Below are 56,785 nucleotides of genomic sequence, written 5' to 3' on the forward strand. Positions count from 1 at the left end.
AGAATTACCGGTCATGGTTCAGATACTCCCGGCCGGTCTCATGCTCATACGAATGCAATGATGTCATTGAACGGACAAACCTCGATTTCGGGCCCGTCTATCGACCGACCTTATGGGCCGCAAGTGCTCTTGGCCTCATTCGACATTCCTCTAACCGGAAGTGTGGCCATCCGAAGACAGTACCGCACTGCGGTCAAAACCGGCTTTCAGCGGTCCTTCACCGCCTCCATGACGACGAAAGTGGACGTCGATGCAACGTGTGGAAGGCGGGAAATCCTTTCCCCCAAAACTTCGCGATAGCGCGCGATGTCGGCCGTGCGCACTTTGAGCAAGTAGTCGAAACTGCTCGCGATCATGTGGCATTCCTCCACTTCGTCGATGCGGCGAACCGCCTGATTGAACTCCTGCAAGGCCTGCTCGCGGGTGTCGGAGAGCTTCACTTCGGTAAAGGCGATCTGTTCGAGCCCGAGCGGGCGCGGGTCGAAAACCGCCCTGAATCCCAGAATGACGCCGTCATCGATCAATCTCCGCAGTCGCTGCTGACAGGGCGTGCGCGACAGGCCGACTCGCTCGGCCAGATCGGTGATCGCGATTCGACCGTCTTCGCGCAGGATCGCGATGATCTTGAGATCAAACTGGTCAAGTTGCCTGAAATCTTGCTCTGTTTTAGCCATATCGCCCGATATATCCCGATATTCAGGATGAATGGCAGATTAAATCCGCCAAACAAAGTCAGATTGCCAAATCGGGTGGTGATAGGCTGGGCTTTCACACCAGCATCGGGCCCGCCGCACCATGTCGCAGACGCCGTTTTCCGCCTTCGCTCCCGCCATCGCCCCTGCCTCGCCGCTGCGCACGGCCATCACCGGCGCATACCGCCGTCCCGAGGCCGATTGCCTGGCCGCGCTCCTGCCCGAAGCGACACTGCCCCAGGCCCAGCGCGCTTCTGCGACCGCGCTCGCCTCGCGCCTCGTCGAAACACTGCGCGCGGCTCCCAAGACCGGCGGCGTCGATCAACTGGTTCAGGAATACGCGCTGTCGACGCATGAAGGCGTCGCACTGATGTGCCTTGCCGAAGCGCTGCTGCGCATTCCCGATGCGGCAACGCGCGACGACCTCATCCGCGACAAGGTCGCCGGTGGCGACTGGTGGGCCCACCTCGGGCGCGAACGCCCCATTTTCGTCAATGCGGCGACCTGGGGCCTCGTCGTCACCGGAAAGCTCGTCGGCAGTATCGACGAACGCGGGCTCGGCGCCGCGCTCACGCGTCTGATCGCGCGGGCGGGCGAACCGGTCATCCGGCGCGGGGTCGATATCGCCATGCGCATGATGGGCGAGCAATTCGTCACCGGACGCACGATCGAGGAAGCACTCGACCGCGCCCGGCCCCACGAAGCCAAGGGATTCCAGTACAGCTACGACATGCTGGGCGAAGCGGCGATGACCGCTGCCGATGCCGAACGCTATATGGCCGACTATCGCATGGCGATCACCGCCATCGGCACGGCCTCTGCCGGGCGCGGGGTCTATGGCGGGCCGGGCATCTCGATCAAGCTCTCGGCGATCCACCCGCGCTATGCCCGTGCACAGGCCGACCGCGTCATGGGCGAGCTGCTGCCCCGCGTGAAGGAACTGTGCCAGATGGCGCGCGGTTTCGACATCGGCCTCAATATCGACGCCGAAGAAGCCGACCGCCTCGAAATCAGCCTCGACATCCTCGAAAGCCTCGCGCTCGATCCCGATCTTGCCGGATGGAACGGGCTCGGCTTCGTCATTCAGGGCTACGGCAAGCGGTGCCCCTTCGTCATCGACTGGATCGTCGATCTTGCCCGCCGCAGCGGCCGACGGATCATGGTCCGACTGGTCAAGGGCGCCTATTGGGATGCGGAAATCAAGCGCGCGCAAGTCGACGGGTTGACCGATTATCCGGTCTACACGCGCAAGGAACATACCGACATCGCCTATGTCGCCTGCGCCCGCCGCCTGCTGGCCGCGCGCGACGCGGTGTTCCCGCAATTCGCCACGCATAATGCCCATACGCTGGCGACGATCATGACCATGGCCGGGCCGGACTTTGCCGTGGGCGACTATGAGTTCCAGTGCCTGCACGGCATGGGCGAACCGCTTTACAGCCTTGTCGTCGGACCGGAAAACCTCAACCGGCCATGCCGCGTCTATGCGCCGGTCGGAACGCACGAAACGCTGCTCGCCTATCTCGTCCGCCGCCTCCTGGAAAACGGGGCCAATTCCTCGTTTGTCAATCGCATCGCCAATCCGGCCATTCCGGTTGCCGAAGTCGTCGCCGATCCGGTCGCCCTGCTCGAAAGCCGCTCGGGCGTCGCCTCGCCGCACCCGATGATCGCCCTGCCCGCGCAGATCCTGCCCGGACGGGACAACAGCCGGGGCCTCGACCTTTCGGACGAAAACGTGCTGGCCGAACTCGGCATCCTGTTCGCCCATGAAGGCCTGCGCCAGTACAGCGCCGAACCGACCGGTTCGCTGAGCGCCGAGCCCGCGCAGCCCGTTATCAATCCGGCACGTCCCGACGACCATGTCGGTACCGTGCGGGAAACCACCCCGGAAGGCGCAACTTACGCCGTCGCCCTCGCCGCTGCCGCCGCCGCGCGCTGGCAAGCGGTGCCGGTCGCCGAACGCGGCGCCATGCTGTGCCGCGCGGCCGACGCGATGGAAGCCGCGATTGCCCCCCTGGTTGCCCTGCTCATCCGCGAAGCGGGCAAGTCGGCGGCCAATGCCATTGCCGAAGTGCGCGAAGCGGTCGACTTCCTGCGTTTCTATGCCGCACAGGCGCAGACCCACCCCGACGCCGTGCCCTTGGGTCCGGTCGCCTGCATCAGCCCGTGGAACTTCCCGCTGGCGATCTTCACCGGACAGGTCGCCGCCGCGCTCGTCATGGGCAATCCGGTGCTGGCCAAGCCCGCCGAGGAAACCCCGCTGGTCGCCGCCGAAGCGGTCCGCATCCTGCATGAAGCAGGCATCCCCGCCGATGTCCTGCAACTCGTTCCGGGCGACGGCCGCATCGGCGCCGCGCTGGTTGCGGGAACCGACGTCGCGGCGGTGATGTTCACCGGATCGACGCAAGTCGGCCGCCTGATCCAGCGCCAGCTCGCCACGCGTCTTTCGCCGCAGGGTCGCCCAATCCCGCTGATCGCCGAAACCGGCGGACAGAACGCGATGATCGTCGATTCCTCCGCGCTTGCCGAACAAGTCGTGGCCGACTGCATCGCCTCGGCATTCGACAGTGCCGGACAGCGGTGTTCGGCCCTGCGCGTCCTGTGCCTGCAGGAAGAGATCGCCGACCATGTCCTGACCATGCTCAAGGGCGCGATGGTCGAACTCCGCCTGGGCGCGACCGACACCCTTGCCAACGACATCGGCCCGGTCATCACCGACGAAGCGCGACAGGGCATCGAAGCCCATGTCACCGGGATGGCCGCGCGCGGCAGCACTGTGCATCGCCTGCCGCTGCCCGCCTCGGCAGCGCGGGGGCATTTCGTCGCCCCGACGATCATCGAACTTTCGGCGCTGTCCGACCTCGGCGACGAAGTCTTCGGCCCGGTCCTGCATGTCGTGCGCTATGCCCGCACCGACCGCGCGCGTCTGGTCGATGCAGTCAATGCGCTGGGCTATGGCCTGACTTTTGGCCTGCACACCCGCCTCGACACCACGATCGCGGAAGTGACCGGCGCGATCCATGCCGGGAACATCTACGTCAACCGCAACACCATCGGCGCAGTCGTCGGGGTCCAGCCTTTCGGCGGCCACGGCCTGTCGGGCACCGGCCCCAAGGCGGGCGGACCGCTCTATCTGCCCCGCCTCGCCTTGCCCGAGCCCCATGCCCCGCTCGGCGGCGGCGCCACCGATCCGGCCGCGACCCAGTGGCTGGCCCTGTGCGGCGACACGGCCGCCTCGTTCGCACCGCCCTGCGCCATGCCGCTCGGCCTCGAACGCGAACTTCCCGGCCCGGTGGGCGAACGCAATCTCTATCGTCTCGGCGCGGCCGGAACCGTCCTGGCCCTTGCCGAAACGCGCGAGGCTCTGGTCGAACAGGTCGCCTGGGCGCTCGCGACGGGCAATCATGTGGTCATCGGCACCCCCTCGCTGATCCCCGACTTGCTTGGCGCGCTGCCCGAACCGCTGCTTGCCCGGATCGAGACGCCGCGCGACTGGCGCCTTGCCGGGCCTTATGCCCGGGCACTGGTGGCCGGGGCCGAGCCGTTCCTGCGCGAGGCACTGACCGATCTTGCCTCGCTGCCCGGTCCGATCGTCACTGCCGAAACCCGCTGTGCCGACGGCGGCTATGCGCCCGCTCTCCTGCTCGGGGAAACGTCGATCTCGATCAACACCACGGCCGCAGGCGGGAACGCGAGTCTCATGGCAATGGTTTGATACGATCACCGAAAGGGGTAATTTGCACTTATCGCTTGATCGCTTTCGGTTCTCGGTCAAGATCGCACCCCAGGAACCCATCTGCATGATCTCCCCGGCAAATCGGTCGCACGGGGCAGGTGGGTTTGGGGGGCTACATGAGTATGAACGGCAAGTACCGCTTGCCCCGGGTCGCGGGGCTGGCGGTGGCTGCGGTTCTCGCCGGCGGAGCCATTGCGGCGCCCGCACGGGCGGAAACCGACGGGGATTCCCCCGGCGAGCCTATCATTGTGACCGCGCAAATGCGGTCGCAACCGTTGGAAGACGTGCCGATCACGGTCCGCGTGATCGATGCCGCCACCATCGACATGCATGCCGCCGACGACATGGCCCGACTCGCGGCTTTCGTGCCCGGTCTTGCCATTGACGCGAGCAGCCCAACACAGCCGCGAATCGCCATCCGGGGCATCACCACCACCGATTTCGGCATCGGCACCGACCCTGCGGTCGGCGTCTATGTCGACGGCGTCTATGCCGGACGATCGGGTGGAGAAATCACCCAGTTCAACGACATCGAACACATCGAAGTGTTGAAGGGACCGCAAGGCACCCTGCTTGGCCGCAATTCGGCAGCGGGCGGCATCTCGATCATCACACGCAAGCCCGTCGACCATTTCGAAGCCGAAACGATGGTCCGCGCGGGCAATTACGGCAAAGTGCGCGTCGACGGCATGGTCAACGTGCCGCTGACATCGACCCTGGCCCTGCGCGTCAGCGGCGTCTTCAACCGCCGCGACGGGCTCTATACCGACGCCGCAACCGGACAGCGCCGCAATCGGCAGCTGAACTGGTCGGGACGCGCGCAATTGCGCTGGCGGCCCGACACAGAGACTGACGTCCTGCTGACCTGGTTCCATGACCAGGTCGATCAGGACGCGCGGCCGAGCATCCGGGTCGTTCCGCTCTCGTCCCGGACGCCTGCTGTCGGCGCCCCGGCCTCGACCTGGATCGATCCGCTACGGACACCGATCACCAACGACGTTTCCGACAATCCCGAACGGCGCAATCTCAATGAAGTGTCGCTGCATCTCGAACGCAGGATGGGCGCCGTCACACTGAGCGCGATCACCGACTGGCGCCATTTCTCGACCTTCAACCGCGAGGACGAGGATTCGACCAACCGGGCCGACCTCTATCTCGACAGCTCCAATGCCGAGCGCAACACCACGTTCTATCAGGAATTGCGCCTGTCGGGCGCCTCGCATCTGGTCGACTGGGTCGCGGGCGCGAGTTTCAACGACGAGAAAGCCGGACAGGTTTCCGGGGTCGGCCTGACCACCGACTCGATCGACACGATCCTGTCGAACATCGGCCAGGGCACACCGTTCCACGATCTTCAGACCGGCCTCATCGACGCCTATGGCCTGCCCATCTCGGTTCTTGGGCAGAGCTGGGACGAGGCGATGATCAATCACGGCCACTATCAGGCATGGGCCGCGTTCGGCGACGCAATCTGGCACGTGACCCCGCGCCTCAATCTCACCACCGGTCTGCGCTATACCCGCGACATCAAGCATTTCTCGTGGTTCAACGGATCGCGGTCGGCGCCCGGCCTCGACGCGGCCATGGCCACGCTCAACAGTCTGGGCGCGCTGGCGCTTGCCGGGGTGTCGCCGTCGGCCTTTGCCTTCGACGTCATTTTCGACATGAGCGCCTATGCCTCGATCCCGTGCGAGAACGGCGTGACAGTGGCCGAAAACGTCACCTGCAAACGCTCCGCCCGCTACGGCAATCTCAGCCCCCGGGCCGTGCTCGATTACCGCATCGCACCCGGCGTTCTGCTCTTTGCGGGCTTTTCACGCGGGTACAAGGCGGGCGGGTTCACTGCGACCCAACCCGGTTCGACCTTCCGCAACGAGCTGGTCGACAACTACGAAGCCGGGATCAAGGCCGACCTCCGCAAGCTCGGGCTGGTCATGAACCTTTCGGGCTTCCACTATGTCTACAACAATCGCCAGACGCTGCGACTGGAAACCCCTGCCGGATCGCTGGTTTCGCAATACGTGACCGATACCAGCGATGAACAGGCATGGGGCGCGGATTTCGACACGAACTGGACGCCCCGCGCGCTTCCGGTCAGCCTCTATGCCCAAGGCCAGTACATCGATGCCACGTATCGTCGCCGGGTGAACACCTCGGGACAGGATCTGGCCGGGCAGCCCACCGGAACGCCGATGTGGTCGGTCGCGGGCGGCGCCCGCCTCACCCGCCCGCTCGGTCGCTGGGGCCTGTTCGCCATGGATGTGAGCCATGCCTATACCAGCGTCTGCCGCACCAATGCCGAAACGCTGGCGCAGGGGTTCTGCGGCGGCAATGTCGGTGCGTTCGTCCTCAACGGCGCGCGCAATCGCACCGATCTCAAGATCGCGGCCACCCGCGCTGACGGCGGCCTGTCCTTCGGGTTCTTTGTCCAGAACCTGTTCGACAACCGCTATGTTCAGCGGGTCAGCATGATCTCGGCTTCGGCGCTCGGCACGCCCTACGCCGTGCTCACCAATCCGCGTTTTTTCGGCGGCGAAATCAAAGTGCATTTCTGAATGGGGTGGGCCGGAAGTCCGGCCCGCCCCATCTTTATCATCACCAGGTGCCGGTGTTCGGCATGCTGGCCCAAGGCTCGGCTGGATCGAGACGGCCGTTCTGCAACAGTTCGATCGAGATCCCGTCGGGCGTCTTCACGAAGGCCATGTGTCCGTCCCGGGGCGGGCGATTGATCGTGACGCCCGCATCGAGCAGCGTCTGGCAGGTCTCGTAGATATTCTCGACCTCGAACGCGAGGTGCCCGAAATTGCGCCCGCCGTCATAGGTTTCGGCAGCGCCGTCTTCGGCAGGCCAATTGTAGGTCAGCTCGACTTCGGCAATGTCAGCCTGCCCGGGAGCGGCAAGGTAGATCAGCGTGAAGCGCCCGGCCTCGCTGTCGAAACGGCGCACTTCCTTGACACCGATGAGTTCGAAGAATGCCAGCGTGGCGTCCGGATCGGTGACACGGATCATCGAATGCAGAAACTTGGTCACGGCACGTCCTTTTGGGGGGGAGCGGGTGGAACAATCGCACGGGCAAAATGCCCATGCCCCATCATAAGAGCCATGCGCCCGCAATGAAAAGGAAAAGGCCCGCGCCGCCGATGCGGCACGGGCCTTCCCCTGTTTCACCCCGGTGGGAGGATCAGAACGAAGCGGTCAGCGAAACCACCGCGACCGGCTTTCCGGTGCGATAGAAGGCTTCCACCTTGGCCCGGTCGATTCCGCCTTCGCCATCGTTGGCAAGTCCGTTGCGCGCGAAATCCTGACGGCCGAGATTGGTCCCGACGAGCGAGGCGTCGAGCGCCAGGTTCTTCCACTTGACGGTCGCGCCGACGGTATAGTCCCAATAGTCGCGACCATAGTCGAAACCGCCGCCGGTATGCGCGATGTGCGAATGGAGGCTGATCGGCGTCTTGGGGATGCCCACGCCCAGTTCCGCATAAGCATACATGTTGTGATGCGCAGGCGAGCTCCAGTTGTAGTTGAAGACTGTCTGCGACGGCGCGAAATTGCCGCCGATCTTGGCGGTCACCGGCCCGATCGCCTTGGTCAGCGAGGCATAGATTTCATAGTAGTTGCCGTTCGGCGCCCCCGGATAGATGTAGCCGTAGAGCCCGCCGTCGATGGTGATCCCCGACTTTCCGAGCGGACGGGTATAACCGGCATAGACGTCGATTTCGGTTCCGCCGATCTGCACCGGGCTATCCCCGCCCGACGCACTCGATCCCCAGGTCGAGACATAGAAGCCCGAGGCGTGCGAAACCGTCAGAGCCCCCTGGATCACCGGTCGGTTGTCCGACTGGGCGACACCACGGAACCTGTACTGGCTGGCTACTGCGGCGCTACCGGTAATCGTCCACTGGCTGGGCGGAGAAGTCTGGGTATCGTCTGCAAGAGCCGGGGTAACCGCAACGAAAGTCGACATGGCAAGGACGGACGATGCAAGCATCGCCTTTGCGGTCGTACGCATGTGAGATCCTCTTCACTGTTCCTGACGCGTCGTCCCGCCTGCGAAGTCCACTGCCGTGTTTTTTATCGGTCAGATCCGGACTACATCTTCCGCCTGCATTGTCTTGTTGCGGCGGACAAGCGGATATCGAAAAAATGTTTCGCGTTTGACCCTCAATGTGACTTTTTGGCACCAGGTGCCGTCGGCTACCTGGTGCATGAAAGTCACCATTACATCGGGCGTATCAGAGGATAACCCTTATCTCCTTGCCGAAGGACTTGCGCAGCGCGCGGTCGAGCTCGTATATTCGGCCCTGCGATTGCACATCCATGTTCAAGAAAATCAAACGTCTTTTCGCCGCCCCCGAGGCATCCTTGCCGCCGACCGCCATTCCGGCAGGCCAGCGGGTCTATGCCATCGGCGACATTCACGGACGCCTCGACCTGTTTTCGGCGATGATCGAGCGAATCGATGCCGACGATGCCGAGCGGGGGCCCGCCGAAACGACCATCATTCTCCTGGGCGATCTGGTCGACCGCGGTGCCGACAGCGCCGGGGTCATCGCCGCCGCCCGCCGCTGGGGCGCACGTCGGCGCGTCCGGTTCCTTGCGGGCAATCACGAGGAAATGTTCCTCGCCGCCTTCACCGACGAAAGTGTGCTGCGCCATTTCTTGCGCCACGGCGGGCGCGAAACGCTGCTGAGCTATCCGATCGAGGCCGAAGCCTATCAGCAGGCGACGCTCGAAGAAGTGCAGGACCTGATGCGCGAACGCGTGCCTGCCGACGACGTCGCCTTTCTCTCCGCGATGGAAGACATCATCCGCATCGGCGACTATGTCTTCGTCCATGCGGGCCTGCGCCCCGGCGTCCCGCTCGAATCCCAGAAAGTGGGCGACTTGCGCTGGATCCGCGGCGAATTCATCGAGGATACCAGTCCGCGCGATTTCGCCGTCGTCCACGGCCACACGATCACCCCGGAACCGCAGATCACGCCCTTGCGCATCGGTATCGACACCGGCGCCTTTGCCAGCGGCGAACTGACCGCGATCGGGCTCGAAGGCGCCGAGCGCTGGCTGGTCACGGTCCGCGATCCGTCCCTACCGGACTGATCAGGCCGATACCATCCCGGTAGGCTCCGCAATCGGGAGCCGACACCCCATCACCGATAGACGCACATGTCATAATCGCCGCGCACAACGCCTGCGCGCGCGGCGATGGCATTGCCGTGGCGCCGGACGAAACCGGTCGCGCCCACGACGGCACGCACTTTGGGTTGCGGGAAAGCCGCCGCGATCCGGGCCGCTTCAAGCCGCGAGAGGTGGCTGGCATCCTTGTTGTAATAGCGCTGCGCCCCGGCCTCGACGCCATAGGTCCCGATCCCGGTCTCGGCGAGGTTGAGGTAGACTTCCATGATGCGGCGCTTGCCCCAGACCGCCTCGATCAGGACGGTGTACCAGGCTTCCAGCCCTTTGCGGAAATAGCCGCCGCCTTGCCAGAGGAAGGCATTCTTGGCGGTCTGCTGGCTGATAGTGGAGCCGCCGCGAATGCGCCCGCCCTGCTGGTTGCGGCGAAACGCCTGCAACATCGCGCCTTCGTCAAAGCCGTGATGTTCGCAGAACTTGGCATCCTCGCCGGCGATCGCGGCATCGACCATGGTCCGGTCGATCCCGCCAAGCGAAGTCCAGTGCCGGGTCGCGCCATTGGAATCCATCAACATGGTCCAGGTGAACGGGATCGGCACGAACTTGTAGATGACGACCTGAGCCGCGCTCAACAGCAGGAACGCGGCAACGATCCGTACCGCCAGCCACACGATCCGCCCGAACAGGCCGTGCCTGCGCGCAGCCTTGAGGGTGGGGTGCGGCGGGTTCCGCAGTTCGCTCAATTCGCTGGGTTCATCGGCCATGGTCGATGCAACTATGCCTTTGGGCGCGGCGGTGTGCAATGACCCCGCCGCGCCCGATGACGATCACCGCGCGGGTGCCGGAGCGGTCAGTTGTCCGCCGCCAAGCGCGGTGAACAGCCCGACCGTGTCGGACAGCCGCTGGCTGCGGGCCTGAACATATTGCACGCGCGCCTGATCGGCAGCAGCCGTGGCATTGAGCACCGCGAAGGTTCCCACACTGCCCAGTTCGAGCTGCTTGCGGGTGAATTCGAGGCTGACATTGGCGGCGTCATGCCCGCGCTTGGCAGCGTCGAGCGCTTCGGCATCGGTCGAAAGCGCCGTCAGCGCGTTCGACACGTCGGCAAAAGCCTGCAACGCAGTTCCCTTGTAGGCCGCCTTGGCCCCTTCCAGAGCGTCGCGCGCCGCGCGCTGTTGCTTGAGCAGCGTGCCGCCATGGAAAATCGGCGTCGAAATGGCGCCGATCGCCGCCCAGAACGGATTGCCGTTGGCAAACATCTGGGCAAAATCGGTGGCATTGCCGCCCGCCGACGCGCTCAGCGTAATCTGGGGCAAACGCGCCGCGATCGCCGCGCGGACATTGGCCGCCGCAACGTCGAGCGCCCCGGCCGCCGCCGCAACGTCGGGCCGCTGGCGAACGAGTTCGGCAGGCAGCGTCAACGGCAGGTCCGCAGGCAATGCGATCGAATCGAGCGCGGGCAGTTCTGGCAAGGGCGAACCCGGCGCCACCCCGATCAGGACCGCGAGCGCAGCCAGATTGTCCGCACGCGCCTTCTCGATCGGCGGCAGCGCGCCTTCGGCTGCGGCGAGCGCGGCTTCCTGTGCGGCGACATCGGCCTTGCCGACCGCGCCATAGGCCTGACGGCGACGCAGGAGATCGAGAACCTCGCGGTTTTCCGCGATCGAGGCCCGCGCGGCTTCGGCCTGGGCTTCGAGCCCGGCGTTCTGGATCACCCCGAGCAGGACATTGCCGACGACCATGACGCGCATGGCCTGTGCCTTGGCTTCGGCCGCCCGGGCCGCAGCCTGAGCCGAGCGCAAGTTCGCGCGATTGAGGCCGAACAAGTCGAGCGTATAGCTCACGCTCACTTGCGCGGTGTGGATCGAGAAGACCTGCGGGTTGGGATCAGCGAGAGGCGTCGACAGGTTGCGCGACAGCCGCTGGCGTTCATAGCTGTACCCGGCGTCGATTTGCGGGAACAGAACCCCGCGCGCTGCCCCGGCGAGATCGCGCGACTGGCGCAGCGCGGCTTCGGCCTGGGCAATGTCGGTATTGGCGGCCAGCGCACGCGTGACGAGATCGTCCATCGCCTTGCTGCCGAAGCGGTGCCACCACTGGGCCTCGACATCGGTGCCGGGATGGATCGTCTGCGCTGGACCGCTGACAGGCGCGATCGGCGTGGTCAGCACGCTGCCGGGCGCCGCCCCGGCCGGGGTTGGCGGCAGCGGCACTTCGACTTGCGGCGTGGTGGCGGCGAAGGCCGCCTGTGCGCCTCCGCAAAGCAGAGTGGCAAGAACCCCCAAACGGGCAAGACGCGCGATCATGCCGGTTCTCCCTCTTCGGTCGGGAGCGGACGATGCCCCGGCTCTTCGCCGGTGCGCTTTCCGTCCTTCCACAAACGGCTGGAGAAGCGATTGATCAGGAGCGGCAGCACCAACAGGATCAGGATCGGAGCCATGGTCATGCCGCCCACGACGACAAGCGCCAGCGGCTTTTGCACCTGGCTGCCGATCCCGGTCGAAACGGCCGCCGGCAAGAGGCCGATTGCCGCGACCAGACAGGTCATGACCACCGGACGCAGCGAATTGGTGGTCGCAAGCCGAAGCGCCTTTTCACGCCCGAGCCCTTCGTCCATCGCCTGGTTGAAATTGGTCACCACCAGAATGCCGTCCATGACCGCGATCCCGAACAGCGCGACAAAGCCGATCGCTGCCGAAATGCTGAACGGTGTCCCCGTCAGCAAGAGGGCGAGCACGCCGCCCACGATCGCCATGGGAATGACGCTGAAGGCAAGCAGCGTGTCCCGCATCGAGCGGAAATTGGCGTAAAGCAGCCCCAGGATGACGAGCAGGCTGATCGGCACGACGATCTCGAGCCGCTGCACCGCATTGGTCAGGTTCGCCAGTTCGCCCGCCCATTCGAGGCTGTAGCCCTGTGGCAGGACGACATGCTTGGCGATCTTGTCCTGCGCTTCGGCGACGGCACTGCCAAGGTCGCGGTCACGGACCGAGAACTTGATCGGGATATAGCGCGACTGGTGCTCGCGATAGATGAACGATGCGCCGGTGGTCAGGCGGATATTGGCGAGTTCAGACAGCGGAACCGAAATCGCGCTGCCGTCGGGAGCCGTCGCGCCGACAGTGATCTGCTTGACCGCTTCGAGGCTGTCGCGCTGCTCGGGCTTCAGGCGCACCATGATCGGGAAATGCCGGTCGGTGTGCGGTTCATAAAGATCGCCGGGCGATGTCCCGCCGATGGCCGCAGCCACCGTCTGGTTGATGTCATCGGGTGAGAGGCCATAGCGAGCCGCCTTCACGCGATCGACGTCGATGCGCACGGTCGGCTGCCCCAGCGACTGGAAGACGCCAAGGTCGGTGATCCCACGCACCGTCGCCATCTGGTCCTTGATCTGACCGGCGAGGCGTTCGAGCGTTTCGAGGTCGGGGCCGAACAGCTTGACCGAGTTCGCGCCCTTCACCCCGGAGGCGGCTTCCTCGACGTTGTCCTCGATCATCTGCGAGAACGAGAAATCGACGCCGGGATACTTGTCGCGCAGCTTCTTCGAAAGCTCGGCGACGAGCTTTTCCTTGTCCATCCCGCGCGGCCATTCGTCGAACGGCTTGAGCGGCACGAAATATTCGATGTTGAAGAAGCCAGTCGCGTCGGTGCCGTCATCCGGGCGGCCATGAGCCGACAGGACCGAGAGCACTTCGGGATTTTGCATGATGTCGCGGCGGATCTTTTCCGTCGTCGGCTCGCCCGCTTCGAGCGAAATCGAACCGGGCAGCGAGGCACGGATATAGAGGTTGCCCTCTTCCAGATGCGGCAGGAATTCGATGCCGAGCGAACGGATGCCGATGAAGGCCCCGACGACCAGCAGGAGGCCGCCGCCCAGCGCGACGATCTGGTTGCGATAGGCAAAGGCGGCAGCCGGCTCATAGACCTTGCGCAAGCGCGAGACGACGAAGGTTTCGACTTCACTGAGCTTGTCGGGCAAGAGCATTGCCGAAAGCGCCGGCGCCACCGTGAACGTCGCGATCAACCCGCCGAAAATGGCATAGGCATAGGTCTTGGCCATCGGGCCGAAGATGTGCCCTTCCACCCCGGTCAGCGTGAACAGCGGCAGGAAGCTGACGATGATGATCGCTGCTGCAAAAAAGATCCCGCGGCTCACTTCGCTCGACGCATGAAGCACCGAGGAAAGACGGCTGGCGAAAGTGTAATGCCCGTCCTGCGTGCTTTCGACATGGTGCGATCGTTCGGCCATGTGGCGGAAGATGTTTTCGACCATGATGACCGTCGCGTCGACGACAAGGCCGAAGTCGAGCGCCCCCACCGACAGCAGGTTCGCGCTTTCCCCCTGAATGGTGAGGATCAGCACCGCAAAGGCGAGCGCGAAGGGAATCGTCGCGGCAACGATCAACGCACTGCGCAGATTACCGAGGAAAGCCCATTGGAGGAAGAAGATCAGCAGAATGCCGACGACGAGGTTTTCCATCACCGTCCGCGTCGTGACCTTGATAAGGTCCGAACGGTCGTAAATGCGTTCGAGATGGACGCCCGGCGGCAGGATGCCGCTGTCGTTGATGTGATCGATCTCCGCCTTGACGGCGTTGATCGTCGGCATCGACTGGGCCCCGCGGCGCATCAGCACGATGCCCTGGACAATGTCGTCGTCGTTGTTGAGACCCGCGATGCCGTTGCGCGGCAGGTTGCCGATCTTCACCGTGGCAATGTCGCGAACGAAGACAGGGATGGCCCCGTCGCGACCGACGAGCGTGTTCTGCAACTGGTCGGCCGTCTGGATCAGGCCGACGCCGCGCACGATGGCCGACTGCGCCCCGAAATTGATGGTCTGGCCGCCGACGTTGGCATTCGACCGACCGAGCGCGGTAATCACCTGACCCACGGTCAGATTGTGCGTCTGCAGCCGGTTCTTGTCGATCACCACGTCATAGGAGCGTTCCTTGCCGCCCCAGCCGGTCACGTCGATGACGCCGGGAATCGCACGGAAACGACGCTGCAGCACCCAGTCCTGCAGGGTCTTGAGATCCTCGACCGAGTACCCCTTGGGCGCCACGAGACGATAGCGATAGATTTCACCGACCGGGCTGGTCGGCGACAGCGTCGGGATCACCCCGCCGGGAAGCTGCGGCAACTGCGCCAGGCGATTGATCACCTGTTGCTGCGCCTGTTCGAAGGTGAAGTCGTAAGTGAACTGGATCTTCACGTCCGACAGCCCGAACAGCGAGATGGCGCGGATTGCCGTCATGTGCGGCAACCCCGACATCTGCACTTCGATCGGGATGGTGATGTTGCGTTCCATTTCCTCGGCCGAAAGGCCAGAGGACTGCGACACGATCTCGACCATCGGCGGAACCGGGTCGGGATAGGCCTCGATGTTGAGGTTGTAGAAGGCGATACCGCCTGCCACGACCATGGCGACGAAGAAGCCGACGATCGTCAGCCTCTGCCTCAGCGCAAACCGGACAAGGCCGATCATTACTCGACCCCGGCTTCGTTGACGAAGAGCGCCCCGGCGCTCACGACCTTCTCGCCGGGCTTGAGGCCCGACAGGATGGTGACGAAACCGTCATGGCTTTCCCCGGCCGTCACTTCGCGCGACTTCACCCGGCCCTTGCCCAGATAGATCCAGACCCGTGCGCTGTCGCCTTCGTGAATGACCGCGAGCGAGGGAACCGAAACGAGCCCCATGGGATGGGTCGCCTTGGCCGTCATCGGCGTGCGGATGGTGAAATTGGCGAACATCTGCGGCTTGAGCGCGCCGTCGGGATTGGCGATCGTGGCGCGCACGGTCAGGCGATGGGTCACCGGATCGATCTGCGCGCCGACGTTGTCGATCACCGCATCGAATTCGCGGCCCGGCAGCGCGGTCGTGGTAACCGCGACATGATCGCCGAGTTGTACGCGCGGCGCATCGGTTTCAGCCACTTGCGCCACCAGCCAGACTTTCGACAGGTCGGCGATGACGAATGCGGGCTGCGAACCGCCGCTCGTCACATACTGACCACTCGCGACCGAGCGGGTGACGACGACGCCGCCGATCGGCGCGCGCAGATTGGTTTCGGCGTGAAGCCCGGCAATGTCGCGCGCAGCTTCAAGGCGCGAGATTTCTTCCGGCGTCTTGCCGAACACGACCAGCTTGTCACGCGCGGCCCCGACCGCCGAATCAGCGATCCGCAGGGCTGACTGCGCATTGACGAGGTCGCTGCGTGCCTGCTGCAGGTCTTTGAGAGCGCCACCGGCATTGTGATAGATCTGTTCGGCGCGCGCTGCGTTTTCCTGCGCCACGCGCACTTGCGACGAAGCGGCCGAACGCTGCGCTTCAGCGGAGAACAGGGCGTTGCGGGCGTCCACGATGTCGCCGGTGCGGATGCGCAGCAGCGGATCGCCGGTCGCGACATGAGCGCCGTTTTCGACGAAGACTTTCAGGATCTGGCCCGAATAAGGCAGGAACACCGGCGTGCTGCGGGTTTCGTCGACCGCGATCTGCCCGGTTGCCCCGGTCCGCTCGACGCCGTCGTCGCCGCGCGCAGGTTCGATGGTCAGGCTCGCGAGCTGACGATCGGTCAGCTGGACTTCCCCCGCGGGCAGCACGACCGGCTTTTCCGGGACCGGCTGCATCCATGCCCGCACCGCAACCACGGCTGCCACCACAAGAGCGACCGCGACCACCGCGACCACCAGGATCCTGATCTGTTCGCCGCGATTGAGCACGGGAACGCCACGTTCAAAATTCATCCGGACCGTCTTTGTTTGGGCCCTGCCGACCCGGACTTTCCGGCCGGGCAGCAAGCCGCGTCATCCCACTATGTCGAAAAACTTCAAGCAACCCCACCCTGACGGGCGTCGAGGGCTTTACGGCGCCTCCTACGCCAAAACAATTGACCCCATGGCCTCCGGCAAGATTAAATGACGTTCATGATGTTCGTTCATCCCGGCTTTGGACGGGAAAAACGGACGGTTTCGCGACAAGCCATCGACGATCGGCCATCAAAACAAGAAACGGCGCCAATCCGGATGGATCAGCGCCGTTTCTTGTTTCCGGACGAAAGTTCTGACGATCAACCTGCAGGAAGCAGGTGCCGGTCTCCGGCAATCCGCTGGATCGCCTTTTGCAGCTTTTCAAAGGCGCGCACCTCGATCTGGCGCACTCGTTCGCGGCTGACGTGATAGACCTGGCTCAGTTCCTCAAGCGTCTTGGGCTCATCGACCAGACGGCGATCGATCAGGATATGCCGTTCACGATCGTTGAGATCCTGCATCGCCTCGACCAGAAGATCGTGACGCACCTGGGCCTCTTCGGCATCGGCGACCGCTTCGTCCTGCAACGGCCGCTCATCGGCCAGCCAGTCCTGCCACGATCCTTCGCCGTCCTCGCGCAGCGGCACATTCAGGCTGGCATCGCCACCCATCATCATGCGCCGGTTCATCGACACGACATCCGCTTCGGGAACGCCGAGATCGGTGGCGATCTTCTTCACGTCGTCAGGGTGAAGATCGCTGTCCTCGAACGCCTCGAGATTCTTCTTCATCCGGCGCAAGTTGAAGAACAGCTTCTTCTGCGCGGCGGTCGTGCCCATTTTCACAAGCGACCAGCTGCGCAGGATGAATTCCTGGATCGAGGCCTTGATCCACCACATCGCATACGTGGCGAGGCGGAAGCCGCGATCGGGATCGAATTTCTTCACACCCTGCATCAGGCCGATGTTCCCTTCGGAAATCAGCTCGGACACCGGCAGACCGTACCCGCGATAGCCCATCGCGATCTTGGCAACGAGACGCAGGTGGCTGGTCACCAGTTGCGCAGCCGCCTGGGGATCACCATGTTCCTGATACCGCTTGGCAAGCATGTATTCCTGCTCTGCGGTCAGGAGCGGGAACTTGCGGATTTCCGTGAGATAGCGGTTGAGGCTGGCTTCACCCGACAGCGCGGGGACACTCAGCGCCTTGTTCTGTTCACTCACCAGACCATGTCCTTTCAACAGCGTCGGTTCGCCGGTGCATACGACCCCTAACGGGCGTCGTGCGGTGGGACCACACAGGAATTCTTTCCAGTTTCAAATGACAACTGAAATGCCACGAAACGAGGCTTGTCCATCATGTCAGCGCGACTCGGCACGATGCAAGATGCACCTTTGCCTCTTTGAAGCACCCCGCTCTCGTCACGTGCGCAGTTCGACAATCAGCTGTTCCATATCGACGGGCGTCGCACTGACGAAATGCAGGTGTTCGCCGCTGACGGGATGAACGAACCCCAGCTCGGCCGCGTGGAGAGCCTGTCGCCGGAATTCGAGCCGGGACAGGACCGGCCGCAACCGCGCCGGACATCGCCCATAGACAGGGTCACCCAATAGCGAATGACCGATTGATGCAAGGTGAACACGCACCTGATGAGTCCGCCCGGTTTCGAGCCGACATTCGACCAGCGCGGACGAGTCCAGCCGTTCGAGCGTGCGATAATGCGTGACCGCGTGCTTGCCCCGCCCCTCTTCCACAAGGGCCATCTTCTTGCGGTCGTGCGAGGATCGCGCGATCGCGCCCCGGATCGTGCCCGCAGGCGGCGTCGGCGCCCCGCCGGTAACCGCGCGATAGGCGCGGACGATCGAATGGTCGGCGAACTGCCGTGCCAGCCCTTCGTGCGCGACATCGGTCTTGGCAACGACCAGAAGCCCCGAGGTATCCTTGTCGATGCGGTGGACGATCCCAGGGCGGGCAACACCGCCGATCCCGGAAAGCTGTCCCCGGCAATGATGCAGCAGCGCGTTGACGAGCGTGCCGTCGGGATTGCCCGCGGCGGGATGAACGACCATCCCGGCGGGCTTGTCCACCACGATAAGATCCGCGTCCTCGTAGACGACGGTCAGCGGAATATCCTGTGCCACCGCTTCGGCAGCGGCCGGGACCGGCACCGCGATGGTCCATTCCGTCCCCGCCACCGACTTCGCCGATGGCTGGCGCAGCGGGGTTCCCGCAACGGTGACCGCGCCTTCCTCGATCAGCGCCTTGACCCGCTCGCGCGACAGGCCCGATCCTTCGGCAAGCGCCTTGTCGAGCCGCTGTCCGCTCTCTTCGAATGTGCCGTGCAGGATGTCGACCGGTTCCCCCATGTCCGCCCGATATGGGACCATGCCCACCCGAGACAAGGGGCTCGACGCCGATCGGGGTGGAAAGGCGGGCAATCGGCTTTATCATCGGGCCGACCATGGCCCCTTCCCCCTCCATTTCCCCCCCGTCCCTTTTCCCCCTGTCCATCTCCCTCGCCGCGCTCGACACCCTGTTCGAGGAGGCGAGGCGGTGCCACCCGTTCGAAGCCTGCGGCCTTTTGCTGGGCGAGGGATCGACCATCGCGACGGCCCGCCCGACCGCCAACGTCGCGCCCGATCCGGCCCGGCATTTCGAAATCGATCCCGCATCCCTCATCGCCGCATACCGCGAAGCGCGCGGGACGGGGCCCGCCGTCCTTGGCCATTTTCATTCCCATCCCACCGGCCTTGCCCGTCCGTCGGAAACCGATGCGGCGATGGCGACGCGCGACGGGCGGATCTGGGCCATTGTCGCGAATGGGGACATCGGGTTCTGGCGCGATGCGCCATCAGGGTTCGAACCGCTTTCCTACCGCGTGGTTCGGGTTTAAGGCGAAAGGGAAACCGTATCCGGCACGCCGCGATACCACGATCTGTTCTTCCGGGGGCTCAACGCCACATCATGACCATTGCTTCGCTTGAACTTGCCAGCCTGCTTGCCTCGCGCCTGTGCCACGACATGTTGAGCCCGGTCGGCGCGATGTCCAACGGACTTGAGCTGCTGACCGAGGAAAAAGACCCGGAAATGCGCCAGCGCTGCTTCGAGCTGCTCGAACAGAGTGCAAAGGCCTCGGCCGACAAGCTGCGTTTCTTTCGCCTCGCCTTCGGTGCGGCGGGCGGTTTTGGGGATACCGTTCCCCTGAGCGAACCGCGCGCGGTGGTCGATGCTCTCGTGGGCGGCAACGGGCGGATCTCGCTCAACTGGTCGCTGTCGGGCGATGCCATGCCCAAGTCGGCGGTCAAGGTCCTGCTCAACCTCGCCCTGATCGGGATCGAGGCACTGGTGCGCGGCGGCACGCTCGAAATCGCGGCCGAAGTACGCGGCACCGCCGAACACGCGGTGAGCGAGATCGTGGTGCGCGCCTCGGGCCCCCGCATCGCGTTCGACCCGGCCGTCGGCCATGCCCTCGACGGCACGCTGTCACCCGACGCGCTTTCGAGCAAGACTGCCCCTGCGGTCATGATCCACGAGCTGACCTCCAGCCTTGGCGGCGGCCTGCAATACCATGTCGGCGCCGACGCGCTGGTCATGGGTGCCGCGCTGCCGGCGGCCTGACACGAAAGGCAACGGACCATGGGAGCCATCGCGACATGAAACGCTGGCTCGTCCATCGCGAGATTCCCTCGCCCAACTGGAACGAGCGCAAGTTGCCCGTTTCCATGGTGGTCCTGCACTACACCGGGATGCAGACCGGCGAGGAAGCGCTCGACCGGCTCTGCGATGCCGAGGCCGAGGTTTCGGCCCATTACATGATCGACGAGGACGGCACCGTCACCGCGCTGGTCCCCGAGGACAAGCGCGCATGGCATGCCGGGCGCGCCTATTGGCGGGGCATCACCGACGTCAATTCGGCCAGCATTGGCATCGAACTGGTCAATCCCGGCCACGAATGGGGCTATCGCCCGTTTTCCGACGCGCAGATGGAAGCACTCGTTCCGCTTCTGGCCGACATCGTCCGCCGCCACGGCATTGCGCCGGCCAATGTGGTCGGCCATTCCGACGTCGCCCCCGCGCGCAAGACCGATCCGGGCGAGCTGTTCGACTGGGACCTGCTTGCCCGCTATCGCTTGGCCCTTGCCAAGCCCAAGCCGCGCATGCGCCTGATCTTCGACAACGACGGCGCCTTCTTTCTCGCGCTCGAACGCTATGGCTATGACATTGCCGACGGCGCTGCCGCCATCCGCGCGTTCGAACGCCGCTGGCGCCCGCACCGCATCACCGGGGAAATCGACGGGCAGATCGGCGCCCTCTTGTTCGAACTCCTGATCCAGCGCGACCTGGGGCAGGATTGCTGAGCCGGGCACAAGCTGCTAGGCGAGCCGCGCCAGGGGGCCGGGCAGCCGCGTCATCGCATTTTGCGATGCCGAGGAAAGTCCGGGCTCCACGAAACAAGGGTGGCGGGTAACGCCCGCCGGGGGCAACCCCAGGGAAAGTGCCACAGAGAACAGACCGCTAACCGGAGCAATCCGGCAGCAAGGGTGAAACGGTGCGGCAAAAGCGCACCGCGCGCGCCGGTAACGGCCGCGGCACGGCAAACCCCACCCGGAGCAAGACCGAATAGGGGCATCGCGCCGGATTTCCGGCAGGCGCGTTTCACGCCAAGGATCGCAAGATCCTGCGCTGCCCGGGTTGGTTGCTGGAGCGCACGCAGCAATGCGTCGCCGAGAGGAATGGCTGCCCGTGCCGATACGGTCCGTGTTCAAGCGGATACCGTCGGTGCGACAGAACCCGGCTTACAGGCCCCCTGGCATCATCATCACATCTCCACCCGCCGCATCCGGGCCGGGCAATCGCCCGCAAACCCTTTCCCACAGCGCCCGGCTCTGGCTACAAGACCGGCATGGCCTCTGCACACGACCACGATCACGACCACGATCATCACCATCATGACCATGGACACAGTCATGGGCATGCGCACGGCCACGGGCATTGCCACGCCCCGGCATCGTTCGGACGGGCCTTTGCGGTGGGCATCACGCTCAACACCGTCTTCGTGGTGGTCGAGGCGGTCTATGGCGTGATCGCGGGATCGATGGCTCTGGTCGCGGACGCCGGGCACAACCTCTCCGACGTGCTCGGACTGGTGATCGCCTGGGCCGCCACCGTCCTGAGCGCAAGGCCGCCTTCGGCCCGCTTCACCTATGGCTTCAAGTCCAGCTCGATTCTCGCCGCGCTCGCCAATGCGGCGCTGCTGCTCACCGCGCTCGGGGCGATCAGCGTGGAAACGATCCGGCGCCTGTTCGAACCGCAGCCGATCGCGACCGGCTCGGTCATGGTCGTTGCCGCCATCGGCATCGTCATCAACACCGCCACGGCTGTCATGTTCATGGGCGGGCGCGACCATGACATCAACGTGCGCGGCGCGTTCCTGCACATGGCGGGCGATGCGGCGGTCTCGGCCGGGGTGGTCCTGGCCGCCTTCGTCATCGGCCTGACCGGCGCATGGTGGATCGACCCGGTGGTGAGCCTTGCCATCGTCGCGTTGATCGGATGGAGCACCTGGGGTCTTGCCCGCGACGCCCTGCGCATGAGCCTCCACGCTGTCCCCGACGGCATCAACGAAGCGCGCGTTCGCGCCTTCCTCGTCGGGCGCAAGGGCGTCAGCGCGGTCCACGACCTGCACATCTGGCCCATGAGCACGACCGAAACGGCTCTGACCGCGCATCTGGTCATGCCCGGCGGCCATCCGGGCGACGTGTTCCTGCACACTCTGGCCGAAGACTTGTCCCACGATTTCGACATCGGCCACGCCACGATCCAGATCGAGACCGACGAACACGGCCACGAATGCGCGCTGATCAGCGAAAGCGTGGTCTAGAGCGAAATCCGTTCCGATTGCATCGGATCGGCCGCTCTAGATTCTTGTTTTGCCGCGTTTTCCAAGCCACCAGATGATTCCATCTGGTTCGAAAACGCTCTAGGTGTTTGCTCCCCGCATTTGCAGTTCGCAAACCGGGGCATGCAAGCTGCAAGACGCACCGGCCCCAGCCTGATCGACTGTCGAGGCGAATCCGCAGGGAAAGCGGGCATTCGCGCACTTTGAACCATCCGACTCCCGATTGGCACGGTCTCTGCTTTCCAGAGCGCGGCCCGGACTGGCGTGCATCATGAAAGAATGCGCGCGGCTCCAGCCCTATCGGAGACTGTCATGACGATCCTGCTTTTCGCCATCGAACCCGGACGCAGCGGCCCCGCACGCTTGCCTCAGAACCTGATGACGGCGGGACTGGGCGTGACGATCGTCTGCCCGACCGACAACCCGCTCTATCACACCGCATCGTGCGACCATCGCGTCGCCTTGCCGCACACCAAATCCGGATGGCGCATGGCGCGGATCCTGGACAAGGCCGTGCGCACGACCCGGACGCGCATGATCATCCCCGCCGACGAGCAAGCGCTGGCACTGCTGCGCGCCGTGCTCGACGGGCCTTATGCGCGCGGCGTCGGCGAACGGACCCGCCATGTGCTGACGCAATCGCTGGCCGCGCCCGAGGCGCTCGACAAGCTCATCTTCAAGTCGCACACGATGGCGCTCGCCCGCACGCTCGGCATCGCGGTACCGGACGGCCGGACGGTCGAAACCCTGGAAGACGCACGCGCCTTTGCTGCCGCGGCGGGCTATCCGGTGTTTCTCAAGCATTCCTTCAGCTGGGCCGGAGCGGGCGTCGTCAAATGCGCCGACGAAGCCGAACTCGCGGCCGCCCTCGCGGCCATGCAGACGGGTGAAAGCCGCCTCAAGGCGACCCTTCGCCGCCTGCTCGGACGGGACTGGTATCCGGCACAGGCCCCGATCGACATCCAGAGCCCGATCGCCGGGCGTCCGGCCATGTACTGCGCGCTTGCCTGGAAGGGGCGCCTCATTGCCGGTTTCGCCGGAACGCCTCTCGCCGTGTCGAGCGAGACCGGCCCCAGCACGTGCGTCGAGGTCGGCGCCCATGTCCTGATGGAAGCGATGTCGCGAAAGATGATCGAGGCGACCGGAGCAACCGGCCTGATCGGGTTCGACTTCATGCTCGCCAAGGCCGATGGCATGCCCCACATGCTCGAATGCAATGCCCGCCCGATCCAGATCAGCCACCTGGGCTATCGCATCGGGGTCGACATCGCCGCCGACTTGCGCGCCGTGCTCGGTGGCAAGCCCTTGCCGTCGAGCCCACGCAGCGCCACGTGCTCGCTCGACGTCTGTCTTTTTCCTTATGCCCTCGCTGCCGATCGCGTTCCTCGGCATCTCTTTTGCGACATCCCCGGCGCGGATCCTGCCCTCATGGCATTCGGTCGCGCCATGCTGGCCATGATCGAGGCGCGGCACAAGGCCGAGGCAACTTCCCTGATCGGAGACACCCTCGCTGCAACCGGCATCCAGCCGATCGCGGCGTAACCGCACAGACCTGAACCCAACAAAAAAGGCCGGACGGTCATCCCGCCCGGCCTTTTTTCGTGTCGGCCCGAAAGGCTCGCCCGGATCAGGCGGCTTCCTTGCCCTTGTGAACCTGAACCGGTTCCTTGCGGCCTTCGACCACTTCCCGGTCGACCACCACTTCGACGACACCGTCGAGCGTGGGCAGGTCGAACATGGTGTCGAGCAGCAGGCCTTCGACGATCGAACGCAGGCCGCGGGCACCGGTCTTGCGCTCGATTGCCTTCTTGGCGATCGCTTCGAGCGCTTCCTCGGTGAACGTCAGTTGCACGTCCTCGAGCTCGAAAAGCTTCTGGTACTGCTTGACCAGAGCGTTCTTGGGCTCGCGCAGGATGCGCACCAGCGCATCGATGTCGAGGTCGTTGAGCGTGGCGATCACCGGCAGACGACCGACGAATTCGGGGATGAGCCCGAACTTGAGCAGGTCTTCGGGTTCCGCCTTCTGCAACAGTTCACCCACGCGACGCTTGTCCGGGTCGGCGACATGGGCGCCGAAACCGATCGACCGCTTTTGCAGGCGGTCGGCGATGATGCGTTCAAGGCCCGCGAAAGCGCCGCCGCAGATGAACAGGATGTTGGTCGTGTCGACCTGAAGGAATTCCTGCTGCGGATGCTTGCGACCACCCTGCGGCGGAACGCTGGCCGTGGTGCCTTCCATCAGCTTGAGCAGGGCCTGCTGAACCCCTTCACCCGACACGTCGCGTGTGATCGAGGGGTTTTCGGCCTTGCGGCTGATCTTGTCGATTTCGTCGATATAGACGATCCCGTGCTGCGCCTTCTCGACGTTGTAGTCGCTGGCCTGAAGCAGCTTGAGGATGATGTTCTCGACGTCTTCGCCGACATAACCGGCTTCGGTCAGGGTCGTCGCGTCGGCCATGGTGAAAGGCACGTCGAACGTCTTGGCCAGCGTCTGCGCCAGCAGGGTCTTGCCCGAACCGGTCGGACCGACCAGCAGGATGTTCGACTTCGACAGTTCGACTTCGCCGCCCTTGCCGCTGTGCTTCAGCCGCTTGTAGTGGTTGTGTACCGCAACCGAGAGCACGCGCTTGGCGCGGTCCTGCCCGATGACATAGTCGTTGAGGGTTTCGAAGATATCGCGCGGCGTCGGAACGCCACCGTCCTTCTTCCCGGCGATCCCCGCCTTGGTTTCCTCACGGATGATGTCGTTGCACAACTCCACGCATTCATCGCAGATGAACACGGTGGGGCCGGCGATGAGCTTGCGCACCTCGTGCTGCGACTTGCCGCAGAAGCTGCAGTAAAGGGTGCTCTTGGTATCCGATCCGGAAAGTTTCGTCATTCTTCAATCCCAGACGCCTCTCCACGAGAGGCGGGCCCGGTTATCCTACTACCGCAAGGGCATTAATCAACCGGACACGAAACAGAGAAAAAAACTCCCAGGCCGACGGTGCCAGGCCAGAGGCCAAGGCACCGTCAACAAAGGAAAACTCAGGCGTCAGGCGCAGCGCCGCTGCCCTCGACTTCGCCGGTTTGGTCCGAAGCGGGACGCGATTCGAACACCTTGTCCACGAGTCCGAAAGCCAGGGCTTCGTCGGCCTCGAGGAAGGTGTCGCGATCGAGCGCGCGTTCGATTTCCTCGAGCTGGCGGCCCGTGTACTTGACGTAGAGATCGTTCATCCGGGTGCGGATGCGCAGGATCTCGCGAGCCTGGATCTCGATGTCCGACGCCATGCCGCGCGCACCGCCCGAAGGCTGGTGGATCATGATGCGCGCATTGGGAAGCGCGACGCGCAGGCCCGGTTCACCCGCTGCCAGAAGGAAGCTGCCCATCGAGCAGGCCTGACCGATGCAGACGGTCGAGACGCGCGGACGGATGTACTTCATGGTGTCGTGGATCGCCATGCCCGCCGTCACCACCCCGCCGGGCGAGTTGATGTACATCGAGATGTCCTTCGACGGATTTTCCGATTCGAGGAACAGCAGCTGGGCGACGATCACCGAGGCCATGTGGTCCTCGATCTCGCCGGTCACGAAAATGATGCGTTCGCGCAGAAGGCGCGAATAGATGTCGAAGCTGCGTTCCCCGCGGCTCGACTGCTCGACGACGACCGGGATGAGCGCCCCGGTGACCGGATCTGTGGTGAATTTTCCTTGGGCGCCGGAAGCGCCGAACAGGTCGAGCATGGGTTTCCTCGTTGCTTTGTGCTTGGCCTATGTCGCGTGCCGGGACGCGATGTTCAAGGGCGATAACGCAAGGTCTTTCATGGAACCGATCTCGTTACCGAGGCGATAACGTCCATCCCCGCCACCTTCCTTGCGGTACGGCCCGTCGATTGGGGGGCTGACCCCCGCGATTCCGGCGCTCGTCCGCGGGGGTAACCACATGAAAAAGGGGGCGATCCTTCCGGATCGCCCCCTTTTCAATCGGCTTGGCGCCGCTGCGATCACTCGGCAGCAGGTTCCTCGGCGGCAGCGGCCTTCTTGCGCGTCGCCTTCTTCTTGGGCGCGGCTTCCTCGGTCGCTTCACCGGCTTCACCAGCCGGAGTTTCCTCGGCGGCAGCCTTCTTGCGCGTCGCCTTCTTCTTCGGCGCAGCGGCTTCTTCGCCTTCGGCCTTGGCCGGGGCTTCGCCGTTTTCGTCGGCTTCGATCGCGGCCTGCAGTTCGTCGCGGGTCACTTCACGCTCGGCGACTTCGGCCTTGTCGAACAGGAAGTCGACGACCTTGTCTTCATAGAGCGGCGCGCGCAGCTGGGCAGCGGCGAGCGGCTCGGAGCGGATGTATTCGACGAAACGCTGGCGATCCTGTTCGCGGTACTGCTGCGCAGCCTGGCGAATCAGCATTTCCATTTCCTGCGCGGTCACGACAACGCCGTTGGCCTGGCCGATCTCCGAAAGCAGGAGACCGAGACGGACGCGACGCTCGGCGATGCGGCGATAGTCGTCCTTCTCCGCTTCGATTTCCTTGAGCGCTTCTTCGGGGTTTTCCTCGTGGCTCGCTTCGTGGGTCAGCTGCTGCCAGATCTGCTCGAATTCAGCGTCGACCATCGAGTCGGGAACCGGGAAATCGTGACCGGCGGCCAGCACGTCGAGAAGCTGACGCTTCATCTGGGTGCGGGTCAGACCAGCGGTTTCCTGTTCGAGCTGGCCACGGATCAGACCGCGAAGCTGGTCGATACCTTCAAGGCCGAGCTGCTTGGCGAAATCGTCGTTGGCGACGAATTCACCCGGAACCTTCACCTGCTTGACGGTGATGTCGAAGGTCGCGGCCTTGCCCTTGAGCTGTTCGGCCGGATAGTCTTCGGGGAACGTGACGGTGATCGTCTTTTCCTCACCGGCCTTCACGCCGACGAGCTGTTCCTCGAAACCGGGGATGAAGCGGGCCGAACCGAGTTCGAGCGGCGCATCTTCGGCCGAACCGCCTTCGAAGGGCTCGCCGTCGAGCTTGCCGACGAAATCGATGATCAGCTGATCGCCGTCCTTGGCAACCGCGTCTTCACCGGCGTCGGCGAAATTCTTCTGGTTGGCGCCGATGCGGGCAACCGCTTCGTCGACTTCTGCGTCCGAAACCGGAACGACCAGCTTTTCAAGCTTGAGGCCTTCGGTCGAGGGCGTCTCGATCACGGGCAGCACTTCGAGCGAGATGGTCAGTTCGGCGTCCTTGCCTTCTTCATAGCCTTCGCCGAGCGAAACGGCCGGCTGCGTCGCGGGACGCAGGGCGTGGTCGGCGACGAGCTGGTCGAGCGCGGCGCGAATCGTGGTCTGAAGGGCTTCCTGATGCAGCGAAGGACCGTGGAGCTTGCGGACGAGGTTCGTGGGAACCTTGCCGGGACGGAAGCCGGGCATGCGCACCTGCGGCGCGATCTTCTTGACCTCGCCTTCGATTCGCGCGGCGATATCCGTCGCGGTGATGGTCACGGTATAGGCGCGCTTCAGGCCCTCGTTGCTGGTTTCGACGATCTGCATCTTCGTAAGATCCAACTTTCTCGTATCGACGTCGTGTCTTGTTCGGGGGCGGAGCCGGGCCGGACGGCTCTGGTGCGGGCGAAGGGACTCGAACCCCCACATCTTGCGATACTGGAACCTAAATCCAGCGCGTCTACCAGTTCCGCCACGCCCGCGTCCGGCGAAAGGCGAGCGCCGCCCCTATCCCAGCGGCGGAAAAAGGGCAAGTGCCCCCCCCAATTCCGGTGCATTTGCTCCGAGGAAAGGTTCAGCGCAGGAAACGCGCCGCCCAAAGCAGCCATTCCGGGCGCCCGGATGCGGCACCGAGCAGGGTCGAAACCGGCCCTGCTCCGCCCCCGATCGCCTGCCCGGCAAAGCCCCGTTCGAGCCCCGCGCATTCGAGGCAATAGGCCTGCGCGCCGCGCGCGCCCATCAGCACGTCGAGATCACTCGCCATGCGTCCGGCCAGAACGAACTGCGCCGTCGCCACCCGCGCGGCCAGATCGTGACCACCACCGGCATAGACGGCCGAACCGTCGCTGTCGGTGCTGCCGTCATCGTCGGACGAGAGCAATTGCGCGATCATGCCCGAAAGCGACCCCGCTTCCTCACCCAGGTAAGTAGGGTGCCATTTGGTCGCCCCGGCCTTGCCCGCGACCCAGTTCAGCGCATTGTCGAGATTGCCGAATTCGTCGACCAGCCCGATCTGCCGCGCGGTTCCCCCGTCCCAGACGCGGCCCTGCGCGATCCGGTCGACATCGGCATAGCTCTTGTGCCGCGAGGCCGAGACGAGCCCGACGAAACGGTGATAGCCCGCATCGATCTCGGTCTGGAGCACGGCTTCCATCTCGGGCGAGAATCCGCCGAGGATGCTCGGCTGTCCCGAGAGCGGAGTCGTGCGCAGCCCGTCCGTCGTCACCCCGAACTTGGCGAGGCTGTCCTCAAAGCTCGGGATCACGGCAAAGATCCCGATCGAGCCGGTGATCGTCGCCGGTTCGGCAAAGATGCGATCGGCCGGCGTCGAGACCCAATAGCCGCCGCTCGCGGCCAGATTGCCCATCGAGACGGCGACCGGAAGGCCACTCGCCTTGAACCGCTCGACCGCCGCGCGGATCCGTTCCGCGCCGGTGACCGAGCCCCCCGGCGAATCGACCCGCAGCACCATCCCGGCATAGTCGCCGCTTGCCGTGGCCCGGTCGATCAGCGCGGCGATACGGTCGCCACCGGCAACACCGGGCCCCGCATTCCCGTCGACGATCGCGCCCTCGACATTGACGACGGCAATCGCCTTACCACCCTTTTGAGCAGGAAGATCAGCAAGATAGGCCCCAAGACGCGTGGCCTTGTACCCGCCCAATCCCTGATCGCGGTCGCCACCGACGATTTCGGCCGCGCGCTTTCCAAAGGCCACCTTGTCGCCGATGCGATCGACGAGCCCGGCCGCCTTGGCCGCTTCGGCGGCATTGCCATCCGACGCCGCAAGCCATTTCACCGGATCGCTCGTCACCAGCGCGAGATTGGCGCGCGGACGGGCCTTTTTCACTTCGGCCAGCCAGTCGTGCCAGACGGCGGTGTAGACGGCGGTCTCGGCCTCGCGCGCCTCGGGCGAGAGCGAATCGCGGATATAGGGCTCGACCGCGCTCTTGTAGGTGCCGACCTTGAACACGTGCGCCTTCACTTTCAGGCGATCGAGCAACCCGTGATAGAACAGCAACGTACCGCCGGGCCCGCGCACCATGACGCCGCCGAGCGGATCGACCCAGATCTCACTGGCATGGGCAGCCAGTTGCAGGGCGTCGTCGTCATAGAGCACCGCGCGCACCAACACGGGCTTGCCCGCGCCGCGCACTTTGTCGAGCGCCTCGCCAAGGCGCGAGAGCGTGACCTGTCCGGCCCCGCCGAACCCTTCGAGATCGAGCGTGACCGCACGGATGCGGGTATCGGTCGCGGCCGCCTCGATCGCGCGCACGAGATCGTGTGCGACGTACTGGCGATGCGCGCCGTCCCCGTCGAGCAGCAGTTCGCTCGGCGCGATTCGCGCCTTTTCCTCGACCACCGGGCCGTCGAGCGTGATCGCCAGCGCGCCTTCCTTCACGCGCCCCGGCATCGGCCGCGATGACAGCGCGAGCGAGAGCGTGCCGAAAAACAACAGGAGAAGGAGGAGAACGAGCCCATCCTTGATGGCGACGAGGATTTTCCAGACAGCGCGTGCGAACTTCATGGGGGATATCTATGGGTCATTGCTGCATTGCGCCAGTTGAAACACTTGGCATCCCATCGCTTCGTCCCTAGGGGGTAGTCTTCGATGCAACCATCGAACCCATCCAGCCCATCGCAGCCGGCCCGCGCCTATCCAGAAGGCGGCCTGGCGTTTCCTCATCGCAACCTGACCGGTATCGGCCAGCTCGCGCGGCATGAGATCCTCTATCTGCTCGACGAGGCCGAGCAGTGGGTCGAACTCAACCGCCAGTCGCAAAAGCGCGCGGGGCTCTTGTCGGGCCTCACGATCATCAACGCCTTTTTCGAGAACTCGACCCGCACGCTGCTGTCCTTCGAGATCGCGGGCAAGCGGCTCGGCGCCGACGTCGTCAACATGCACGCGGCCAATTCGAGCGTGAAGAAGGGCGAAACGCTGATCGATACCGCGATCACGCTCAACGCCATGCGCGCCGATGCCATCGTCATCCGCCACGCCAGTTCGGGCGCCGTCCGCCTGATCGCGAACAAGGTCGATTGCCCCGTGCTCAATGCCGGGGATGGGCAGCACGAACACCCGACGCAGGCCCTGCTCGACGCGCTGACCATCCGTCACGCGCTGCACCTGCCGCGCGGCAGCGACCTCAACGGGCTGAAAGTGACGATCTGCGGGGACATCCTGCACAGCCGCGTCGCCCGTTCGAACATCCTGAGCCTGACCGCGCTGGGTGCCGAAATCCGCGTCTGCGCGCCGCCCGCGCTGATGCCTTCGGAAATCGAGGCGATGGGCGTCACCGTGTTCCACGACTTCGACGCCGCGCTCAAGGGCGCCAACATCGTCATGATGCTGCGCCTGCAGCAGGAACGCATGCAGGGCCAGTTCATCCCCAGCCCGCGCGAATATCGCCATCTCTACGGCCTGACGCTCGACCGTCTCGCCCGGGCCGAGGCCGACGCGCTGGTCATGCATCCCGGTCCCATGAACCGGGGTGTCGAAATCGACAGCCAGGTTGCCGACCATGTCTCGCGCAGCCTGATCACCAATCAGGTCGAACGCGGCGTGGCCATTCGCATGGCCTGTCTCGAAGTGCTGACCCGCCGTGCGCGCGGCGTCGAAGGCTGGCTCCCGCTTGCCGCCAATAGCGGAGGCTTCGCATGATTCCCCGTCCCGTCACCATCACCGGCGGCCGTCTCGTCCTGCCCGAAGGCGCCCCGCAACCGGGCGCCATCCGCCTTGTCGAAGGGCGCATCGCCGAAATCGGCGCGATCCAGCCGCAGCCGGGCGACACCGTTTTCGATGCCGCCGGGCAACTCGTCGCCCCCGGCCTTGTCGATCTGGGCGTCTTTGCCGTCGACAAGCCCGCGTTCCATTTCGGCGGGATCACCCGTGCCGCGCTGATGCCCGATCAGGGACCGCCGCTCGATCACCCTGCCCGCGTCCGCTTTGCCGCGCAATCGGGCAAGCCCGACATGTGGGTCCACCCGCTCGCCGCCGCGACGCGGGGCCTTGAAGGCAACGAGATGGCCGAACTCGCGCTCATGCGCGAAGCCGGTGCGCGCGCGGTCGCGACCGGACGCCGCTGGATCGGCGATTCGGGCGTCATGGCCCGCCTGCTCAGCTATTGCGCCATGCTCGACCTCACCGTCGTCACCCATGCCGAAGATGCCGGAATCGTGGGACAGGCGGTTGCGACCGCCGGGGAAATGGCAACCCGCCTCGGCCTGCCCAGCGCGCCTGCCGAAGCCGAAGCGCTGGCGGTGTCGCGCGACATTGCCCTTGCCGAGTTGACCGGTGCGCATGTCCATTTCCGGCAAGTGACCACTGCCCGCGCGCTCGATCTCGTCCGCGCGGCCAAGGCACGCGGCATTCGCGTGACGGCCGGGGTCACCCCTGCGCATTTCATGCTGTCGGATCTCGAACTCGTCGATTTCCGCACGTTCAGCCGCATGTCGCCGCCGCTGCGTCAGGATGCCGACCGGCGCGCGGTCATTGCCGCCATCGCCGACGGCACGATCGACGTGATCTCGTCGGGCCACGATCCGCGCGGTCCCGAGGACAAGCGGCTGCCCTTTGCCGATGCCGAACCGGGCATGGCCGGCGCTGAAACGCTGTTGCCATTGACGCTGACACTGGTGCGGGACGGGCACATCGACATGGCGCGCGCCTTCGACCTGCTCGCCGGGACTGCCGCTCGCCTGCTCAAGGTCAATGCCGGGGTTCTGGCCGTCGGCGCAGAAGCGGACATCGCGATCGTCGATCCCGAGCGTCCGTGGATCGTCTCGTCCGACAAGATGGCGGCCAGCGCAGGCAACACCCCGTTCGACCGTCGCCCGGTCGAAGGACGCGTGACCGCGCTGTTCAAGGGCGGCACGCAGATCGACTGATCGACTGCCGCAGCGGCCCTTGAAATAGTGGTGCCTAAAACGAAAAAGGGCCCCGGAGCAGCGCTGCTCCGGGGCCCTTTTTTCTCGGCATGCCGATCAGCGTCGCGCGGTTCGTGCCGGTAGCGGATGAACCGGCGCCGCGCTTGCAGTCTGGATCGTGCCCGGCCGTCCGGCGGAATTCATCGCCATGACAAGGCACGTATCGCCATGCGAGCGCAGCGAACCGCACAGGGCATTGGCCGAGGCCTGCCCGACGAAGCCGATCGCCTGAACCCGCCAGAAATCGTGGCCATGGACATTGACCCGCACGATCAGGCTGCGATGCCCGGCAAGACGCGGATCGTGAGTTGAAAAATGCTGCCAGGCGCGCTTGGCCCCGTCTTCGGACCCGAAAGCACCGAGCTGGACGAGATGCGTGCCCACTCCGGTTTTGCCACCGGTTTCGACACCAGTTCCAGTCGGGGCCTTGACCATCGGAACGCTGCGGACGGCGGGCGTCGGATGAAACGCCACCGGCTTTACGACGGCGTCATGCACCACCACCGGAGCCCGCACCGGGACGACCGGCGCAGCCGCCGGAACGGCAGCGGCCGGTCGTGACGGCGGCAGATCGACGCGGGCCAGAACCGCCGACTGCGAGGGATCCGAAGCGGGCAGTTCCGCGTCGGCATGGGCCGAGGCGGGAACGATGGCCGGTGCAGGAGCGGGCTGGACCGGGGCAGGCGCAGCGCCTGCCTGGGCCGGAGCAATCTGGGCCGGAGCCGGAAAATTGGCGAGAGCCAGAGCCTGCGGCTGGCCGCTGTCACCGCGCACCGGCGCGCCGATCATGGCGGCAACCCGGCGACGCGAATCATCCGGACGCGCGGTCAGAGCCCAGCTTTGCAGACGCGCGCCGACCTTGTCGGCGGGAACGTCCTGCGCTGCCATGATCTGCGCTTCGCTCCACGATCCGTTGAGAGCATAGGCATAAGCGAGGTTCTGGCGAACCTTGGGCGTGTTCTGGCCATTGCGAATGGCATTGGTCAGCACACCGACGCCACGGTCGGTCTGTCCCGCCATCACCAGCGCGAGCCCCATGTCGGCAGCCGGAATGACATCGCCATAGGTGTTGAGCGTGTCGATCGCGGCCGCATTGTGCCCAAGCGCCAGATCGGTCAGCACGAGCCCGAGTGCGGAACGGCTGCTGTCCTCGCCCAGTTCGATGGCATCGGAAAACGCCTGTCGCGCCGATTCGAAGCGGCCTTCACGCAAATAGGCATTGCCGAGCAGCATCCGCAGCGAGGCATTGCGCCCGTCGCTCGCGACCGCCTGTTCGGCAAGCGTCACGGCCTGAGCCGAATCGCCCTTGGCGAGAGCCGCCTGCGCGCTGTCGGCCAGTTTGTCCGGATGGGGCGCATGGCTCGAACATCCAGAGAGCATGGTAACGCCGAGCAGGCTGCCGATGACGACAGCACGGCGCGAAGCGCGAGAGCAAGCGGCAAGACGATCGATCATGATTCGTTTCCGGTCCAAAGGCGACGCGGGCGCATGACCACCGGATAGACCGGTTCGGACGTGCCCCCCCTCCCAAGATTATCCAGCGTCCCCAAACAATCCTGCGCCCCCGCGCAGTCCTGTGTCACAACGTAATCAGCCAGCGCGTCGAGCAGAACTTTCTGCGCGCTGCGCCCCTGTTCAGCGACGAGACGGCGCAAGCTGGCATGCTGCGCCGGATCGAGCCGCAAAGTGAAAGCTACCCGGCGGTCGCGCCGTGCCGGGGCCGCATCTGCAGACGGCTCCACGGCGAAAGTCTCTGCAGCGGGCGCCAGCGGGATCGGCGCGGCGGCCGCCGAACCGGTTCGCGCGACGCCAAGGGCATCGGCCAGCCGGGCCATGCGATTGACCACTTCGGGAACCGCATGAGTCGAATTTGCCGCATCGGTGATTTCGACACCCGCGCCATCGAGGGTCGAAGGGTTAACCCCTTCGATGTCGGTGAAAGGCACGTCGGTGGAAACGGGCGCGATCTCGAACGCCAAAGCCGCTTCCGGATCGGCCCCCGGCTCGTGAACGAGGGGCGCTTCATGAACAAAGGTCAGGGGAACGCGACGCCGTGCGCGAGCGCGGGACAAAAGCCCTGCGCCCAGTGAAGCCAGCGGTTTGATCCCTCCTGCCATCATCACCCTCTCAAGACCCGATGACGCGGCGGCCAAAGCCGCTACCGGCCGGGCGGGGCAGGCTACCCGCCATGCTGGCCGTGGCGTGGGGCACGGCAAAGACCGTGCGGCGGAAATTCTTTTCGAGCCGTTCGGAGATGTAGCTCCACAGCGCGGCGATCTCGATCGCCGACTTGCCGGTAGGATCGACTTCCATGACGGTGCGCCCGTCGATCATCGAGGCGGCAAAATCGGTGCGATGATGGACCGTGACCGGGGCCACCGTGCCGTGCTGGCTCAGCGCGACAGCGGCTTCGGCAGTGATCCGGGCCTTGGGCGTTGCCGAGTTGACCACGAAAATCAAAGGCTTGCCTGCACGCTCGCAAAGCTCGACCGTTGCCCCGACGGCCCGCAAGTCGTGCGGGCTGGGGCGAGTGGGCACCACGATCAGCTCGGAAACCTGGATCACCGACTGGATCGCCATGGTGATCGCGGGCGGCGTGTCGATGACCGCCAGCTTGAAGCCCTGCTGGCGCAGGAGCGCAAGGTCGGTCGCCAGCCGTGCCACGCTGGTCTGGGCAAAGGCGGGATATTCGGCTTCGCGCTCGTTCCACCATTCGGTGAGCGATCCTTGCGGATCGATGTCGATCAGGACCACCGGCCCAGCGCCCGCGCGCTGTGCCTGGACGGCCAGATGCCCCGACAAGGTAGTCTTGCCGGAACCCCCTTTTTGCGAAGCCAGTGCAAGTACGCGCAACGCTTTTCCCCGTGCTAACCTGTATGGTTGTCAGCCCCCAGCGATTGCAGAAGTCCCTCAAATTTTGGTTAACCGGCGCGCCATTCGGGGATTTTCACCGCAGATAACGGTAAAAACAGACGATCCTCGCCCATGAACCAATCCCGCGATGGGCCCATAATCGCCCTGCAACAGTCCGGTAATCATGTTAGGGGGCTCGCGGTGAATACGGATTCGTTTACCGCTATCCGTTATGAAATCAGGCACCGCACAAGCGGTTCGGGTGGAGGTCCTTTAACGATGGTGCTTGGCGACATGCTGAAACTGGGCCGCATGACGCGGCTGGCGATCAGTCTGTCGGCCGGTCTTCTCATGATCGGCGCGCTGCCCGCCCATGCCGACGTGAAGGACGGAGTCGATGCGTGGAGTCGCGGCGACTATGACACCGCCGTCGCGCAATGGCAGGGCCCGGCGGCCAAGGGCGATCCCGACGCCATGTTCAACATGGGACAGGCCTACAAGCTGGGCCGCGGCGTGCCGCAAAACCTGGCCAAGGCCGAGGATTTCTACCGCCGCGCCGCGCAAAAGGGACATATCCGCGCCGCCGACAACTATGGCGTCCTGTTGTTCCAGAGCCACCGGCAGGCCGAAGCCCTGCCCTGGCTGAGCGCCTCGGCCGATCGCGGGGAACCGCGCGCGCTCTATATTCTGGGCATTGCCACCTATAACGGCGAATTCGTGCCCAAGGACCCGGTGCGGGCCTATGCACTGATGACCCGCGCCGCCGGGACCGGGCTGGCGCCTGCCATGACCAGCCTTGCCTCGATGAACGCGACCATGCCGCTCAACCAGCGGCAGATGGGCGCCGCCCTTGCCGAGGACATGGAGCGCAAGACGACAGCCACCCGCGCCCGGGAAATGAGCGCCGCCGATCTCGGCAGCAAGCCTGTCGCGCCGGGCTCGGCCGGAACGCCGTCGACGGCGGCCGTGTCGCCGATCGAGCGCGCCGCCGTTGCCGCCGCCACGCCGCGACCGGCTCGTACCGATGGGGCCGTGACTGCCGGGGCCGATTTCGCCAATCCGGTCACACTGCCGCCGCGCCCGAGCCACATGCCCGCTGCGACGGCCAAGCCCGTGACAACCAAGCCCGTGACAGCCAAACCCACTCCGCCGCCCTCCCCCATCAAGCAAACCACCGTCAAGCAAACCGCCATCGCCAAGGCTGCCCCCAAACCGACGTCTCCGGCCAAAGCCGAAGGGACTTGGCGCATTCAATTTGGCGCATTCGGGCAAAAGGCCAATGCCGACGCGCTCTGGGCCAAAGTCCATGCGCGGCCCGAAGTGGCGGGGCATCCCCGCATCGACGAAGGATCGGGCCTGTCCCGGCTGCAGGCAGGCGGCTATTCCCAAGCGCAGGCCGAACACGCCTGTACCGCGCTCAAGGCTGCCGGCCTGACCTGTCTTGTCACCGCCCACTGATACGCCAGTGAAGGGGACAGGGGTGAGCGGAACGCGAATCGCGGCGATCGATTTCGTGCGCGGGGTCGCCCTGCTCGGCATCCTGACGATCAACGTCACCGGATTCTGGGGGCCGACGCTCGCGAGTTTCAGCCCGCATCTGCCCCATGCCGAAGCGGGGGGCGATGCGTGGTTCCTGATCGCGTTCGTCCTGTTCGAAGGCAAGATGCGCGCGCTGTTCACCCTGCTGTTCGGGGCGAGCATGCTGCTTTTCATCGAAGCGGCAGAGAGGCGCGGTGCGCGGGGCGCGTGGATGCAGGCGCGGCGGCTCCTATGGCTCGCGCTGTTCGGCTATGCCCACTACCTCCTGCTGTGGTGGGGGGACATTCTCTTTCCCTATGCCTTGTGCGGGCTCTGCGCGCTGCTGCTCTACCGGCTTCAGGCCGCGCCGCTTGCCGCGATGGGTCTCGCGCTTTTTCTCCTGAGCCACGGGCTCGACACCATCGGCGCGGTTCAGGGGATTGCCGCCGAGCAGGCCGTGCTTGCGGGCCACGGCCTTGCCGCCGACCGGATCGACGAACAGGACATGATGATGCGCATCGCGGCATCGCTTGCCGACGACCGCAGCGTGCTGGTGGCCCCGTTCCTCGCCGCGATCCGCCTGCGCCTGAGCCAGGCCCCGTGGCTGCCGTTCCAGACGACGGTCTCGACCTTTACCGAAACGCTGCCGCTGATGCTGATCGGCATGGGTCTTTATCGCAGCGGCCTGTGGAACGGCGCATGGAGCCGCCGCGCGCTCAAGGCGACCATGATCGGCGGGATCGGGATCGGCGGCGCCCTGACGCTGGGGCTGGCCGCATGGATCGCGGCCCGCGATTTCCCTCCGCGCGCGATGTTCGAAGTCATGCAGACGCTGACCGCGCTTCCCCATCTGTTGATGGCACTGGGCTATGCGGCGGGGCTGATGCGGCTCTGGCCCCGGCTTGCCCCCACTCGAATCGGGGTCATGCTCGCGGCGGCGGGACGCTGCGCTTTTACAAATTACCTCGGCACGACGATCCTGATGACCGCGATCTTTTCGGGCTGGGGCCTCGGCCTTGCCGGGTGGATGCCGCGCGGATGGCTGCCGCTGTTCATTCCGCTGGGCTGGGCCGCGATGCTGTGCTGGCCGCAAGCATGGCTTGCCCGCCACCGCCAGGGACCGTTCGAAGCCGTCTGGCGCGCGCTGACCTGGTGGGGCGCCCGATGAAGCGCGAAAATCGCGCCGCCATGTCCGGTTAACCCGGAATGGGGTACAAGCGGGCATGATCGATTGGTGGCGCAAACGGCTGAAAGGGCGGGAGGGGTTCGTCGTGGTCGGGCTCGTCGCGCTCGGCATGGGCGGGATGCTGTTCCTCGACGTGGCGCGCGATGCGATCGGCGTGCTCTCGTCCCCCGCCCGGTCGGCTCCATCGGCGACCACATCCGACACGGTGCCGCCAGCGAACGCCACCCCCAAACCGCCTCCCACGAGGGCCCCCTCGTCCACGCCGGGCGGCCCTTTCCGAGAGGACCCCTTCGTCGTCCGTTCGATCCTGCCGATCGACGGCCCGATCCGGTTCGGCCAGTATTACTGGGACGAAAGCAAGGGCGAGCCGGGGCCTCTGGTCATCACCGTCGATCTTGCCGCGCGGGTCCTTTCAGTATTCGAGAACGGGCACGAAGTCGGCGCGACCGCGATCCTCAAGGGCTATGGCGACAAGCCGACTCCGATCGGCGTGTTCCCCATCACCCAAAAGGACGCGCATCACGTGTCCAATCTCTATGACGCGCCGATGCCGTGGATGATGCGCCTGACCAATGACGGCGTATCGATCCATGGCAGCAAGGTCGAAAGGGGCTATGCCACCAACGGCTGCATCGGCGTGCCCGATGCCTTTGCCGAAAAGCTGTTCCGCCTTGCCAAAGTCGGTGACAAGGTCATCATCACCGACGGCAAGCATCTCAACCTCGGCGACCCCATCATCGCCTCGAGCGCGCCGGGGCCGCGCCCCTGAAGGTCGGCTCCTGAAGCCCAAACCCTCAGGGCCTCACACAACTTCGAAGCCATCGCCCAGCAGGCTGCGCAGCTTGTCGAGCGCCTGAGCCTTGAGCTGATGGACGCGCGGCACGCTGACTTCGAGCACGGCGGCGATTTCGGCAAGGTTCAGCTCTTCGACGAAATAGAGCTGGATCACCATCTGCAACCGTTCCGGCAAAGCGGCGATGGCGGCGCCGACGACATGGCGAGTCTCCTCGTCGGCCAGCAAGGCGAAGCTGTCCGGGCGGTCGTCGGCAAAGGCCATCGAGCTTTCGCTATAAGCATCGTCGATCGTTTCGAAACGCAAGGGTTCGGCCGCCGCGCGCAAGTCAGCAAGGTCAGCCAGCGTCAGCCCCATGGCTTCGGCCAGTTCCCCCTCGGTCGGCTGGCGCCCGAGCGCGCAACTCAGGCTCTCGGTATGGTCGCGCAAGGTGCGGCGGCGGTCGGCAGCGGACCGCGACATCGGCGCGGTCCGCCGGATCAAGTCGACCATGGCCCCGCGCACCCGCAACTTGGCATAGGCGGCAAAGCCGTCCTCGGTCTGCCCGGTGTGTTTCTGTGAACATTCGGTCAAGGCCACCAGCCCGGCCTGGATCAGATCCTCAAGATCGATGCCGGCGCGCCCGGACCCGTGAACATGCCAGGCCAGACGGCGAACCATGGGGAGAAAACGGCGGATACGATCGGCAGTGTCATCGCGATAGGCACGCGCAGCAGCAAAGCTGCGGGGAGCGTAATTCATGCGGCAAGTCCTTCGGGTTGCGCGATGTCGGACGAGGCGGCACCGGAACGCTGGGTCCGGTCCTTGGTATCGGAACGATTGGTCTGATCGGTCAGGGCACGAACGGGCTGGGGGGCGGTCGCCTCGCCGCCGATGACGGCGATCACCTCGATCGGCTGGCTTTGCGGCAGTTCGGAAATCGACAGCACGAGGCAGGACGGCGCCCGGACCCGCAGGGCAGCGGAAACCGCCCGCCGCGCGCGCGGCTGAACCACCAGGGCCGGCGAAATCGCATTGGGTCCGCGCTCGGCGATCAGGCTGGAAATCCGTTCGCCGATCCCGCGTGCCAGATCGGGCTCGATCACCGGCTGTCCGGTCACCGGGTCCTGCATCCCCTGCACGATCATCGATTCGAGCGAGGCGTCGAGCGTGACGACCGGCAGGCGATCGGTCGGACTGCAGATCCGCCCGACGATCATCGGCCCGAGTTCGGCACGGACCAGATCGACCAGCCGGTCGTGATCGGTCGTCTGCTGAACCGCCTGCCCCAGCGCGGCCAGGATCGGTAGCGGGTGGGCAATGCTCACGCCGTCTTCGAGCAAGGCGCGGAAGATGCGGGTGAGCGCCCCGAGCGAAAGCGGGTTGGGGTGAATCGTTTCGACCATTCCCGCCGAACGCTGGCGCACGCCATCGAGAATCGCGCGCACTTCGTCCGGGCCGAGCATGGCCTGCGGCCGTTCGCCCAGAAGCTGGTTCAGGTGGGTGGCAATGACTGTCCCGGCGTCGACCGTCAGGAAGCCTTCGGCAATGGCATGGTCGCGGCTGGCCGGATCGATCCACAACGCGGGGCAACCAAAGCTGGGGTCGTGAGTCGCTTCACCGACAAGCCCGTGGCCGGGGCGTGCTTCACCCGCATCGATGGCGAGGATGCGATCGGGACGGGCGACCGCGCCGCCGATCCGCACTCCGCCGAGCAGGATGCGATATTCGTTGGGCGGCAGTTCGAGCGAATCGCGGACACGGAACTGGGGCACGATGAAGCCGCAAGCCTGGCTCAGCTGCTTGCGCACGCCGGTGACGCGGGCGACCAGCGGAGATCCGCGCTTTTCATCGACCAGATGGACAAGGCCATAGCCCAGTTCGATCGTGACCAGCGTGTGATCCGACACTTCGTCGAGCGTGATCCGCGACGGATCGGTCTGGGGCGGAGGCGGCGCGATTTCCGCTTCGCGAAGCCGTTCAGCGCGCTTGCGCAGGCTCCACCAGATCCACCCGGCCATGGCAGCAGCAGGCAGGAAGATCATGTGCGGCATGGCCGGAATGAAACCGATCGCGCCGAGGATGACGGCAACCGGCAACCAGGTCGCGGGATTGGCGAACTGTCCGCCGATCTGCCCGGCAAGGTCGCGGCTGTCGGCAACGCGGGTGACGATGACCGCCGCCGCGATCGAGAGCAGCAGCGAGGGGACTTGCGCGACAAGTGCGTCGCCGACGGCCAGAGTCACATATTTCTCGGCCGCATCGCCCGCCGACAGGCCATGGGACAACATGCCCAGACAGAAACCGGCGATGATGTTGACGCCCAGAATGAGCAGGGCGGCAATCGCGTCGCCTTTGACGAACTTGCTGGCACCGTCCATCGAGCCGTAGAAGTCCGCCTCGGTCGCGACATCGCGACGGCGGGTCTTGGCTTCCTCGGCGGTGACGAGCCCGGCGGCGAGGTCGGCGTCGATCGCCATCTGCTTGCCGGGCAAGGCGTCGAGGGTGAAGCGCGCGGACACTTCCGAAACGCGCCCCGCACCCTTGGTCACCACCACCAGGTTGATGATCATCAGGATCATGAAGACGAACAGGCCGACGGCGAAATTGCCGCCGATCAGGAATTTCCCGAAGCTCTCGATCACATGCCCCGCCGCCGCGCCGCCGGTGTGGCCATAGACCAGCACGACGCGCGTCGAGGCGACATTGAGCGAGAGGCGCAACAGCGTCGCAAAGAGCAGAACCGACGGAAACGATGAGAAATCGAGCGGCTTTTCCGCATTCATCGCCGCCATCAGCACCGCGACCGAAAGCGCGATGTTGAAGACGAAGAACACGTCGAGCATGAACGCCGGGATCGGCACGATCATCAGCGTGATGAGCGTCATGATCCCGGTGGGGAGCGCCAGTGCGCCCAGGTTCGCGGTGCGTTTCAGCATCGTTTAAAGTCCGAATGCCTTGAGCTGGCCATAGGCGGCGCGGACATGAGCGGGCACGGCGCCCTCCCCGGCCCCGTCGCCCAATCCGAATGCCGTGCGCAGAGTTTCGGCCATCGACCCGCGCGCGCCGTTTCCGCCACCATTCATATCGGCAGCGGTCGCGGCGAATTCCTGGGCCAGCGGGCCACCCTGGGGCACGGGTTGCGGGGATGCATCGGGCGTCATTGCCGCCAGCGGCAGATATCCGCCGGCTGCGCCCATCCCCATGCCGAACGCGCTCGCGGGGCCCAAACCCCCATTGATGCCGCCGTCGATGCCGTCACCGCTCGCTCCCATCGCCGCGCCGAGGCGCGAACGGATGAGGTCCATCACTTCACCCACCGAACGCGGGGTCGAACCGGAGAAGAAGATCGATCGATTGCTGGCCGCAGCCTTGGGCAAAAGGGCCGCCGCGCTCTGGCCGGGATCGGCCGACAGCACCGAAAGGAACCGCCCGGCGGCCTCGGGACCGAGAAAATGCGCGAGATAGAGCTCGGCATTGTCCGGTTCGCGGCCAAGCGTTCCGTAAAGATAATTGCGGTTGTCGTTGGCAAGCTCGCCCGCCATCAGCGCGGAAAGCGCCGGATCCTGCCGCATCGAGAGCAATTGCGCACGGGCTGCTGGATCACGGACGGTGCCGTTGTCGATCGCCGAACTTGCCCAGTCCAACCCATAGGACGCGCCGTGGCGGTCGAGTGCCCGCAACCAGGTGGAGCCGGTGAACTGATAAAGGCCGCGCGCGCTCGATGTGGCGGCGCGGGCCATCGGGTTCAGCCCGGATTCGAGCTTGGCCTGAGCCAGCAGATACCCGAAATCGACGCCGGTGGCCGCCGCCGCACGGGCAATGGCGGCATGAACAGGGCTGCCCTGCACGGTTTGGCCGCCCGATGCCTGCCCGGCAGTGGGAAGCGGAACGGAAACGTCTGACGAACTCACTGAACTGCCTTTCCAGAGCGCCGCCAGGGCGCGACTGTCAGGTATTCAGCAAGGACCGTGCCAGATTGGAAAATGCATCGGGAAAATCGGGATCAGGCCCGGCGGCGCCGGATTGTCCGGCGCCGAAAAACCGCGAAAAATCAGCGGGGACGGCCGATCCGGGCCGAAGCCCCATTGGCGCGATAGAGCGCCGGTTGCCCGGTCATGGCATCAAGCCGGGCGGCAACGTTGGCGGCAATAAGATTCCGCACGCGGCGATTGGTTTCATTGAGCCGCCGGGCGGCATCGACCAGCCCGCGGCATTCCTCGTCGATCGCATCTGCAGCGGTGCCGTCGAGTTGACCGCACAAGTCGTTCTTCTGCACCGCGCAGCCGATGATCGCGTCGACATCGAGACGGGCAAGCGCGTGCCGCTCGGATTCGAGCACGGTCAACATCTGCCGCAAGGTATCGCGCAATTCGAACGGATGCAGGCCGAACCGGCCTTCGACCGCAACAAGCCCTTCGGGCGCCGAGACAGCCATCATCAACGCCCCTTCTGCAGGAGCATGCCGGCAGCGATCATCGCATCTCCGATCTTTGTGGGAATGAGGGGATAAGTGCCTTCGTTGATGGCCTTGCGAATCTCGGCGACCCGCACGGCATCGACAGGCACAGTTCCGGAAGAGGTATCGACGGTGGTCTGCACCTGTTCCGTCGATGCCGCAGCCTCGGTTGCGGCAGCTGTGGCACTCCCCTGCGTCGCCGTCGTGGCCGAAGCCTGGCTTGCGGGCTGTACCGTCTTAAGCTGAACCGCACCAACCGGGCGCGATGCTCCGATTTCAAATGATGACATGGTCCGCTCCTGCGAAATGCTTACCAACAAGAACGGTATTGGCGCGGGGGTTTTAAGGGGCAGCGGCGAAAATCCACCGCTGCTTTGGATCATACCCCCTATGCGCACGTCATTCCACTGGGACTTCTACCAATCCGGGGCGAACGACGCGCGCCTGAACGGGGTCGGTCTTGGGGCCGGTGCGAACGCGAATCCACGCGCCGACCGCGCCGGCTTCCATCGCTTCGGCCGATTGCGAGACGGCAAAACCGTCACCGGTCACGGCAACGGTGACCAGTTGTCCGCGCTGAATTACCGGCGTTGCGGATGGATCGGCACGGCCACCGCCCGCCGTCGCGACAAAAATGTGCCAGCTGCCGGGGTCGGGGCATTCGACAAGAATGCTGGCATGAAATTCGCCGCGCCAGGACAGCGCGAGCGGCGCGGCGCAGGCAGCAAGCCGCAAGCGCCGGTCGACCGGACGCGCCGCGCCCCCCGGCACACCGATCGACTGACCGGTAAAGGCGGCAACGGCGCGGTCGATACCGGCAATATCCTGCAACCCTGCCGCAGCGACCGCAGGCGTCGCCCATGACAAGGCGGCAAGGCCGATCGGAACAAGCATGCCGGCAAGCACGGGAAACGGGCGAAACGGTACGGTACGTGACACAAGGCTCATGACGGGAATCCGCAGCAAGGGTTTGATCATGCCCCTGACCGTGCAAGCTGTGTGCCATTGCCCGTCTGATTGTTGGCCGCCTGCCCGTTGCCTGTCTGCGCATCGTAACCGACGACGGCGCTGGCCCCGGCCGGTTCGCCCGCCTCGATCACGATCCTTGCGCCTGCCGCGCGATTGCCTGCTTCGGCGCTCAGACGCGCGGCCTGGGCCATCGCTGCGGCCTGGCCACCCGTCGCATAATGAACCGTGATCGTCAGGCGCAGGCGCGGGTCGGCCGCGACATCGTGCAGCCATTGCGGCAAGGGCGGCGCCCCCGCCCCGGCACGCCAGACGCCCACGGGTTCAGCCTCGGGCGAAGGCGTCAACGGAGCCGGACGCGCTGCCGGGGATTGCGGCGGAGATACGGACGGCGCAGGCGGTTTTCCTGCGCCGTGATGCGGGGCGCTGTCATCGACATCCGGCCCGAGCGGCGCGTCGGGCGCATTGGCCAGAGCTGACGCCGTCACCATGAAGAGGATCAGCGAAAGGTCGGCCAGAATGGTCTGCCAGCTGACCCCGATACCGCGCGAAATCATGCCAGTTCCGCGATCCGGTGATCGCGCTTCAGGCGCGGCGCCACCGAGGCGAATTGCGATGCCAGCCAGTCGACGACATCCTGACGGCTTTCCTCCTCGCGCTCGGCACGGCGCTCGACCGCCCGCGCGAGCGGGGCAAGCAGGATATTGGCGAGCAGCAAGCCGTAAAGCGTTGCCATGACCGACATCGAGATCGCCCCCATGAACATCGACCGGGCGATACCGCGCCCGGAAAGCTGGGACAGCGACACAAGCGTTCCGGCAAGACCGAAAACCGGGGCAAGATCGGCCGCAAGCGAGAGCGTCGCACTGGCGAGCTGTGCCCGGGCGAGCCGCCGTTTGCGCTGGACCGCGTGGCGCATCATCAGCACCGAAGCCGTACGCGCCTCGATCATGGCGTCGATCGCCTCGTCGAATTCGCGGTCGCCGGTCGGATGCGCGCGGGCACGATAGACGCCGTCCTGCCGCACATCATGTGCAAGCGGGGCAAGATCGCCACGCAGCCGGTCCGCGTCGAGGCGGGGGCGCAAAAGGCCGCCCAATTCCTGAAGCGTGTGCAGGCAATCGCTGCGCCCGGTCCGCAAGGCAGTGGATACCAGAGTACCGCCGACGACGATCGCGGCGGGCAAGGGTTCGAACAGGTGGGCAAAGTCCATGCGCACGCAAGTCCTGTGTGAAGTGGGTTCATCCGGTCGCTGACACCGGTCGAAAATGGGACCCGGCCGGAAACGAAAGACCGGCCGGAAATGGGCGCGAGCCCACCGCAATCGGGTTTGCCCCCGTTTTCGCGAACGGCAGAACGGCGGCTGCATTTGCGGTTTTAGACCTTTGGAAAAAGATTTTTGCGGGGCTGGCAACGGGCTGCCGCCGCGCTTTCGCCGACCGGCAAAATGCTGCCGGACAGACCCCGAAATGCCCGGTTTCCGTTCATTTTCGACAGTCATGGCGGATTTGGCACGCCCCTTGCTGTGGGAGTGATGCAGTCTTGCATGAAAGGGACATGAGCATCATGGGCGACAGCCTGTTCGGCATTCACGGCATGGCGCTGGAGTTGCGCGCGCAGCGGCTTGGCCTCTTGACCTCGAATATCGCGAACGCCGCGACACCGGGGTACAAGGCGCGCGACATCGATTTCGCCAGTGCGCTGAAATCGATGACCCAGGGCGCGAGCAACAGCCAGGCGATCTCCTCGTCCACGCTCTATCGCGTACCCGTCATGCCAAGCCTCGACGGCAACACGGTCGAACTCTCGACCGAGCAGACCGCCTTTGCCGAAAACGCGGTCGGCTACGAGGCCACACTCAACATGATTCAGGACCGGGTCGGCGAAGTGACCCGCGCGCTCAAGGGAGACTGAGGCTCATGTCCTCTTCCGGAAAAGGTGCGCTGACGCTGTTCGGGCTCACCGGCCAGGCCATGTCGGCCCAGCTGGTGCGGATGAACACCGCCGCGTCGAACCTTGCCAATGCCGGCACCGTCGCAAGCAATGCGCAGGGCGCCTATCGCCCGCTCAAGGCCGTTTTCGCGACCGTGCTCGACCGCTCGACCGGGCTCGCCTCGGTCAAGGTCCAGGGGGTCTACCAGTCCGGCGCGACCCCCGTTCGCACCCACAATCCCGACCATCCGCTCGCCGATGCCAATGGCGACGTATGGAGCTCGCCCGTCGATGAGAACGCCGAGATGGTCGAGATGACCGAGTCCGCCCGCCAGTACCAGAACGTGGTCGAGGCCATGCAGACCGGAAAGCAACTGATGCTCGACACCCTGAGGATGAAGACCACATGACCACCGTATCCGGCACTTCTTCGACGAACGGCACCAGCAGCTCGTCGTCCACTTCGACCACGAGCGCGTTCAACAAGCTGGGCGCGACCGATTTCCTCAAGCTGCTGACAGCACAGCTCAACCATCAGGATCCGACCCAGCCGGTCGACAACACCCAGATGGTGGCCCAGCTCGCCCAGTTCTCGAGTCTCGCCGCCGCGAACCAGACCAACACCCAGCTTTCGACGATCTCGGACCAGATCGGCAAGCTCGGCGGCACGACAGCCTGATTTCTCCCATTCCCGCAAACGGCCCATCGTTCCCGCAACCGGAGAAGACCCCGCAATGTCCTATTACACCTCGCTCAGCGGCCTGCAGAACGCCCAGACCGATCTCAGCGTGATCGGCAACAACATCGCCAACGCCGACACCAACGGGTTCAAGAAGAGCAGCGTCGATTTTTCCAACCTCGTCGCCGCCAGTGCCTTCACCAATCCCAAGAATATCGTCGGCATCGGTTCGACCGTGCAGTCGATCAACCAGGACTTCGCCCAGGGCGGCGTCAAGCAGACCGGCTCGGCGCTCGATCTCATGATCTCTGGCGACGGGTTCTTCACCACCAGCTCGGCCGTGACGGGGCAGGTCTATTACACCCGCAACGGCTCGTTCTCGATGGACGGTCAGGGCTATCTTACGGACGGTAGCGGCAACCGGCTTCAGGTTTTCCCGACCGATTCGTCGGGCAACGTCACCTCGACCACGCCGGGCAGCGCACAGGTCCCGCTGACCAATGCCGCCGGTTCGCAGTTCTCGGGCGCCACTGTCGCTGCGGACGGCAGCATCAGCGTTTCCTATGCCGACGGATCGAACTCGGTCATCGGCAAAGTCGCGCTCGCCTCGTTCGTGGCGCCTCAGGGGCTCAAGCAGGTGGGCTCGTCGAACTACACCTCGACCGGCATCTCGGGCACGGCGACGTACGGCCAGCCCAGCACCGGCCAGTACGGCAGCCTGATGTCGGGCTCGCTCGAAGCCTCGAACGTCGACCTGTCCTCGGAAATGGTGAACCTCATCACCGCCCAGCAGTATTTCCAGGCCAACGCCAAGGCGATCGACGCGAACACGACGATCAACGACGCCATCATCAATCTCAAGAGCTGATCGGGGACCGGGGGCTGAACCATGGATAGGCTGATCTATACCGCATATTCGGGAATGTCCGCGTCGATGGTCCAGCAACGGGTGATCGCCAACAACATGGCGAACTCCCAGACCACCGGCTTTCGCGCGGAAATGCTGGCCGCCACCCCGGTCTCTCTCAAGGGATCGGGGCTGGAAGCCCGGGCGATGACCGATGCCGAAGTGCGCGGCGCCAGCATGAAGCAGGGCGAGATGACCCAGACCGGCAATCCGCTGGACGTCGCGTTCAACGGCGACACGATGATGGCCGTTCAGGCCCGCGACGGCACCGAGGCCTATACCCGCCGCGGCGACCTTACCGCCGATGCGAACGGCATGTTGGTCAACGGCGACAACGCCCCCGTTCTGGGGGAAAGCGGGCCGATCACGGTTCCGCTCGGCTCAAAGCTGACCATTTCCCCCGACGGGACCGTCCTCGCCAACGACCCGGCCAATCCGGACCAGCCGCCCAATGCGGTCGGCCGGATCAAGCTGGCCTCCTATACCGGATCGCAGATCGAAAAAGGTCTGGACGGCCTGTTTCGCGTGGTCGGCGGCGGCGCCCTGCCCGCCGACGAGAACGCCAAGCTGGTCTCGGGCGCTCTCGAAAAGTCGAACGTCGATCCGACGTCCGTGCTGGTCGAAATGGTCGAGGCCCAGCGTCTGTTCGACATGCGCACCAAGGTCGTCTCGACCGCGCGCGAGAACGACGAGAAATCGACCTCGCTCATGAGCCTGTCGTCCTGACAGCCCGGCCGTTTCCGGCCTTTCACGCCCATTTCCCGACGGAGCAACCGCCATGCCATCCTCCGCTCTTTACGTCGCACGCACCGGGCTCGAAGCCCAGGACACGCGCATGCGCGTCATCGCCAACAACCTTGCCAACGTCAGCACGACGGGGTTCAAGCGCGATCGTGCCAATTTCGCTTCGCTCGCCTATCAGGACGCGCGGGTCGCCGGGGCGCAGTCGTCGAACGAGACGACTTATGCGACCGGCCTCAATCTGGGCACCGGGGTCGGTATCCAGTCGACGACCCCGGACATGACCGAAGGGTCGCTGCAGTCGACCGGCAACGCGCTCGACCTCGCGCTCGACGGCGACGGCTATTTCCAGATCTCGATGCCCGGCGGTCAGCTTTCCTATACCCGCGCAGGCAATTTCACCCGTTCGCCCGAGGGGCTGCTGGTGACCTCGCAAGGTTATGCGCTGCAGCCCCAGATCACCATTCCCGAAGGCGCAACCGGCATCACCGTGGCGCAGGACGGAACGGTTTCGGCAACGCTGCCCGGATCGAGCCAGGCGACCAGCATCGGCCAGATCACCATCGCGAGCTTCACCAACCCGGCCGCGCTCAAGGCGATCGGCGACAACTTCTACACCGAAACCACCGGCAGCGGCCCGGTTCAGCTCGGCATCGCCGGGCAGAACGGTCGCGGCAACGTGCGCCAGGGTTTCCTCGAAGCCTCCAACGTCAGCGTCGTCTCCGAACTTGTCGACATGATCGAATGCCAGCGCGCCTACGAGATCAACTCGAAAATGGTGAGCGCGGTCGACGACATGCTGAAGAACGCGAACCAGACGCTATGAGCATGACCGAAGGTCCATTCGACCACCATTTCATCCGCTCGGTCGCCGGGGGCAACGCCGATCGCCCGCTCGGGATGCGCCTGCTTCTGCTCGCGCTGGTCCCGCCCGCGATCATCGCGCTGGCACTGGCCCTTCGCCCCGCGCCCGCCCATGCAGTGACCAAGCCGCGCCCCGGCTTCGAGGCCGTCCTGCCCAGCGCCCCGCCCGCCAATCCCGCAACCGGCTCGATTTTCAACGTCAACGCCGGATACGCAGGGCTCGTTGAAGGCACCCGCGCCCATACCGTGGGCGACGCGGTGACGATCGTCCTGGTCGAGAATTTCAACTCGTCCAAATCGGCGACGGGCAAGACGCAAAAGTCGGGCAGTTTCGCCTTTACCCCACCCACGAAGGGGCCCTTGTCCCTTTTGAGCTCCAATGCCCTTAATTCTTCAGGCGCGGCGGCGTTCAACGGTCAGGGGAATGCCTCGCAGACGAGCACGCTTGGCGGCAACATCGCCGTCACCATCGCCGAAGTCCGTCGCAACGGCACTGCCCTGGTCAAGGGGGAGAAGCGCCTGTTGCTCAGTCAAGGTGATGAATGGGTCCAGTTCTCGGGGATCATCCGCCTGGCGGATGTCGACCAGTACAACCAGATCCAGTCGAGCCAGGTCGCCGACGCCCGCATGATCTACACCGGCAACGGTTCGATCCTGCGCGCGAGCCGCGAAGGCTGGCTCGCCAAGTTCTTCAGCTTCGTCAACCCGTTCTGAACCGAGCCGGACCGCCCCGATGACCAACGCCTTTCCCTTTCCCTCGATCCGCCCCATCCGGCGTCTCGTCTCCGCGCTCGTCGGCCTTGCGCTGACGCTGGCGCTGGCGCCTCCCGCACAGGCCGACCGGGTTCGCGACCTCGGCGAGTTTCAGGGCATCCGCTCGAACCAGTTGACCGGCTATGGCATCGTCGTCGGGCTTCCGGGCACGGGTGACGACAATCTGGAATACGTCACCCAGGCCATGCGCGGAGTTTCGGGCCGGTTCGGCCTGCAACTGCCGCCCGGTATCTCGCCCAATCTCAAGAACGCGGCGGCCGTCCTTGTCACGGCCGACCTGCCCGCCTTTGCCAAGCCCGGCCAGCGCATCGACGTGACCGTCAGCACGATCGGCAAGGCCAAAAGCCTGCGCGGCGGCGCGCTCGTCCTGACCCCGCTTTATGGTGCCGACGGACAGATCTACGGCATGGCGCAAGGGAACCTTGCCGTCGGCGGCCTCGGCATCACGGCCAAGGACGGCTCGCAGCTGACCGTCAATGTCCCGACCGTCGGACGCATTGCCGACGGGGCAACGGTGGAACGCGCGGTCGATACCGGTTTCGACCATGGCGAAGTGCTGCGCTGGAACCTGTTCCAGGCCGATTTCCAGACCGCCGCCCGCGTGCGCGACGCGATCAATGCCCGCTTTCCCCAGACCGCCTCGGTCGAGGACGGCGTGACGGTCGCCTTGCGCCTTCCCGCAGGAGCCGACCGCCGGGCGAGCCTCATGGCCACCATCGAGATGATCGACGTGACCCCCGCCCAGGCCCAGGCCAAAGTCATCGTCAACAGCCGCACCGGCACCGTCGTCATCAACAGCGCGGTACGCCTGTCGCCCGCCGCGATCAGCCACGGCAAGCTGGTCGTGCGCATCGACGAAAAACCGCAAGTCTCGCAGCCCAACGGGTTCAGCAACGGGCGGACCGTCGTCACGCCGAGCAGCCAGATCTCGGCGAGCGAAAGCACCGCTCACGTCGCCCTGTTCAAACCGGGCGCCTCGCTCTCCTCGCTGGTCGATGCTCTCAACAAGCTCGGGGTCAGCCCGTCCGACCTCGTCGCCATTCTCGAGGCGCTCAAGGAAGCAGGCTCGCTCAAGGCGGAGATGGAAGTGATATGACGAGCACCTCGATCCCATCGACTGCGGTTGCCGCCGCAACCGTCCCCACCACGTCGGCCACATCGGGCGATCAGTCCAAGCTGCATCAGGCCGCACAGGCGTTCGAGGCGATCTTCGTCCGCCAGATGCTCGCGAGCGCCCGCCAGACCAATTTCGGCGACGACCTGTGGGGCAATGATCAGGGCAACGACACGTTCACCGCGATGCGGGACGAACGCTTTGCCGACATCGCTGCCAAGTCGGGGGCCTTTGGCCTTGCCCATCAGATCGAAACCCAGCTCGCGCCGAAAACGGCGTCCTCCAATGCCGATGCCACGACCAGCACCGGAACCGCCGCGCAGCTTGCCGCCGCAGCAAAGGGATAATCCGCGATGACCAGCAATCTTCTCTCGATCGGGGCAAGCGGGGCACGCGCGGCGCAGATCGCGCTCGACGTCACCGGCCAGAACATCGCCAATGCCTCGACCGACGGCTATGTCCGCCGCGCCGCCAACAATGTCGAACTGGTCTCGCCCAGCGGCTGGAGCGCGCCCAACGACATCTCGCTTGCCGGGGTGACCGTCTCGGGCATCACCCGCAATGCCGACATCTATACCCAGGCCGAAGTGCGCCGCACCGCATCGGACACTGCGCGCGGGAATGCCACTGTCACCGGTCTCACCAATGTCGAAACGGCGGTCGAGAACTCGGGCGTTTTCACCACCATCGGCAATTTCCAGAACGCGCTGACTTCGCTCAAGCAAACCCCCAACGACACCTCGTTGCGCGCGGCGGTGATGCAGGCAGGCTCGGCCATGACCAGCGCGTTCCAGATCGCCGCGACCAGCCTTTCCTCGACGCAGCAGGATCTCCAGGGCGAGATCGGCGACGGCGTCAGCCAGGTCAACACGCTCGCCTCGCAGCTCGCGACGATCAATCTCAAGCTCTCGACGACCGCCAGCGCCGCCTCCGCCGATGCGGGCAGCCTTACCACCAGCGACCGCGCCAGCCTGATGGACAAGCGCGACCAACTGCTCGGCCAGATCAGCCAATATGCCAATGTCGCTACCACGCTGAACAGCGACGGCAGCGCCAACGTCAATCTGGGCGGCGTCAGCGGTCCGCCGCTCGTCACCGGGGCGACCACCAACACGCTGTCGTCGACCACGGCCAGCGACGGCACCGTCTCGCTTGCCATGGGAACCGCGCCGGTCACGCTGTCGGGCGGGTCAATTGCCGGGCAGCAGGCCTCGCTGACCAAGCTCAACCAGATCAGCACCGATCTCGACAGCCTTGCCGCGACGATCGCCAATACCGTCAACACGCAGCAGGCGAACGGAGCCGACCTCTCGGGTACGACCGGGGCCGCCCTGTTTTCGGGAACGACGGCGGCCACGCTGTCGATGGCAACCACCGACGGCAGCAAGATCGCGGCGGCAGCAGCAGGCTCTGTGGCCAACAGCAACGACGCGACCAATCTCACCGCGCTGTCGAGCGCCCTGTCCACGGCGAACCCGGCCGGGACGATGAACAACATCCTCTACGACATCTCGGGCTCGGTAAAGACCGCGACGACGACACGCGACACGCTCAAGACTTTGTCGGACGCGGCGGCGGCCAGCCTCTCTTCATCCGCAGGTGTCGATCTCAACACCGAGGCCGTCAATCTCGTCCGGTTTCAGCAGGCGTTCCAGGCCTCCGGCAAAGTCATGCAGACCGCGTCGGATATTTTCACGACCATGCTCAATCTCAAATAGATTCCGTCGTTCTTATACTCAAAGCCCGCAGGGATCGTCTCGGCGGGCCCGGTATGAGCCCCCGCGACGCATGAGCGATGGGCATCGCCCGACGGGTTCGTCCCGCCGAGACCCAGAATTAGGTGTGCCATGACCATTTCGACCACCAGCACGCAGACGTTCTTCACCAATTCGGCCCAGCAGCTGGCATCGCTCCAGTCGCAGGCGAACGACGTGCAGACCTCGATCTCCACGGGCAGCAAGTTCAGCACCGCCTCGCAGGACCCGCTTGCGGCTTCGCAAATGCGCATGCTCTCGCTGCAGGACAATGCGGCAACGGTCGATGCAGCCTCTGCGAGCAAGGCGACGACCGATTTGAAGCTCGCGGATTCGGCCATGACGCAGATGGTCAACGACATCGCCCGCGCGCAACAGCTGGCGACCCAGGCCGCCAACGGCGCCCTGTCGGATACCGAACGTGCGTCGATCGGCAACGAACTGGCGCAGATCCATACCGATCTCGTCGGGCTTGCCAATTCGCGCGACAGCGACGGCAATGCGCTGTTCGGCGGCGGAGCGCAGGGCAAGGCCTATACGCTCGATGCCAGCGGCAACGCGACCTACGCAGGCAATGCCCAGGCCCAGTCGCTGTCGATCGGCGGCGGGCAGAGCGTACAGCGCAGCGTGACCGGTCCCGAAATGCTCTCGTTCAAGGATTCGAGCGGGAACACCACCGACCTTCTCACCGTGGTCAAATCGCTCGCCGACACGCTCAAGGCCGGAGGCACCGGATCGCAGGCCGCCGCGAACGGCGCGCTGACCTCGCTGTCGACGGCGCTCGACACGATGAGCACGGCCCAGACCGTGGTCGGCTCTCGCGAATCCTGGATCGCGCTCAATACCCAGAACCAGACCGCGATGAACGAAGCCCGGGCCAAGACCGAATCGACCGTCGGGGACACCGACGTCTCGGCCGCAGCGATCAAGCTGCAGCAGCTCACCACCGCGCTTCAGGCGAGCCAGGCCAGCTTTATGCGCCTGTCGTCGCTGTCGCTGTTCGACGTGCTCAAATAAGCGGCCCCGCGCGCCGCCAGCAATAGACGGGAAGATCCATGTATCAGGGGATCGGCATTGTCGTTCTGATCGTCATGGTTTTCGGGGGGTTTGCCTTTACCGGCGGCGCCCTGGGACCGGTGATGGAAGCGATTCCGCACGAACTGCTCATCATCGGCGGCGCCGCGATCGGCGCCACGATCACCGGCAACTCCCTGCACGAGCTCAAGGGCATCGGCGCGGGGCTGGGCAAAGTGTTCAAGGGGCCCAAGCACAACAAGCAGGACCATGTCGACGCGATCGTCCTGTCGACCAAGCTGATGAAGATCCTGCGCAGCGATGGGCCGGTGGCGCTGGAAAGCCATGTCACCGATCCCAAGACCTCGACGATCTTTGCCGAATTTCCGCGCATTCTCGGAAACAAGGCGCTCGTCTCGCTGATCTGCGATACCTTGACGCTGATCGTGGTGTCCTCGGGCACTCTGGAAGTCCATGCCGTCGAGGACGTGATGGACCATGCGATGAAGACGCATTTCCATGAGGAATCCGAAGCCCAGCACGCATTGCAGGGCCTGTCCGACGCTCTTCCCGCGTTGGGGATCGTCGCGGCCGTGCTCGGCGTCGTCAAGACCATGGGCTCGATCGACAAGCCCCCGACGATTCTGGGCGCGATGATCGGTTCGGCGCTGGTCGGGACATTCATGGGCATTCTGCTGGCCTACGGCATCGTCGCCCCGCTTGCCGGACGCCTCAAGCAGGTACTCGATCAGGACGAGATGATCTTTCAGGCCGTCAAGCAGGTCATCGTCGCCTCGCTGCACGGATGGCCGCAACCGCTGGTCGTCGAAAGCGCCCGCTCGGGTCTGGGCCATGCCTTCCGCCCCGGACTGTCCGAACTGCTCGACGCCCTGCGCGGTCGCTGAGCCCAAGCCAGGATAAAGGACCCTCGCCATGGCCAAGCCCAAGGGGAAGGAACCGCCCCCGCCCATCATCGTCAAGAAGATCACCGTGGTGGCCGCCGGCCATCACGGCGGCGCGTGGAAAGTCGCCTATGCCGACTTCGTGACCGCGATGATGGCCTTCTTCCTGCTGATGTGGCTGCTGGGCGCGACCACCGAACGCCAGCGCAAGGGGATCGCCGACTATTTCACCCCCACTCTGGTCAAGACGCGCCAGGGCAGCGCCGGGTCCTATGGCTTGCTCGGCGGATCGTCGCTGACCGATGCCGACACCTACCAGTTCCGCGCCGGACAGACCGGCACCAAGACCCTGACCATCCCGCGCGATGCGACCGGCGGCGCCAAGGACGGCGGGTCCAAGGCCAAGCGGACTGCGGCCCTGCAGGAACGGCTGAAGCAGAAACTTCAGGCGAGCGAGCAGCTGCGCCAGCTGGCCAAGCAGGTCCACCTGACCATGACGCCCGACGGCATCCGGCTCGACCTGCTCGACGACGCGAATTTCTCGATGTTCCGTCTCGGCACCACGATCCTCACGCCTCAGGCGGTCGAGCTGATCCGGGCGATTGCCCAAAGCATCGCCCCGGACCAGAACGGGCTGACCGTGCGCGGCCACACCGACAGCCTGCAATGGAAACCGGGGGACCCGGCGAACAACTGGTCGCTGTCGGCCGGACGCGCCGAAGCCACTCGCCAGGCCCTGCTCCGCTTCGGCGTTCCCGAAAAGCGGTTCCGCCGGATCGAAGGCGTCGCCGATCAGGAACCGCTGATTACCGACAACCCCGCCGACCCGCGCAACCGGCGCATGTCGATCCTGCTGATGGACTGATCGCGAGCGTCCCGGGCCTGAGAATGGCGGGCCTGAGAATGAATTGGGCTCAAAGGATGAAATCGCTCGCGATCAGGCGAGTGAGGTGATCGACCATGATCGCGAAATCGGCGATGCCGTCCCCGTTCATATCGCCATAGACCACCGCGTTGCCGTTGCTGACGCCATAGCGCAGTTCGCCGGCGTGGTGGGTGAAGCCCGACGCACCGATAAACGAAAAGGCCTGATCCCCCGCTCGAGCAGGGTTGGCGTCGATCGCCGAGAGATCGATCCGGTCCCCCTGCGCGCGGCTGAAATCGGTGATGACATCCGCCTTGGTCGCCGTCGCACCGCCGAAATCGCCGGGCCTGAACGCGAAAGTATCCGCCCCCGGCCCTCCGGTCATGGTGTCCTTGTTCTCGCCGCCATAAAGGACATCGTTGCCGCTCCCGCCATAGAGCCGGTCGTTGCCCCAACCGCCATAGAGCGTGTCGGCCCCGTTGCCGCCGAACAGCTGGTCGGCGCCGTTCCCGCCGCGCAGGATGTCGGCCCCGTCATATCCCCTGATGATATCGGCCCCACCGGTCCCGAACAGGACATCCGGGCCCGCCGTTCCGACGATCGGCGCGATCACGACGCCGGGCATGACATAGGATGCCCCCTGCGCGAAGGGGAACGACTGGAACAGGTCGTTGGGCACATTGGTGCCGAGCACGAAGAGATGCCCCAGCAAGGCCGAGGGCGTGGCCGCCTGCGCGGCAACCTGTGCCTCGGCGTAATCGGACAGCAGGATCCCCTCCGTCCCGAAACCGATCACGTTGAGTGTCATCTGTCCCGCAACCGAATCGCCGACGACGAACGACAGGACCAGCGAATCGGCCAAGTCCCTGACCGAAGTCACCTTGCAGCTGATCCCGGCATATCCGTTGACTGCCGTCCCGATCGTGACGGTCGCGCCGGTCACGGTGTAGCCCGCAACTCCAGTCGTGATCGCATTGGCGCCCGCTGCGGCAAAAGCGTTCCCGGCAAAGGTCAGGCCCACAAGAACGTCGAGCTTGCCCGTCGAAACGCTGGCAGTCACTCCCCTGGCCCTCCCCGCAGTGTTCCGCCGCCCGGAAGTTTGTAGGGACTCGCCCGCGCCCGCAAAGGCCCCGATCGCGCCAATTTGGCGTGATCGTCCTGGCGCCCGCGATTTCCGA

General features: G+C 65.1%; 51 protein-coding genes, 1 tRNA gene and 1 other RNA gene. 27 read left to right on the forward strand and 26 right to left on the reverse strand.

Going from position 1 to position 56,785, the window contains the following annotated elements:
• Positions 1-206: 206 nt before the first annotated feature.
• Positions 207-674: an Lrp/AsnC family transcriptional regulator gene (locus Y88_RS07425; RefSeq protein WP_008067673.1), complete on the reverse strand. Its 468-nt coding sequence runs from the start codon at positions 672-674 to the stop codon at positions 207-209.
• Positions 675-795: 121 nt separating this feature from the next.
• On the opposite strand from Y88_RS07425, the gene putA reads away from it, so the two are divergent.
• Entirely contained in the window at positions 796-4,407 is a 3,612-nt protein-coding gene (gene putA, locus Y88_RS07430) for a bifunctional proline dehydrogenase/L-glutamate gamma-semialdehyde dehydrogenase PutA (protein ID WP_008067674.1), read from the forward strand.
• Positions 4,408-4,544: 137 nt separating this feature from the next.
• The gene (locus Y88_RS07435) at positions 4,545-6,983 is read left to right on the forward strand and encodes a TonB-dependent receptor (protein WP_232280966.1); all 2,439 of its coding nucleotides are present in this window, start codon (positions 4,545-4,547) and stop codon (positions 6,981-6,983) included.
• Positions 6,984-7,023: 40 nt separating this feature from the next.
• Here Y88_RS07435 and Y88_RS07440 read toward each other — a convergent pair whose 3' ends face one another.
• Together Y88_RS07440 and Y88_RS07445 are read right to left on the reverse strand one after the other, a co-directional pair.
• On the reverse strand, positions 7,024-7,458 hold the full coding sequence (locus Y88_RS07440) for a VOC family protein (RefSeq protein WP_008067679.1): 435 nt from the start codon (positions 7,456-7,458) through the stop codon (positions 7,024-7,026).
• A gap of 151 nt (positions 7,459-7,609) precedes the next feature.
• Positions 7,610-8,437: a TorF family putative porin gene (locus Y88_RS07445; RefSeq protein ID WP_008067680.1), complete on the reverse strand. Its 828-nt coding sequence runs from the start codon at positions 8,435-8,437 to the stop codon at positions 7,610-7,612.
• Positions 8,438-8,745: 308 nt separating this feature from the next.
• Between Y88_RS07445 and Y88_RS07450 the strand changes: the two genes are divergently transcribed.
• Complete coding sequence (locus tag Y88_RS07450; protein WP_008067682.1) at positions 8,746-9,525, forward strand: metallophosphoesterase; 780 nt, start codon at positions 8,746-8,748, stop codon at positions 9,523-9,525.
• Between the two features lie 50 nt (positions 9,526-9,575).
• On the opposite strand, the gene mtgA is transcribed toward Y88_RS07450, so the two are convergent.
• The 6 genes from mtgA to Y88_RS07480 form a co-directional block, all read right to left on the reverse strand.
• Positions 9,576-10,322 (reverse strand): monofunctional biosynthetic peptidoglycan transglycosylase, encoded by a 747-nt coding sequence (gene mtgA / locus Y88_RS07455; RefSeq protein ID WP_018075989.1) that lies wholly within the window; start codon positions 10,320-10,322, stop codon positions 9,576-9,578.
• Positions 10,323-10,385: 63 nt separating this feature from the next.
• Complete coding sequence (locus tag Y88_RS07460) at positions 10,386-11,864, reverse strand: efflux transporter outer membrane subunit (protein WP_008067686.1); 1,479 nt, start codon at positions 11,862-11,864, stop codon at positions 10,386-10,388.
• Positions 11,861-15,043 carry an efflux RND transporter permease subunit gene (locus Y88_RS07465; protein ID WP_008067688.1) on the reverse strand — a complete coding sequence of 1,061 codons (3,183 nt, stop codon included), beginning with the start codon at positions 15,041-15,043 and terminating at the stop codon, positions 11,861-11,863. The genes Y88_RS07460 and Y88_RS07465 overlap by 4 nt, the downstream gene beginning before the upstream one ends.
• Complete coding sequence (locus Y88_RS07470; RefSeq protein WP_008067694.1) at positions 15,043-16,302, reverse strand: efflux RND transporter periplasmic adaptor subunit; 1,260 nt, start codon at positions 16,300-16,302, stop codon at positions 15,043-15,045. Before Y88_RS07470 ends, Y88_RS07465 begins: the two co-directional genes overlap by 1 nt.
• Before the next feature lie 323 nt (positions 16,303-16,625).
• Positions 16,626-17,528, reverse strand: coding sequence for an RNA polymerase sigma factor RpoH (gene rpoH / locus Y88_RS07475; protein WP_008067696.1), 903 nt, complete (start codon positions 17,526-17,528; stop codon positions 16,626-16,628).
• Between the two features lie 198 nt (positions 17,529-17,726).
• Positions 17,727-18,671, reverse strand: coding sequence for an RluA family pseudouridine synthase (locus Y88_RS07480; protein WP_008067698.1), 945 nt, complete (start codon positions 18,669-18,671; stop codon positions 17,727-17,729).
• A 95-nt stretch (positions 18,672-18,766) separates the two neighbouring features.
• Here Y88_RS07480 and Y88_RS07485 point away from each other — a divergent pair, with 95 nt between their 5' ends.
• From Y88_RS07485 to Y88_RS07505, 6 genes are all read left to right on the forward strand, one after another.
• Positions 18,767-19,198: a Mov34/MPN/PAD-1 family protein gene (locus Y88_RS07485; protein WP_408637190.1), complete on the forward strand. Its 432-nt coding sequence runs from the start codon at positions 18,767-18,769 to the stop codon at positions 19,196-19,198.
• A 71-nt stretch (positions 19,199-19,269) separates the two neighbouring features.
• Complete coding sequence (locus tag Y88_RS07490; RefSeq protein ID WP_008067704.1) at positions 19,270-19,923, forward strand: histidine phosphotransferase family protein; 654 nt, start codon at positions 19,270-19,272, stop codon at positions 19,921-19,923.
• A 35-nt stretch (positions 19,924-19,958) separates the two neighbouring features.
• A complete protein-coding gene (locus Y88_RS07495) occupies positions 19,959-20,663 on the forward strand; it encodes an N-acetylmuramoyl-L-alanine amidase (RefSeq protein WP_008067709.1) in 705 nt (234 codons plus the stop codon).
• A 29-nt stretch (positions 20,664-20,692) separates the two neighbouring features.
• Positions 20,693-21,120: RNase P RNA component class A (rnpB, locus tag Y88_RS18765), an RNA gene on the forward strand.
• A gap of 88 nt (positions 21,121-21,208) precedes the next feature.
• Positions 21,209-22,186, forward strand: coding sequence for a cation diffusion facilitator family transporter (locus Y88_RS07500; protein WP_008067710.1), 978 nt, complete (start codon positions 21,209-21,211; stop codon positions 22,184-22,186).
• 330 nt (positions 22,187-22,516) lie between these two features.
• Complete coding sequence (locus Y88_RS07505; RefSeq protein ID WP_008067711.1) at positions 22,517-23,746, forward strand: ATP-binding protein; 1,230 nt, start codon at positions 22,517-22,519, stop codon at positions 23,744-23,746.
• Between the two features lie 85 nt (positions 23,747-23,831).
• Here Y88_RS07505 and clpX read toward each other — a convergent pair whose 3' ends face one another.
• The 5 genes from clpX to sppA form a co-directional block, all read right to left on the reverse strand.
• Positions 23,832-25,085: an ATP-dependent Clp protease ATP-binding subunit ClpX gene (clpX, locus tag Y88_RS07510; RefSeq protein ID WP_008067712.1), complete on the reverse strand. Its 1,254-nt coding sequence runs from the start codon at positions 25,083-25,085 to the stop codon at positions 23,832-23,834.
• Between the two features lie 149 nt (positions 25,086-25,234).
• Positions 25,235-25,930 (reverse strand): ATP-dependent Clp endopeptidase proteolytic subunit ClpP, encoded by a 696-nt coding sequence (clpP, locus tag Y88_RS07515; protein ID WP_008067713.1) that lies wholly within the window; start codon positions 25,928-25,930, stop codon positions 25,235-25,237.
• 260 nt (positions 25,931-26,190) lie between these two features.
• Positions 26,191-27,708, reverse strand: a complete 1,518-nt coding sequence (tig, locus tag Y88_RS07520; protein ID WP_008067714.1) for a trigger factor — start codon at positions 27,706-27,708, stop codon at positions 26,191-26,193.
• Positions 27,709-27,778: 70 nt separating this feature from the next.
• Positions 27,779-27,863 (reverse strand) — tRNA-Leu (locus Y88_RS07525).
• Positions 27,864-27,955: 92 nt separating this feature from the next.
• Entirely contained in the window at positions 27,956-29,908 is a 1,953-nt protein-coding gene (sppA, locus tag Y88_RS07530; RefSeq protein ID WP_008067715.1) for a signal peptide peptidase SppA, read from the reverse strand.
• 84 nt (positions 29,909-29,992) lie between these two features.
• On the opposite strand from sppA, the gene Y88_RS07535 reads away from it, so the two are divergent.
• The gene (locus Y88_RS07535) at positions 29,993-31,042 is read left to right on the forward strand and encodes an aspartate carbamoyltransferase catalytic subunit (RefSeq protein ID WP_008067716.1); all 1,050 of its coding nucleotides are present in this window, start codon (positions 29,993-29,995) and stop codon (positions 31,040-31,042) included.
• The gene (locus Y88_RS07540) at positions 31,039-32,268 is read left to right on the forward strand and encodes a dihydroorotase (RefSeq protein ID WP_008067718.1); all 1,230 of its coding nucleotides are present in this window, start codon (positions 31,039-31,041) and stop codon (positions 32,266-32,268) included. Before Y88_RS07535 ends, Y88_RS07540 begins: the two co-directional genes overlap by 4 nt.
• Before the next feature lie 96 nt (positions 32,269-32,364).
• Here Y88_RS07540 and Y88_RS07545 read toward each other — a convergent pair whose 3' ends face one another.
• Genes Y88_RS07545 through Y88_RS07555 form a run of 3 tightly spaced genes read right to left on the reverse strand, consistent with a single transcriptional unit; the run spans position 32,365 to position 35,160 of the window.
• Positions 32,365-33,762 (reverse strand): SPOR domain-containing protein, encoded by a 1,398-nt coding sequence (locus tag Y88_RS07545; protein ID WP_008067719.1) that lies wholly within the window; start codon positions 33,760-33,762, stop codon positions 32,365-32,367.
• Positions 33,759-34,427, reverse strand: a complete 669-nt coding sequence (locus tag Y88_RS07550; protein ID WP_018075993.1) for a hypothetical protein — start codon at positions 34,425-34,427, stop codon at positions 33,759-33,761. The genes Y88_RS07545 and Y88_RS07550 overlap by 4 nt, the downstream gene beginning before the upstream one ends.
• 7 nt (positions 34,428-34,434) lie before the next feature.
• Positions 34,435-35,160 (reverse strand): ParA family protein, encoded by a 726-nt coding sequence (locus Y88_RS07555; protein WP_026167031.1) that lies wholly within the window; start codon positions 35,158-35,160, stop codon positions 34,435-34,437.
• A 279-nt stretch (positions 35,161-35,439) separates the two neighbouring features.
• Between Y88_RS07555 and Y88_RS07560 the strand changes: the two genes are divergently transcribed.
• Genes Y88_RS07560 through Y88_RS07570 form a run of 3 tightly spaced genes read left to right on the forward strand, consistent with a single transcriptional unit; the run spans position 35,440 to position 38,633 of the window.
• Entirely contained in the window at positions 35,440-36,618 is a 1,179-nt protein-coding gene (locus Y88_RS07560) for an SPOR domain-containing protein (protein WP_008067722.1), read from the forward strand.
• Between the two features lie 22 nt (positions 36,619-36,640).
• Positions 36,641-37,846 carry a DUF418 domain-containing protein gene (locus Y88_RS07565; RefSeq protein WP_008067724.1) on the forward strand — a complete coding sequence of 402 codons (1,206 nt, stop codon included), beginning with the start codon at positions 36,641-36,643 and terminating at the stop codon, positions 37,844-37,846.
• 55 nt (positions 37,847-37,901) lie between these two features.
• Positions 37,902-38,633, forward strand: coding sequence for a L,D-transpeptidase family protein (locus tag Y88_RS07570; protein WP_008067733.1), 732 nt, complete (start codon positions 37,902-37,904; stop codon positions 38,631-38,633).
• A gap of 33 nt (positions 38,634-38,666) precedes the next feature.
• On the opposite strand, the gene Y88_RS07575 is transcribed toward Y88_RS07570, so the two are convergent.
• The 8 genes from Y88_RS07575 to Y88_RS07610 all read right to left on the reverse strand — a co-directional run bounded on the left by Y88_RS07575 (position 38,667) and on the right by Y88_RS07610 (position 45,274).
• Positions 38,667-39,398 carry a sigma-70 family RNA polymerase sigma factor gene (locus tag Y88_RS07575; RefSeq protein WP_008067734.1) on the reverse strand — a complete coding sequence of 244 codons (732 nt, stop codon included), beginning with the start codon at positions 39,396-39,398 and terminating at the stop codon, positions 38,667-38,669.
• Positions 39,395-41,575, reverse strand: a complete 2,181-nt coding sequence (locus tag Y88_RS07580; protein WP_008067735.1) for a flagellar biosynthesis protein FlhA — start codon at positions 41,573-41,575, stop codon at positions 39,395-39,397. Before Y88_RS07580 ends, Y88_RS07575 begins: the two co-directional genes overlap by 4 nt.
• 3 nt (positions 41,576-41,578) lie before the next feature.
• Positions 41,579-42,550, reverse strand: coding sequence for a lysozyme family protein (locus Y88_RS07585; RefSeq protein WP_232280967.1), 972 nt, complete (start codon positions 42,548-42,550; stop codon positions 41,579-41,581).
• 140 nt (positions 42,551-42,690) lie between these two features.
• A complete protein-coding gene (locus tag Y88_RS07590) occupies positions 42,691-43,077 on the reverse strand; it encodes a flagellar protein FlgN (RefSeq protein ID WP_008067738.1) in 387 nt (128 codons plus the stop codon).
• The gene (flgM, locus tag Y88_RS18890) at positions 43,077-43,478 is read right to left on the reverse strand and encodes a flagellar biosynthesis anti-sigma factor FlgM (RefSeq protein ID WP_157132607.1); all 402 of its coding nucleotides are present in this window, start codon (positions 43,476-43,478) and stop codon (positions 43,077-43,079) included. The genes Y88_RS07590 and flgM overlap by 1 nt, the downstream gene beginning before the upstream one ends.
• 16 nt (positions 43,479-43,494) lie before the next feature.
• Complete coding sequence (locus Y88_RS07600) at positions 43,495-44,043, reverse strand: flagella basal body P-ring formation protein FlgA (RefSeq protein WP_232280968.1); 549 nt, start codon at positions 44,041-44,043, stop codon at positions 43,495-43,497.
• Between the two features lie 26 nt (positions 44,044-44,069).
• On the reverse strand, positions 44,070-44,618 hold the full coding sequence (locus tag Y88_RS07605) for a hypothetical protein (protein ID WP_008067741.1): 549 nt from the start codon (positions 44,616-44,618) through the stop codon (positions 44,070-44,072).
• Positions 44,615-45,274 carry a MotA/TolQ/ExbB proton channel family protein gene (locus tag Y88_RS07610; RefSeq protein ID WP_008067742.1) on the reverse strand — a complete coding sequence of 220 codons (660 nt, stop codon included), beginning with the start codon at positions 45,272-45,274 and terminating at the stop codon, positions 44,615-44,617. The genes Y88_RS07605 and Y88_RS07610 overlap by 4 nt, the downstream gene beginning before the upstream one ends.
• 344 nt (positions 45,275-45,618) lie before the next feature.
• On the opposite strand from Y88_RS07610, the gene flgB reads away from it, so the two are divergent.
• From flgB to Y88_RS07675, 13 genes are all read left to right on the forward strand, one after another.
• A complete protein-coding gene (flgB, locus tag Y88_RS07615) occupies positions 45,619-45,975 on the forward strand; it encodes a flagellar basal body rod protein FlgB (protein WP_008067744.1) in 357 nt (118 codons plus the stop codon).
• A gap of 5 nt (positions 45,976-45,980) precedes the next feature.
• Positions 45,981-46,403 (forward strand): flagellar basal body rod protein FlgC, encoded by a 423-nt coding sequence (flgC, locus tag Y88_RS07620; protein ID WP_008067746.1) that lies wholly within the window; start codon positions 45,981-45,983, stop codon positions 46,401-46,403.
• Positions 46,400-46,672 carry a flagellar hook assembly protein FlgD gene (locus tag Y88_RS07625; protein WP_008067748.1) on the forward strand — a complete coding sequence of 91 codons (273 nt, stop codon included), beginning with the start codon at positions 46,400-46,402 and terminating at the stop codon, positions 46,670-46,672. Before flgC ends, Y88_RS07625 begins: the two co-directional genes overlap by 4 nt.
• A gap of 55 nt (positions 46,673-46,727) precedes the next feature.
• The gene (locus Y88_RS07630) at positions 46,728-47,540 is read left to right on the forward strand and encodes a flagellar hook-basal body protein (protein ID WP_008067750.1); all 813 of its coding nucleotides are present in this window, start codon (positions 46,728-46,730) and stop codon (positions 47,538-47,540) included.
• 21 nt (positions 47,541-47,561) lie between these two features.
• Positions 47,562-48,305, forward strand: a complete 744-nt coding sequence (locus Y88_RS07635; RefSeq protein WP_008067751.1) for a flagellar basal body rod protein FlgF — start codon at positions 47,562-47,564, stop codon at positions 48,303-48,305.
• A 52-nt stretch (positions 48,306-48,357) separates the two neighbouring features.
• A complete protein-coding gene (gene flgG, locus Y88_RS07640; protein ID WP_008067754.1) occupies positions 48,358-49,146 on the forward strand; it encodes a flagellar basal-body rod protein FlgG in 789 nt (262 codons plus the stop codon).
• Positions 49,143-49,898: a flagellar basal body L-ring protein FlgH gene (locus Y88_RS07645; RefSeq protein ID WP_008067756.1), complete on the forward strand. Its 756-nt coding sequence runs from the start codon at positions 49,143-49,145 to the stop codon at positions 49,896-49,898. Before flgG ends, Y88_RS07645 begins: the two co-directional genes overlap by 4 nt.
• A 19-nt stretch (positions 49,899-49,917) precedes the next feature.
• On the forward strand, positions 49,918-51,054 hold the full coding sequence (locus Y88_RS07650; RefSeq protein WP_008067758.1) for a flagellar basal body P-ring protein FlgI: 1,137 nt from the start codon (positions 49,918-49,920) through the stop codon (positions 51,052-51,054).
• On the forward strand, positions 51,051-51,419 hold the full coding sequence (locus tag Y88_RS07655) for a rod-binding protein (protein ID WP_008067760.1): 369 nt from the start codon (positions 51,051-51,053) through the stop codon (positions 51,417-51,419). The genes Y88_RS07650 and Y88_RS07655 overlap by 4 nt, the downstream gene beginning before the upstream one ends.
• A 6-nt stretch (positions 51,420-51,425) precedes the next feature.
• Positions 51,426-52,790, forward strand: a complete 1,365-nt coding sequence (gene flgK / locus Y88_RS07660; protein WP_008067762.1) for a flagellar hook-associated protein FlgK — start codon at positions 51,426-51,428, stop codon at positions 52,788-52,790.
• 129 nt (positions 52,791-52,919) lie between these two features.
• The gene (locus tag Y88_RS07665) at positions 52,920-53,843 is read left to right on the forward strand and encodes a flagellin N-terminal helical domain-containing protein (protein ID WP_008067764.1); all 924 of its coding nucleotides are present in this window, start codon (positions 52,920-52,922) and stop codon (positions 53,841-53,843) included.
• A 38-nt stretch (positions 53,844-53,881) separates the two neighbouring features.
• On the forward strand, positions 53,882-54,745 hold the full coding sequence (motA, locus tag Y88_RS07670; protein ID WP_008067766.1) for a flagellar motor stator protein MotA: 864 nt from the start codon (positions 53,882-53,884) through the stop codon (positions 54,743-54,745).
• Between the two features lie 28 nt (positions 54,746-54,773).
• Entirely contained in the window at positions 54,774-55,607 is an 834-nt protein-coding gene (locus Y88_RS07675) for a flagellar motor protein MotB (protein WP_008067768.1), read from the forward strand.
• A gap of 49 nt (positions 55,608-55,656) precedes the next feature.
• Here Y88_RS07675 and Y88_RS07680 read toward each other — a convergent pair whose 3' ends face one another.
• Entirely contained in the window at positions 55,657-56,667 is a 1,011-nt protein-coding gene (locus Y88_RS07680; RefSeq protein WP_008067770.1) for a calcium-binding protein, read from the reverse strand.
• Positions 56,668-56,785: the final 118 nt, after the last annotated feature.

This window comes from Novosphingobium nitrogenifigens DSM 19370, from assembly GCF_000192575.1.
Lineage (GTDB): Bacteria > Pseudomonadota > Alphaproteobacteria > Sphingomonadales > Sphingomonadaceae > Novosphingobium > Novosphingobium nitrogenifigens.

Excerpts from the sequence above, each read along its gene's own strand:
- Y88_RS07540 (WP_008067718.1), top strand. The coding sequence starts at position 31,039 with ATGATTCCCCGTCCCGTCACCATCACCGGCGGCCGTCTCGTCCTGCCC.
- Y88_RS07460 (WP_008067686.1), bottom strand. The coding sequence starts at position 11,864 with ATGATCGCGCGTCTTGCCCGTTTGGGGGTTCTTGCCACTCTGCTTTGC.
- Y88_RS07470 (WP_008067694.1), bottom strand. The coding sequence starts at position 16,302 with ATGAATTTTGAACGTGGCGTTCCCGTGCTCAATCGCGGCGAACAGATC.
- clpX (WP_008067712.1), bottom strand. The coding sequence starts at position 25,085 with ATGACGAAACTTTCCGGATCGGATACCAAGAGCACCCTTTACTGCAGC.
- Y88_RS07575 (WP_008067734.1), bottom strand. The coding sequence starts at position 39,398 with ATGAATTACGCTCCCCGCAGCTTTGCTGCTGCGCGTGCCTATCGCGAT.
- Y88_RS07560 (WP_008067722.1), top strand. The coding sequence starts at position 35,440 with ATGGTGCTTGGCGACATGCTGAAACTGGGCCGCATGACGCGGCTGGCG.
- Y88_RS07450 (WP_008067682.1), top strand. The coding sequence starts at position 8,746 with ATGTTCAAGAAAATCAAACGTCTTTTCGCCGCCCCCGAGGCATCCTTG.
- Y88_RS07650 (WP_008067758.1), top strand. The coding sequence starts at position 49,918 with ATGACCAACGCCTTTCCCTTTCCCTCGATCCGCCCCATCCGGCGTCTC.
- Y88_RS07495 (WP_008067709.1), top strand. The coding sequence starts at position 19,959 with ATGAAACGCTGGCTCGTCCATCGCGAGATTCCCTCGCCCAACTGGAAC.
- Y88_RS07630 (WP_008067750.1), top strand. The coding sequence starts at position 46,728 with ATGTCCTATTACACCTCGCTCAGCGGCCTGCAGAACGCCCAGACCGAT.
- flgK (WP_008067762.1), top strand. The coding sequence starts at position 51,426 with ATGACCAGCAATCTTCTCTCGATCGGGGCAAGCGGGGCACGCGCGGCG.
- Y88_RS07675 (WP_008067768.1), top strand. The coding sequence starts at position 54,774 with ATGGCCAAGCCCAAGGGGAAGGAACCGCCCCCGCCCATCATCGTCAAG.
- Y88_RS07570 (WP_008067733.1), top strand. The coding sequence starts at position 37,902 with ATGATCGATTGGTGGCGCAAACGGCTGAAAGGGCGGGAGGGGTTCGTC.
- Y88_RS07480 (WP_008067698.1), bottom strand. The coding sequence starts at position 18,671 with ATGGGGGAACCGGTCGACATCCTGCACGGCACATTCGAAGAGAGCGGA.
- Y88_RS07655 (WP_008067760.1), top strand. The coding sequence starts at position 51,051 with ATGACGAGCACCTCGATCCCATCGACTGCGGTTGCCGCCGCAACCGTC.
- clpP (WP_008067713.1), bottom strand. The coding sequence starts at position 25,930 with ATGCTCGACCTGTTCGGCGCTTCCGGCGCCCAAGGAAAATTCACCACA.
- Y88_RS07490 (WP_008067704.1), top strand. The coding sequence starts at position 19,270 with ATGACCATTGCTTCGCTTGAACTTGCCAGCCTGCTTGCCTCGCGCCTG.
- Y88_RS07590 (WP_008067738.1), bottom strand. The coding sequence starts at position 43,077 with ATGATGGCTGTCTCGGCGCCCGAAGGGCTTGTTGCGGTCGAAGGCCGG.
- Y88_RS07465 (WP_008067688.1), bottom strand. The coding sequence starts at position 15,043 with ATGATCGGCCTTGTCCGGTTTGCGCTGAGGCAGAGGCTGACGATCGTC.
- Y88_RS07665 (WP_008067764.1), top strand. The coding sequence starts at position 52,920 with ATGACCATTTCGACCACCAGCACGCAGACGTTCTTCACCAATTCGGCC.
- sppA (WP_008067715.1), bottom strand. The coding sequence starts at position 29,908 with ATGAAGTTCGCACGCGCTGTCTGGAAAATCCTCGTCGCCATCAAGGAT.
- Y88_RS07580 (WP_008067735.1), bottom strand. The coding sequence starts at position 41,575 with ATGCTGAAACGCACCGCGAACCTGGGCGCACTGGCGCTCCCCACCGGG.
- flgM (WP_157132607.1), bottom strand. The coding sequence starts at position 43,478 with ATGATCCAAAGCAGCGGTGGATTTTCGCCGCTGCCCCTTAAAACCCCC.
- Y88_RS07635 (WP_008067751.1), top strand. The coding sequence starts at position 47,562 with ATGGATAGGCTGATCTATACCGCATATTCGGGAATGTCCGCGTCGATG.
- Y88_RS07600 (WP_232280968.1), bottom strand. The coding sequence starts at position 44,043 with ATGAGCCTTGTGTCACGTACCGTACCGTTTCGCCCGTTTCCCGTGCTT.
- Y88_RS07505 (WP_008067711.1), top strand. The coding sequence starts at position 22,517 with ATGACGATCCTGCTTTTCGCCATCGAACCCGGACGCAGCGGCCCCGCA.
- Y88_RS07605 (WP_008067741.1), bottom strand. The coding sequence starts at position 44,618 with ATGATTTCGCGCGGTATCGGGGTCAGCTGGCAGACCATTCTGGCCGAC.
- Y88_RS07610 (WP_008067742.1), bottom strand. The coding sequence starts at position 45,274 with ATGGACTTTGCCCACCTGTTCGAACCCTTGCCCGCCGCGATCGTCGTC.
- Y88_RS07550 (WP_018075993.1), bottom strand. The coding sequence starts at position 34,427 with ATGATGGCAGGAGGGATCAAACCGCTGGCTTCACTGGGCGCAGGGCTT.
- flgG (WP_008067754.1), top strand. The coding sequence starts at position 48,358 with ATGCCATCCTCCGCTCTTTACGTCGCACGCACCGGGCTCGAAGCCCAG.
- Y88_RS07625 (WP_008067748.1), top strand. The coding sequence starts at position 46,400 with ATGACCACCGTATCCGGCACTTCTTCGACGAACGGCACCAGCAGCTCG.
- motA (WP_008067766.1), top strand. The coding sequence starts at position 53,882 with ATGTATCAGGGGATCGGCATTGTCGTTCTGATCGTCATGGTTTTCGGG.
- Y88_RS07645 (WP_008067756.1), top strand. The coding sequence starts at position 49,143 with ATGAGCATGACCGAAGGTCCATTCGACCACCATTTCATCCGCTCGGTC.
- tig (WP_008067714.1), bottom strand. The coding sequence starts at position 27,708 with ATGCAGATCGTCGAAACCAGCAACGAGGGCCTGAAGCGCGCCTATACC.
- flgB (WP_008067744.1), top strand. The coding sequence starts at position 45,619 with ATGAGCATCATGGGCGACAGCCTGTTCGGCATTCACGGCATGGCGCTG.
- Y88_RS07445 (WP_008067680.1), bottom strand. The coding sequence starts at position 8,437 with ATGCGTACGACCGCAAAGGCGATGCTTGCATCGTCCGTCCTTGCCATG.
- Y88_RS07425 (WP_008067673.1), bottom strand. The coding sequence starts at position 674 with ATGGCTAAAACAGAGCAAGATTTCAGGCAACTTGACCAGTTTGATCTC.
- flgC (WP_008067746.1), top strand. The coding sequence starts at position 45,981 with ATGTCCTCTTCCGGAAAAGGTGCGCTGACGCTGTTCGGGCTCACCGGC.
- Y88_RS07545 (WP_008067719.1), bottom strand. The coding sequence starts at position 33,762 with ATGATCGATCGTCTTGCCGCTTGCTCTCGCGCTTCGCGCCGTGCTGTC.
- Y88_RS07485 (WP_408637190.1), top strand. The coding sequence starts at position 18,767 with ATGGCCCCTTCCCCCTCCATTTCCCCCCCGTCCCTTTTCCCCCTGTCC.
- Y88_RS07435 (WP_232280966.1), top strand. The coding sequence starts at position 4,545 with ATGAGTATGAACGGCAAGTACCGCTTGCCCCGGGTCGCGGGGCTGGCG.
- Y88_RS07535 (WP_008067716.1), top strand. The coding sequence starts at position 29,993 with ATGCAACCATCGAACCCATCCAGCCCATCGCAGCCGGCCCGCGCCTAT.
- putA (WP_008067674.1), top strand. The coding sequence starts at position 796 with ATGTCGCAGACGCCGTTTTCCGCCTTCGCTCCCGCCATCGCCCCTGCC.
- Y88_RS07500 (WP_008067710.1), top strand. The coding sequence starts at position 21,209 with ATGGCCTCTGCACACGACCACGATCACGACCACGATCATCACCATCAT.
- mtgA (WP_018075989.1), bottom strand. The coding sequence starts at position 10,322 with ATGGCCGATGAACCCAGCGAATTGAGCGAACTGCGGAACCCGCCGCAC.